This window comes from Pseudonocardia sp. Ae150A_Ps1 (genome assembly GCF_001932315.1).
Lineage (GTDB): Bacteria > Actinomycetota > Actinomycetes > Mycobacteriales > Pseudonocardiaceae > Pseudonocardia.
Genome location: NZ_MCIJ01000001.1, coordinates 1,849,542 through 1,904,006, shown reverse-complemented (window position 1 = coordinate 1,904,006; position 54,465 = coordinate 1,849,542). Strand labels below are relative to the sequence as shown.

The window sequence follows — 54,465 nt, the reverse complement described above, 5'->3', positions numbered from 1 at the left end:
GCGCGGGTTCGCCGAGCTGGAGACGACCCTCGGCGTCGTCCGCTACGCGCCGCTGGTGGCGATCGGCCTCCAGGTCGGCGCCCAGGTCGGGCGCGGCGGCGTCCTCACCCAGTGCGCGCTGGAGGAGGCGACCGAGCTCGATCTCGGCATGCGGGGGATCACCGCCTACGCCGAGACGATCTCCATCTACGGCACCGAGTCGGTGTTCGTCGACGGCGACGACCCCCCGTGGTCGAAGGCGTTCCTGGCCTCGGCCTACGCCTCGCGCGGGATCAAGATGCGTTTCACCTCGGGCACCGGTTCGGAGGTGCAGATGGGCAACGCCGAGGGGCGGTCCATGCTGTACCTGGAGATCCGCTGCATCCTCATGGCGCGCGGCGCGGGTGTGCAGGGCCTGCAGAACGGCTCGATCTCCTGCATCGGCGTCCCCGGGGCGGTGCCCGGCGGGATCCGGGCGGTCGCCGCGGAGAACCTCGTCGCCAGCTGGATGGACCTGGAGTGCGCGTCGGGCAACGACCAGTCGTTCTCGCACTCGCCGATGCGCCGCACCAGCCGGCTGCTGCCGCAGATGCTGCCGGGCACCGACTTCGTGTGCTCCGGTTACTCCGCGGTGCCGAACCGGGACAACATGTTCGCCGGGTCCAACCTCGACACCGAGGACTACGACGACTGGAACGTCATCCAGCGCGACATGCAGGTCGACGGCGGCCTGCGGCACGTCCGCGACGACGTCATCCTGCAGGTCCGCAACAAGGCCGCCCGCGCGCTGCAGGCGGTGTTCGCCGAGCTCGACCTCCCCGCGATCACCGACGAGGAGGTGGAGGCGGCGACCTACGCCGACTCCAGCGACGACTACCCCGACCGCGACGTGCTCGCCGACCTCGAGGGCGCCCGCAGCGTGATGGAGCGCGGCGTCACCGGGCTGGACCTGGTGCGGATCCTGGAGCGCTCCGGCTTCGGGGACGTGGCGGAGAACTACCTGCAGGTGCTGCGCCAGCGCGTGTCCGGGGACCTGCTGCAGACCGCGGCCGTGCTGACCGGCGACTTCGTGCCGCTGGCCGCGATCAACGACGCCAACGACTACGCCGGCCCCGGCACCGGCTACCGCCTGTCCGGCGAGCGGTGGGAGGAGCTCAAGAAGCTCCGCCACGTCACCTCCGCCGAGAACCCCGAGGAGGAGGTCTCATGACCGCCGCAGTCGAACCGCTCCGGACACTGACCCTGCGCGAGACCGGGACCGCGGAGCGGGGCACCCGGCCCGAGGAGGTCGTCGTCGCGCTCTCGCCGGCCTTCGGCGACCCGTTCACCAAGACGATCGTCGAGGTGCCGCACGCCGAGGTCGTCCGGCAGCTGCTCGCCGGCATCGAGGAGCAGGGCGGCACCGCACGGCTGATCAAGGTGTTCCGGACCGCCGACCTGGCAGCGATCGCGCACTTCGGGGCCTCGCTGTCCGGCTCCGGGATCGCGGTGGGCGTGCTGTCCCGTGGCACCACCGTCGTCCACCAGCGCGACCTGCCGCGGCTGTCGAACCTGGAGCTGTTCCCGCAGGCCCCGTTGCTCGACGCCGAGGTGTTCCGCATGATCGGTGCGAACGCGGCCCAGTACGCCCAGGGCCGGTCACCCCGCCCGGTGCCGACCCGCAACGACCAGATGGCGCGGCCGCGCTGGCAGGCGAAGGCGGCGCTGCTGCACATCAAGGAGTTCGAGTGCATCGACCACTCCCGCGCCGCGGTGGAGGTCGAGCCGGTCATCACCCGCGTCGACTGACCGAACCCCGCGGCGTGCGCCGTACCGAGCAGGAAGGCCATGAGTGTCCCTCGTCATCGGCGTCGACATCGGCAACTCCACCACCGAGGCGTGCGTCGCCGAGGTGTCCGGCGGTGTGGTCGGGCGCCTCGCGTCCTCGCTGACCGCGACGACGGGGGTGAAGGGCACCCCGGCCAACACGGCGGGGGCGGTCACGGCCGTCCGGCGGGCCCTGGGGGCCGCCGGGCGGCCGGCCGGTGACCTCGCGACCGTGCTGCTCAACGAGGCCACGCCGGTGATCAGCGGGCTCGCGATGGAGACGATCACCGAGACCGTCATCACCGAGTCCACGATGATCGGGCACAACCCGGAGACCCCGGGGGGCGAGGGGATCGGGGTCGGCACGACCGTGCCCCTCGACGGGCTCGGCGGCACCGCGGCGGGGAGCCCGGTCGTCGTCGTGGTCGCCGCCGGCGCCGACTTCGACGACGTCGCGGAGCGGCTGAACCGGGCGTCCGACCGCGGCGTCGAGGTCGTCGCCGCGGTCCTGCACGGCGACGACGCGGTCCTCGTGGTGAACCGGCTGCGGCACCGGATCTCGGTCGTCGACGAGGTGTCCGCCGTGGAGCGGGTCCCCCTCGGGATGCTCGCGGCGGTGGAGGTCGCGCCGCCGGGGAGGACGATCCGCACGCTGTCGGACTCCTACGGGCTGGCGTCGACGTTCGACCTCGACGCCGAGCAGACCCGGCAGGTCTCCCCGGTGGCCCGCGCGCTCTCGGGCAACCGGTCCGCCGTCGTCGTGCGGACACCGGCCGGTGACGTCACCGACCGGCGCATCCCGGTCGGGACGCTGACGCTGTCGGGCTCCGGGCGCACGCTCGACGTCGGCGTCGACGACGGCGCGGACGCCATCATGGACGCCGTCGCGCGGATCGCCCCGCTGACCGACGTGCACGGCGAGCCCGGCACCCACGTCGGCGGCATGCTCGCGAACGTCCGCGACACGATGACCGACGTGACGGGGCAGCCCGCGTCGGAGATCCGGATCCGGGACGTCCTCGCCGTGGACACCGTGGTGCCCGCCGCCGTGCGCGGCGGGCTCGCGGGCGAGGTCTCCCGGGAGAACGCCGTCGCGCTCGCGGCGATGGTCCGCACCAGCCGCAGCCGGATGCAGGCGGTGGCCGACGCGCTCGCCGCCGAGCTCGGCTGCGACACCGTCATCGGCGGGGTGGAGGCCGAGGTCGCGGTGCGCGGCGCGCTCACCACCCCGGGCTCGTCGGTCCCGATCGCGATCGTCGACATGGGTGGCGGCTCGACCGACGCGGCCCTGCTCGACGCCGACGGCACCGTCTCGACCGTCCACGTCGCCGGTGCGGGCGAGCTGGTCACCCGGCTCATCGGCTCCGAGCTGGGGATCGACGACCGCGAGGCCGCCGAGTCGGTGAAGCGGCATCCGCTGGCGAAGGTGGAGAGCTTCTTCCACGTCCGCCACGAGGACGGCTCGGTGCAGTTCTTCGGTGAGCCGCTGCCGCCGCACGTGTTCGCGAAGGTCGTCACCGTGACCCCGGACGGGCTCGCGGCGGTGCCCGTGCGCGGCTCGCTGGAGGAGGTCCGCCGGGTCCGCCGGGCGGCCAAGCAGCGGGTGTTCGTCGTCAACGCGCTCCGCGCCCTCGCGCAGGTCGCCCCGCAGGGATCGCTGCGGCTGCTCGGGTCGGTGGTGCTGCTGGGCGGGTCGGCGCTGGACTTCGAGATCCCGGCGATGGTCGCCGACGCACTCGCCCCGTACGGCGCGGTCTGCGGCATCGGCAACGTGCACGGCACCGAGGGCCCGCGCAACGCCGTCGCGGCCGGGCTGGTGGACGCCCACGCCGGCGTCGCGGCGGGGACGACGCGGCGGGCCGGGCACCGGGTGGCGACGTGAGCCGGGACGGTCCAGCCCCGTCACCGCCCGCGGTGCTCGTCGCCGTCCACGCCGCCGCCCCCGCGGTCGTCGTGCGCGAGGTGTACGCGGGCGTCGAGGAGCAGGGCATCCCGACGGCGCCGGCCGGGGCCGTGGACGGAGGAGCGGAGGACGCCGGCGCGGAGCAGCTCGGCAGGTACGCCGCGGCGGAGTCGCGGCTCGAGGTCGGCGTGGGCGTCGCCCGCGACGGGACGGTCGCGGTGCACCACGCCCTCGTGCCGCACGTCCTCCTGACGCTCGGTCCCGGTCCCGGTCCCGGTCCCGGTCCCGGTCCCGGTCCCGGTCCCGGTCCCGGTGCCGGCCCGGCGCAGGTGCGGGTGCTCGGCGGCGACGCGGCGCGGATCGTCGCCGGGCTGCCGCTGCGGACGTCACTCCGTCCGGTGGAACCCCCCGGACGCTGCTGACCTCCGCTCCCACCCGTGCGGATTCCGGGCGAAGACGACCCCGCGGACGATGCCGCGCGTTCCGGCCGGCCCGTGTTCGTCCGGTCCGCGTCGCCGTTGGCCAGTTCACGACGCCGGTCGTGAAGAGCCTTGTAGGTGATCATCGAGGGGAGTAGCCCTGCTAGTTCCGGTACCGGCGGCGGAGCGCGATCGATCCTGGTCACGAGCGTCGCACGGGTGGCGACCGGCGAGCGAGCGAGAGGATGGTCGTGATGGTCTCGGCCGGTTCGCGACGGGATCGGGCCGGTGCGCCCGCCCGGGTGCGTGCCTGCCCCGGTGCCCCCGTCGAGGGGTGGGGACACCCGACGGTCCCGCCTCGGGACGGGGCCGCCTGCGAGCGTGGTGTGCATGGCTGAGCTGCGCCGGACGAGGGCCCCGGACGTCCTCGACGAGATGATCTCCACGTTGCGTGTCCGGCTCGGGGACGGCAACGGGAGCGCCGGGCGCGACGTCCGCGTCGACGACTTCCACCGGGGCGCGGTCGCGGCCCTGGTGTGGGTACGCGACGGCGGGGCGGCCCCGTTGACCGGGTGCGTCGATCCGGTCCCGGTCTCACCGGCCGCCGTCGTCCGGGAGTTGTCGGCCGCGAACGAGGCCATCTTCGGCCGGTCCGAGATCGGCCGCCTCTACGGCGGCGGGGTCGAGCACGCGATCATGTGGGCGCACCTCGCCTCGGCGAACGCGCCCGTCTGGGACCGGGCGAATCTCGCGTACCTGGCCGAATGTCCCGACGAATGACGTCGGCCGGACGCGACAACCAACCAGGGTAGGGCCGCCGCCGAGTGCTCCCCTCCGGCGGCTGCGGAGTGTGCGAGCGGAAGGGGAGTGCCGTGGTGCGACGGGTCCGGGGCGGTGCCGCGACGGGGGCCACCGGGTGGTGGTCACCCGGGAGGACACGGGGCGGCGGGCGCGACGAGCGCCCACGGACCGGACCGGAGAGGAGTCCCGGATCCGCACGCTGACCGCGCTCCGATGGCGTCGACGGTCGGTACCGGCGTGGGGGACCTCTGGATCCCGCTGTGCGTCCCACTGCTGGTCATGGTGCTCACGATGGGGATGGCGTGGATCGAGGCACGCCTTCCCGAACGACGTCCGCGGCGCGGCGCCGACGCCGGCGCGGCCGCGCCCGCCGAGGGGGCCGACGCGCCCGTGGCCGATCCGGGACTCCTCCCGGTGGAGGTGATGACGGTCGGGACCACGGTGGCCCTCGCCGAGGACCAGGGGTGACCGCGGCGGCCCGGACCCGGCCGGCACCGGCCGGACCTCAGCCGGTGGACGCCTGCCGGGCCGGACGTCCGCCGTTCAGCTCGGCGTCGATCTCCTCCAGCGTGCGGCCACGGGTCTCGGGCAGGCGCCTGTAGAGGAACACCAGGCCGAGGCCGCCGAGGACGGCGTAGAGCCAGAACAGCCCGCTCGGGGTGATCGCGTCGATCGTGGTCAGCACGGTGACCGAGATCAGCAGGTTCAGGATCCAGTGCGTGGCGAGGCCGGCGCTGCCCGCCTTGCCGCGGACCTCCGTCGGGAAGACCTCGCTGTTGACCAGCCACATCGCCAGGCCGAGGCTGGCCGCGAAGGACGCCTGGTAGATCATCAGGAAGGCCAGCAGGACGGCGGCCCAGATCCCGCTCAGGTCGGTGAACGCGTAGACCGCGCCGATCACCACGAGCGCGACGACGAGGCCGGTGCCGCCGAGCACCAGCGGGCGGCGCTCGATCCGGTCCACGAGGACCAGGCCGACGAGGGTGAAGGCGACGTTCGCGACACCGAGCCCGACCGACGACAGGATCGCGGCCGACTCCCCGAAACCGGAGCCGGTGAGCAGGGTCGGGGTGTAGTAGGTGACGGCGTTGACGCCGACCAGCTGGTTCGTCGCGGCCACGCCGACGCCGAGGACGATGCCCGGCCGGAACCGGGAGCCGAGCAGGTCGCGGACGGTGGACCGGGTCTCGGCGTGCATCGCCTCGGTGATGCCGCGGACCTCGTCGTCGACCTCGGCCGGGCTGCGGCCGTCGGCGAGCAGGGCCCGCGCCTCGTCTCACGGCCCTTCGCGAGCAGCCACCGTGGGCTCTCCGGGAGCCGGGGGAGCGCCACCAGCATGACCGCGGCGGGGACCGCGGCGATCGCGAGCATCCAGCGCCACGCCTGCGCGTCCGACAGCACGTAGCCGGTGACGTAGGAGAGCAGGATCCCGGAGGAGATCATCAGCTGGTTGACCGACACGAGCCGGCCGCGCAGGTGTGCCGGTGCGATCTCGGCGATGTAGGCGGGAACCGCGACCGACGCGGCCCCGATCGCCAGGCCGAGCACGATGCGGGCGAGGAGCAGGACGGTCAGCGAGCCCGCCAGGCCGGAGGCGACCGCCCCGGCGAGGAACAGCACCGCGACGCCGAGCAGGGTGCGCCGGCGGCCGATCCGGTCCATCACCGTGCCGCCGCCCGCGACACCGACGATCGCGCCGACCAGCAGCGACGCGACCACGATCTCCTTGGCCTGGTCGCTGAGCCCGAACGCGGGCCCGAGGTAGAGCAGCGCGGCGGAGATGATGCCGGTGTCGTACCCGAAGAGCAGCCCGCCGAGGGCCGCGATCACCGTGGCCCCGGTCCCCCGTCGTGGTGTGCCGACGACCGCGTTGTCGTTCATCTGATGTCTCCGGTTGTTCTCGAGGTGTTTCTCCGGCGTCAGTAGAAGACGGCATGACACCGATGTCAAGCGCGACCGCGACATCGGTGACATGATCGGTCCGTGGTCCCTCCGGGGCGGTGGCCGATAGACTGCGCCGACCCGACCGGGACCGGCCCCGCTGCCGGCGCCGCCGGTCGCCGCACCCCCTGTGGAAAGGTCCGGCCACGTCGTCATGACCACGATGCGAGACGTCGCCGCCCGAGCCGGTGTGAGCGCGAAGACGGTCTCGCGTGTCTTCAACGACGACGAGCACGTGCTGCCCGAGACCCGCACCCGCGTCGAGTCCGCACTGCGCGAGCTCAACTACGTGCCGAACTCGGTGGCCACCACGTTCCGGAAGGGCCGCGCGCCGGTGGTCGGCGTCGTCGTCCCGGACCTGCTCGACCCGTTCTTCGCCGCCGTCGCCGAGTCGGTGAACCGGCTCGCGCTCGACCGCGGCATGTCCACCGTGGTCACCAGCGTCGGGCACACCACGCGCACGGAGCACGAGACGGTCGGGCGGTTGCTGAGCCAGTCGCTGAGCGGACTGGTCGTCGCTCCCGTCGAGGCCGACCACTCGTACCTGGCCCGGTGGCGGGAGCGGCTGCCGATCGTGTTCGTCGACCGCGCCCCGGTGGGCGTGGCGGCCGACTCCTTCATCGAGGACGACGCCGGTGGTGCCCGTGCGGCCACCGAGCACCTGATCGGGCACGGTCACGAGAGGATCGCGTTCGTCGGCGACCTGCCCGAGCTGCCGACCGCCCGCAACCGGCTGCTCGGCTACCGCGGCGCGCTCGCCGACGCCGGCCTGACCGTGCCGGAGGGCTACGAGGAGTTCGGGGCGATCGACCGGGCGAGCGCCGCGGCCGTCGTCGGGCGGCTGGACGCGCTGCCCGGCCCGCCGACGGCGATCCTGTCGTCCAACGCGCGCAGCAGCATGGCGCTCGTCCCGGTGCTGCGGCACCGGAGGCTCGCGGTCGTCGGGTTCGGCGACTTCCCGATGGCGGACATGCTCTCCCCGGCCCTCACCGTGGTCGACCAGGACCCGGTCGCGCTCGGCGAGCACGCCGCGCAGCGCGTGTTCGACCGGCTCGACCACCCGCGCAGGCGGTTCCGCCGCCGCACGGTGCTGCCCGTCCGCCTGGTGGAGCGCGAGTCCTGCCGGTAGGTGCCGGTGCTAGGCCGGGGTGACCGACAGCCCGTCCGCGCCCGCGGACACCCGGAGCCGGTCCAGTCCGTCGACGACGAGATCGGCCTCCGCGAGCTCCCCGGCACCGACGGTGCCCAGCACGCCCACGACCGCGCAGCCCGCGGCACGGGCCGCCGCGACGCCGGCCGGGGCGTCCTCCAGTACCAGGCACCGGGCGGGGTCGGCCCCGAGCCGGCGGGCGGCCAGCAGGTAGGGCTCCGGGTCCGGCTTGCCGTGCCGCACGTCGTCGGCGGTGACGAGCACGTCCGGCGGCGTGATCCCGGCCGCGTGCAGGCGGGCCCCGGCGATGGCGGGGGTGCCGGAGGTGACGACCGCGACCCGGTCGCCGGGCAGTGACGCCATCAGCTCGCGTGCACCCGGGACCGGCTCGACGCCGGTCGCGTCGGCGACCTCGATCGCCTCGATCCGGCGCAGGCCCTCCTCCACGCCGTCCGGGCCGACGAGTGCCTCCACCAGCATCCGGGCCGGCCGCCCGTGGTTGCCGTGCACGGCGGCGGGCGGGGCGCCCAGCTCCCGGGCGAACCGGTCCCAGGAGCGGACGACCGACGCCGTGGAGTCGGCCAGCACGCCGTCCAGGTCGGACAGGACGGCGTCGAACGTCCGGGCGAACACCGGTGCGTCCGGATCGAGGGCGGTCCGCACCCCGAGCGCGCGCAGCACGCGCAGCTCCTGCTGGGCGGGGGACAGCTCGGCGTCGACGGCCAGGTGTGGCGCGGCGGGCGGTGCCGGGCCGGTGCCGGTCGGCGCGGCATCGGCCGGTCGGTGCGCGTCGCGCGGCTCGGCCCGAGCGGACCGGCGCCGGGCGAACAGCTCCGCGTCCCCGCGCAGGTGGACCATCCGCAGCTCGGCGGGGGCGACGGCAGCGGCGAGCGCCTCCCACTCCGGCCCGCCGGTGAGCTCGGCCGTGAAGGGCGCGACCAGCACGACGGTCCCGGCCGTGCCCGCGACCTCGGCGGCCGTCGCGCGGAGGGCGGCGTAGCGCGCGTCGCGGATCGTGGACCGGTGCTCCCCGGTGAGCCAGTGCTCGGTCAGCACCGGGCCGTGCAGACCGTCGAGCAGCGGGTTCGTGAGCGTGTCGAGGTCGAGCAGCGGGGCCCGCAGGGTCGTGGCGAGGGTGCGGCCGAGGGTCGACTTGCCGCTCCCGGCGGCTCCCGAGACCGCGATCACCGTGGACCGGCCGGGTTGACAACGCGACGTCATGCTGCCGACGATATCGGTACAAGTCACCGGTGTCATAGCAAGACATGACACCGGAGTCATCGGCGAGGTGCGGGAGGGGGTCCGGTCCCATGGACGACCGGCTCGTGGCGGGGATCGACCTGGGGATCACCGGGATCAAGCTGCTCGTTCTCGACGAGGACGGCACGGAGGTCCTGGTCGAGGAGATCCCGACGCCGTGGCGGCCCGGTCCGGGCGGGACCGCGGACCTCCCGGTTCCGACCCTCGTCTCCGCGGTGCACCGGCTGGTCGGCGCCGCGGCCGGGCGGCTCGCCACCGTCACCGACCGGACGGTCGGGGCGATCGCCGTCGCGGGGATGGGGGAGAGCGGTGTCCTGCTCGACGGGGACGGCGACGCCGTCGCCCCGGCCTTCGCCTGGTTCGACCCGCGCGGTGCGGAGCAGGTGGCGAACCTCCCGGAGCGGATCCGGTCCGAGTTCGCGGGCCGGACCGGGCTGCCGCTCGGCGCGCAGACCTCGGTGGCCAAGCTCGCGTACCTGCGCGACAGCGGGATCCGGCTCGACGGCCGGTGCTGGCTCAACCTCCCCGAGTTCGTCGCCACCGTGCTCGGCGGCCGCCCGACGGCGGAGTACTCGCTGGCCTCCCGCACCGGGCTGCTCGACCAGGACACCGGCCTGCCGTGGAACGCGATGCTCGACGAGCTCGGCGTGACGCCCGCGTTCCTACCGCCGCTCGAACCCGCCGGGACCGATCTCGGCGCGGTCTCCGAGCGGTTCCCGGCGCCCTTCGCCGGCGCCCGGATCGCCGTCGGCGGGCACGACCACCTGGTGGCGGCCGAGGCCGCGGGGACGATCGGCGACGGTCACTACCACGTGTCCATCGGCACCGCCGAGGTCCTGCTGCGGGTGGTGGACGCCCCGCTCGGCTACGCGGCACGGGCCCGGCTGGCCGAGTACCTGATCAACGAGGTCCGGCACGTCGTCCCCGGGAAGCACGTGCTCGTCGCCGGGGTGAAGACCGGCCTGCTGCTGCGCCGCGCGCTGCAGACCTTCGGCGTCGGCGACCGCGCCGGACGGGACCGGCTGGACGCCGCCGTGCTGGACCTGCCCTACGAGGGCGCCCTGCCCGACGGCGGCATCGAGGTCTCCGGCGCCCGCAACGACGACGGGGAGCTCGCGATCACGGTGCGCACCGACGGCGTGAGCCCCGCCGAGGTCGTCGCCGCCGTGCTGCGGCACAGCAACGACGAGATCGCCCGCCTCGTCACCGCGATCGACCGGGAGCTCCCGCCCGCGACGTCGGCCACGCTCACCGGCGGATGGGCTGGGATGGACAGCGTCCGGCGGGCCCGCGCGCAGGTGCTGCCCGGCGTGACCGTCTCCGGCCGGGCGCAGGAGACCGCGTACGGCGCGGCACTCGTCGCCGCCCGGCTGACGCCTGCCGGCGACCCCGCGCCGGCCCGCTGACCAGGCACCACACCAGGAGGAACCGATGAACGCACTCACCACCCCCGAGCGCCGCGGCCTGACCGCGATCTCCACCCCCGGCGGGCGGATGCTGATCGTCGCCGCCGACCAGCGCAACGGCATGCGCAAGGCCATGACGGACGCGCCGGACGGCGCCGACGCGATCAGCGCCGAGGAGCTCGCCGCGGCGAAGTCCGACCTGGTCCGCCACCTGGCCAACTCCGCGCCGGCGATCCTGCTGGACCCGGAGGTGGCGCTGCCGGGCGTCGTCGACGACGGCACGCTGGCGCGCGACACCGCACTCGTCGTCGGGATGGACGCCTCCGGCTACGAGACCGTCGACGGCCTGCGCCACACCCGGTTCGTGCCGGGCGTGACCGCGCGCCGGGTCCGTGACCTGGGTGGCGACGTCGCCAAGATGCTCTTCTACACCCGCCCGGACCGCCAGGGCCCGGACTCGACGGTCGCCGCACAGATCCGCGACTGCGTGCGCGACTGCGCCGACGAGGGCGTGCTCCTGATCGTCGAGCTGCTCACCTACCAGCTCGACGGCGAGTCCGACGCGGACTACGCCGCCGCGTTCCCGGCGCTGGTCGCCGACGGGGCGAAGCTGGCCGTCGGCTGCGGGGCGAAGGTGCTGAAGCTGCAGTACCCGGGTTCGGCCGAGGCGGCCGCCGCGGTGACGGAGGCAGCCGCGGGCGTGCCGTGGGCGGTGCTGTCGGCCGGCGTCGACCACGAGACCTTCATCGGCCAGGTGAAGGTCGCCGTCGACAACGGCGCGGCCGGGGCGATGGCGGGCCGGTCGCTGTGGAAGGACAGCCTGTCGATCTCCGCGGAGGTGCGGGAGCAGCACCTGACCGGGCGCGCCCTGCCGCGGCTGCGGGAGCTGGAGTCGGTCGTCGACGCCTGACGGCCGCGGGTCAGCGCGGGTCCCGCCCGATGAAGGCGAGCAGCCGGGTCTGCACGTCGGCGTCGTCCGGGACCGCCACCCGCGGGCCGAACTGGCCGCTCGCGCGCAGCAGGTCGTCGAGCGGTAGCATCCCCTCCAGCATCGTCGCGCACCGTCCGGGATCGAGCGTCGCGTCCTGGCCGGTGGCGCGGGCGAGGTCCCAGGTGTGCAGGAAGACGTCGGCGGTGAAGAAGCGGGAGACGGCGGTGGGGACGTCGAGCTCGCCGATGTGCGGATTGCTCAGCGTCCGGCCGGCCGACGCCGGGTCGTCGAGCAGGGCCTGGACGCCGTCGCTCAGGGTGCGCCAGGCGGCGACCGGGTCCTCGTCGACGCCGGGCCCCGCGGGCAGCGTCACGCCGGCTCCGCCCGCGAGGAACGCAGGGAACCACTCCACGAGGTGACCGACGACGTCGCGGGCGGTCCACTCGGGCACCGGCGAGCGCCGGTCCCAGGCGTCGTCGCCGGGCACGCCCTCGACGACCTCGGTGAACCGGCCCGCGATCTCGCGGTACTCGTCGGCGGGGGCCCGGTCGGCAGTCACGTCGCCCATGTTCGTCGCCCTCCCTGGTGCGGCCGCGCGGCGCGGCCGCCGCGCCGTCGTAGGTTCCGACCGTGGCGACGGGCCCGGCTCATCGGTCGACGACGATCCGCACGTGTCGGGACCGGCGTGCCGGGTACGCGACGGACATGCAGTACGACACGTTCATCAGCACCGTCCGCGACAGCGGCGAGCTGCCCGACCAGTCCGCCGCCGACCGCGCGGTCCGGTCGACCCTGCGGGTGCTCGGCAGCCGCCTCGCGGGCGGGATGCCCGGCAACCTCGCCTCCCAGCTCCCCGGTGACCTGGGGGAGGCCCTGCCCGCGACGGGCGGGGGCGAGCGGTTCGACGTCGACGGGTTCTACGACCGGGTGGCCGACGACGAGGGCGTCCCGCGGGCCGACGCCCGGCGCCACGCCCGCGCGACGCTGGCGACGATCGCCGTCGCGGTGACCGACGAGGAGTACGCCCACCTCGCCGCCCAGCTGCCCGGCGAGTACGCCGACCTGCTGCAGACCGACCTGGTGCGGCACCGCTGACGACCACTCGGCTGGTGTGCGGGCGGCTCCCGCCTGCACAGCAGCCGCGGCTCAGCCCTGACGCCCGCCCTCCTGGCGCTCCTCCTCCCGGTCCAGCCGCGCCCGCCGCTCCTGCTCACGACGGCTGTACGCGGCCTGCCGGACCGCAGACTCGTCGGCGAAGCCGGATCCGAGCGCGCCGGCGACGGTACCCATCGAGGTCGAGAGCAGGGCGATCATGAGGTAGTCGTCGAACCCGGACTCGCGCATGAGCGTCGAACCGAGGTAGTCGGGCGGGACGACCAGCGCCGCGGCCACCAACGACATCGCGAACAGCAGCGCGAACATGATCAGGACCCCGACCCCGACGGTGATCACCGTCGAGGCATTGGACAGCAGCATCTCCTCGCGCAGCGACCGGCTGCGCCGCGACTCCCAGAGCCCGTTGTTCAGGATCAGCCAGGCGGTCATCCCGACGAGCGCGAGCAGCATGACGGTGATCTGCCGGGTCACGCCGAGCGCGGTCGCCAGCTGCCAGATGTTCGAGTAGAAGATGCCGAATGCCGCCCCGCCCGCGGCCGCCGCGATCGCGGGGGACAGGCTCGGCACGAGCCGCCACGGGCGGTTCGCGCGGACCAGCCCGGCGAGCAGCCGCAGCCGGCCCCGCACACCGACCAGACCCAGGCGGACGTCGACGCCGTCCTCGACGCCCGCGCTGCCGGCGTCGTCCTCGTTCCCGTCGCCGGGGTCGAGTCGGGTGAGCGAGCCCGCGCTCCCGGCCTGCGCGCTCTCGCCGACCGCGGCCCGGTCCTCGGCGGGGAACAGGTGCCGGGTGACGAGCCGGACGACCGTGTCCCGGCAGCGCCGGTACTGGTCGAGCGCCCCGAGCGCGGGCAGCGAGACCAGGCCCACCCGGTCGCCGGTGCCGGCGTCGGCGGCGACGGGGTCCTGCCCGGCCCGGCGCGGCAGGTCGGTGATCAGCACCACCGCGTCCGCCGCGTCGTTCTCGCGGGCGCGCCCCCCGATCTCCAGCATCGGCAGGGACCCCTGCGCATCGAGCGCGATCTGCTCGCCGGACAGCCGGACCTCCCACCGGCCGTCCCCGTGCCGGTCGAGCTCGGCGGGCAGCCCGGGATCGGCGACGAGTGTGAGGACGGTGGCACGGGACGTATCGGTCACGGCGGGGCACGGTAGATCGCGTACGCGCCGTACGCACGCGCAGGGAAGAGGTTTGGAATGAGGCAGACGGGGGAGGACGGTCGCGTGCGTGATGTACGACTCGATCCCTGCCCGAAGCGGATGGAGTTCGGACCGTGCGGGGGCGTCCGCGCGGACCTGACCTGCGAGCTCGGGACGGTGCCGTGCCCCTTCACCGGCGGTGCCGCCGTCCCGTGGACCGGGCCGCCCGGCCGGTCGGCGGCACCGGCGGCGTTCGGGCACGAGGGGCCCGTCGTGCTCACCGATCTGACGTCGCCGCCGTACGATCCCGCCGCACTCGGCCGGATCGTGCGGACGATCGCCGGCTCGTGCGACGCCCTGCTGATCGGCCAGCACCACGACGAGCCGGACTTCCCGCCGACGATGCTGGCCGTGCTCGCCCGGGAGGCGGGCGGACACCCGTGGGTGACGCTGACCTGCCGGGACCGCAACCGCGTCGTGCTCGAACAGGACGTCGCCGGGCTGGCCGCCGCCGGAGCGGAGGCCGTGTTCTGCGTGACCGGCGACGCCCGCGGCCCGAGCGTGCGGCCGGACGTCTCCCAGGTGTTCGACCTCGACGGCACCCGGCTGGCGTCGCTCGCCGCCGCGGCCGGGCTGCCCGCCGTCGTCCCCGAGGCGCCGGACGCCCCGCCGACCGGGCTGCGTCCGGCGCGGCTGGCCGAGAAGCAGCGGGCCGGCGCGGGGGCGGTCGTCCTGAACCACGCGGCGTCACCGGGGCGGGTCGCGGAGTTCGTCACCGCCGCCCGCGGCCACGGCGCGACGCTGCCGGTGGTCGCCGGGGTCGCGGTGTTCACCGACGAGCCGGGCGCGCGGCGGCTGGAGGCGTTCCCCGGTCTGGAGATCGACCCGGCCGCGGTCGAGCGGGTGCTGACCGCGTCCGACCCGGTCGAGGCGGGCATCGAGGCGGCCGTCGACGAGGCCGTGGCGCTGCTGGCCGTCGACGGCGTCGCCGGGGTCAACCTGTCCGGCCGCGGTTCCTCTGGCGACGACGACACCGCCGCCGCGATCAAGGCCGAGATCGGGCACCGGATCCGGAGTAGGGCCGGGACCCGCGGGTAGGCGGACGCCATGGCCGACCTCGTCCCCGAGCGGATGGAACTTGAGTTCGACACCGTGGCGGAGTGGACCCGCGTGGCGGTCGCCGAGCTCGGCGACGACCACGCGATCCCGGCGGCGTGCCGGGGCAGCGCCAGCCCCGACGGTCTGGACCGGCTGGTCGCGGCGTGCGGGGTGGGCCGCGGCACCCGGCTCGCCGCCGTCGGCGGCGGCACCGGCGGGCCCGCCGCCTACGCCCGCGAGTACTTCGGTGCCGACCCGGTCGTCGTCGACCCGATGCCGGGGGCCTGCCGGGCCGCGGCGTCGATGTTCGGGCTGCCCGCCGTCGTCGGGGACGGGCACCGGATACCGCTGGCGACCGGATCGGTCCCGGCCTGCTGGTGCCTCGGGGTGCTGTGCACGGTGCGGGAGAAGGACGTCCTGCTCGGCGAGCTGCACCGGATCCTGCGCCCCGGCGGTGGGCTGGGCCTGCTGGTGTACACCGCCGACGAGCCGCGGCCCGCGGGGGCGCCGGAGGGCAACCTCTTCCCGACCGTCGCCGGGACCCGGGACCTGCTCGACGAGGCCGGGTTCACGGTCGTCGAGGAGGCCCCGCTCACCGGGTTCGCCGACGCCCCGAGGAGCTGGCACGACCGGATCGGCCGGGTCGACGAGGTGCTGACCCGCGACCACGGCGACGATCCGCGGTTCCGCGCGGCGGAGGAGCAGGCGGACCGGATCGGCCGGTTGATCTCCGAGGGCACCGTGACCGGGGTGCTGGTGCACGCCACGGCCCGCTGAGCACCTCGCGGCCCCGGTGACGAGCGGGAGTCAGCGATGCGTGGACAGCCTCCGGTACTCCGCGACCGCAGCGTCGTCGATCCCCGACGCCGCCATGGCGGCATTCCGTCTGCCGGTCACCGAACCGGGGTCGTACTCACCGGACTCGATCCCGATCTCGGCGAGATCCGTGACGCGCGCGAAGGCCAACTCGTCTCCGCGCTGCGGTCGTCCGACGATCAGGACGGAGAACCTCGCAGGGCCGGCGGGGAGGAGCGTCACCGCCCCGGCGAACCGCCAGGATGTGCAGTCGACGACGTCTAGGCGTGCCCAGCGCTCCGCGGTCGCCCCGGAGCCGGGCAGCGGGAGGTCGAGGTCGCCCGCGGCGACGGCGCCGGCCAGGGCCGCGGCGGCGGGGAAGGGAGTGGGTGCCCCGGCGGGGTCGGGGACCCGGCCGAGGATCCCGGAGGGCCCCGGGACGGTCCCGGTTCCGGCACCCGTCCGGGAGTGGAGGTGTTCGGGATCGGTCACCGGCGACGTATCACCGTTGCCGGGCGGTCCAAACCCGACACGGCGCCGGACGCCGGATCAGCCGTCGAGGTCGTGCCGCAGGGTGGCCACGGTGCGGGTCAGCAACCGCGAGACGTGCATCTGCGACACACCGATGTCCTCGGCGATCTCGGACTGGGTGCGGTTGCCGTAGAACCGCAGCAGCAGGATCCGGCGCTCCCGTTCCGGGAGCTCGCCGATCCGTTCCCGGAGCTCGGTCCGGACCGGTGCGCCCTCCAGGGCGCCGTCGTCCTCGCCGAGGCGTTCCCCGAGCGTCGTCTCGCCGTCGGGTCCCGGCTCGTCGAGCGAGACCGCGTTGTAGGACTCCATCGCGCCGAGCGCCTCGACGACCTCGGAGGTGTCGACGTCCAGTTCGGACGCGAGCTCGCTGGGGCGCGGGGCACGGCCCAGCCTCTGGGTCAGTGTCACGGCGGCCCGGTTGAGGCCGACGCTGCGCTCCTTGAGGTCGCGGGGGACGCGCAGGGCCCAGCTGTGGTCGCGGAGGTAGCGCATGAGCTCGCCGCGGACGCAGGGCACCAGGTACCCGAGCGGCCCGCCGGTGGCGACGTCCGGGTCGTAGCGGTCGACCGCCTTGATCAGGCCGAGCGTCGCGGCCTGCTCGACGTCGTCGGCCGAGTGCACGCCGGTGACGTAGCGACGCGACAGGTTGCGTGCCAGCGGGAGGAAGGCGCAGATGACCCGGTCCCGCAGCGGGCCGCGGGCGGGATCGGCGGGATCCATGCCGGCGAGGCGCCGGAGGTCGGGCTCGACGTCGTCGTAGGCGTTCGGGCCGTCGCGGCGGGCACCGGTGGTGCCGGGGCGCGACTCGGACGAGTGGGATGCGGTGGTACGCACGGGGACTCCCGGTTCTTCGGGGCGTCGACTCCGCTGCGTGATTGAACGGCTGTCGTCTCGACATCGGACGTGCCGACGGTACGAACATCACCTGGTCCCCACAAGACCACCCGCCGCACTGCTCTGTTCGCGCCCGCCCGGATCGGGCCCGCAGCTCGTCCGGTGCCGGGTGTGTGGCTCCCCGTCATGGTGGGTACGGTCCCGGCGGCTGCTGCGCACCGGGTCCGGTGCGCCGGCCGGTTCCGCGTTCCCGCGACCGGCCCCGGTGGCCCCCTCTGCGGTCGAGACCACGGCCCGTCCCTGAGACACGCACGACCGCGACGGAGCCTTGTCGAGATCGCGTTCCCTCCTGTCCACGGCCGGGTCGTTCCCCGACGACCTGCGCCACCGCATGCGCCTGGCCTGGCGCGCCGGCGCCGCGACCGCCGCCGCCTGGTACCTCGCGACGCTGGTCCCCGGCGTCGTCGGCGACTACCCCTACTACGCCCCGATGGGTGCCCTGCTCGTCTGCTACCCGACCGTCGTCGACTCGCTGCGGCAGAGCCTGCGCGCGCTCACCGCCACCGCCGTCGGGGTCGGCCTCGGCGCGGCGGCGGTGCACGCCGCCGGTGCCACGTGGTGGGGTGTCGCGCTCGCCGTCGTCCTCGGCATGGCGCTCGGCGCGCTGCCGTACCTCGCACCGCAGCGTGACACCGTCCCGCTCGCCGCCCTGTTCACGATCCTCGTCGGGGCCGTGGACCCCACCGGCTTCATGGCCGGGTACCTCGGGCAGACGCTGCTCGGCGTCGCCGTCGGGATCCTGGTCACCGTGGTGTTGCCGCCGCCCCCGCAGAACGGGCGTGCCTCCCGCCGGGTGACCCGGCTCCGCGACGGGATCGCCGACCACCTGCACGAGATGGCGGCCGTGCTGGCCGAACACTGGCCGCCCGAGCGGGAGGAGTGGATCCGGCACCGGCACGACTTCGAGCCGCTGATCGACGCGACCCGGGAGGCCGTCGCGGCCGCCGACTCCGGGCGGCGCGCGAACCTGCGTGCACGCTCGTACCGGATCCGCGGCCAGCAGCTCTACGAGGCCGCACAGACCCTGGAGCAGCTCGCCGTCCTGGTACGGGACATCAGCACCGTCCTCGCCCAGACGGCGTGGGCCGAACGCACCGTCCTGGTACTGGACCCGGATCTGCGCCGCCCGGTCGCCGACGCCATGTCCGGTCTCGCGGCGGCGGTCGGGTCGGCCGACCTCCTCCACCTCGCCCGCGGCCCGGAGTCGCCGGACGGCGACACCCACACCAGGAACCTGGCCGCCGCGCGCGACTCGCTGGACCGGGTGACGGAGCGGCTCGACGGGGCGGCGGCCGGCTGGGAGGACAGCCTCGCCGCGTCCGGGATCGTGCTGCACCTGCGCCGCTGCCTGGACCACGTGCAGGCCGGGCCGTCCGACCGGTCCCCGGATCTGCACCCGGCGGCGGGCTGATCCCCGGACGATTGCGCCGGATGCGTGTGGGACCCGCGTGTGCGGGTACCTCCCTCTCATGCCGCCGTCGGGCCCGGGCGCGTCGCCGGCTCAGGTCCTGTCGGTTCAGCTCTGCAGCCGGCGGGGCCGCCCCCTACCCTGGACGACGACATCGACGAGCGGAACGGCAGCGCGTGACCGACGAGCGTTCCTGGATCCAGACCCTCGAGCAGGGGGCCTTCGGTGAGACGCGCGCCGACGCCGATGCCGCCGCCGCGCCGGAGACCCTCGCATCGGTGATGGCCGAGGTGTCCCGGTACCTCTACCTCGCGGAGGACGCCTCCGACGCGTGTGACCGCGTGCTCGAGGCGTGCACCAAGATCGTGGAAGGGTGCAGCCACGCCGCGGTGTCGCTGACCTCCAAGGGACGGGTCACGACCCCCGCCGCCAGCGACCGCACGGCTGAGCAGCTCGACGAGCTGCAGCACGAGATGGATGAGGGCCCGTGCCTGCAGGCGATCCGTGACGACCGCAACTTCTCCGTCCCGGACCTGGCCGGGGACCCGCGCTGGCCGCGGTACGGCCCGGAGGCGGCCCGCCGCGGCGTCCGGTCGATGGTGTCCTGCCGCTTGTTCATCGACTCGCGCACGATCGGGGCACTCAACGTGTTCGGGCCGGTCGTCGACGCCTTCGACGAGAGCGACCAGGACCGCATCGTCGTGCTCGCCGCGCACGCCGCCGTCGCGATCGACGCCGCCCGCACCCGGTCCGGCCTGCAGGAGGCGGTCCGCAGCCGGCAGGTGATCGGTGAGGCCATCGGCATCCTCAAGGAGCGGTACTCGATCTCCTCGGACACCGCCTTCGAACGGCTCACCCGTGCGTCGCAGCACCTCAACGTCAAGCTGCGCTCGATCGCCGAGCACCTCTCCCGCGAGCCGGAGGAGCGCGACGCCGGGTGAGCCGCCCGATCAGACGGCGTGCCCGCGGAAACTGCGCAGCCGCAGGCTGTTCGACACCACGCACACCGAGCTGAACGCCATCGCGGCGCCGGCGATCATCGGGTTCAGCAGCCCGAACGCGGCCAGCGGGATGGCCGCGGTGTTGTAGGCGAACGCCCAGAACAGGTTCCCCCGGATCGTCCGCAGGGTCCGGCGGGACAGCCGCACGGCGTCCGCCGCCGCCCGCAGGTCGCCCCGCACCAGGGTGATGTCGGACGCCTCGATCGCCACGTCGGTACCGGTGCCCATGGCCAGGCCGAGATCGGCCTTCGCGAGCGCCGCGGCGTCGTTGACGCCGTCGCCGACCATGGCCACGACCCGGCCCTCGCGCTGCAGCCGCTCGATCACGGCCAGCTTGTCGGCCGGCATCACGTCGGCGATCACACTGTCCGGTCCGGTCCCGATGCCGACCTCGGCGGCGACCGACTCGGCGACTGCCCGGTTGTCACCGGTCAGCAGGACCGGGCGCAACCCGAGCCGGACGAACTCGGCGATCGCCTCGGCCGAGGTCTCCTTCACCGAGTCCGCGACGACGAGCACCGCCCGGGCCTCGCCGTCCCACGCCACCACGACCGCGGTGCGGCCGCGGGCGGCCTCGTCGGCCCCCGCGGCGGCGAGCGTGCCGGTCAGCGGGACCGACCACTCCTCGAGCAGCCGCGGCCTGCCGACCAACACGGCACGGGATTCGACGACGCCCTGCACCCCGAGGCCCTCGTGGTCGGTGAAGTCCTCGACGGCGGGCAGCTCGCCGACCCGCTCGGCCGTCCCAGCGGTCACGGCGGCGATCGGGTGCTGGGAGGCCCGCTCCAGCGCACCGGCCAGGCGCAGCACCTCGTCCTCGTCGACACCGTCGGCGGTGTGCACGGCGACCAGCGTCATCCGGCCCGTGGTGACGGTGCCGGTCTTGTCCAGGACGACGGTGTCGACCGTGCGGGTCGACTCCAGCACCTCCGGGCCCTTGATCAGGATGCCCATCTGCGCGCCGCGACCGGTGCCGACCAGCAGCGCCGTCGGCGTCGCGAGGCCGAGCGCGCACGGGCAGGCGATGATCAGGACGGCGACGGCGGCGGTGAAGGCCGCCGACACCCCGGCGCCGCTGCCCAGCCAGAAGCCCAGCGTCACGAGCGCCACGACGATCACGATCGGCACGAACACACCGGAGATCCGGTCGGCGAGTCGCTGCACCGCGGCCTTGCCGGACTGCGCCTCCTCGACCAGCCGCGCCATCTGCGCGAGCTGCGTGTCGGAGCCGATCCGGGTCGCCCGCACGACCAGCCGGCCACCGGAGTTGACGGTCGCCCCGACGACGGTGTCGCCCGTGCGGACCTCCACCGGGACGGACTCGCCGGTCAGCATCGACGCGTCCACCGCGGACCGGCCCTCGACGACCTCGCCGTCGGTGGCGACCTTCTCCCCGGGGTGGACGACGAACCGGTCGCCGACCGCGAGGTCGCCCACCGGGATCCGGTGCTCGACACCCCCGCGCAGGACGGTGACCTCCTTGGCCCCCAGCTCCAGCAGCGCCCGCAGCGCGGCACCGGCCCGGCGCTTGGAGCGCAGCTCGAACCAGCGCCCGGCCAGCACGAACGTGATGACGCCCGCGACGACCTCGAGGTAGATGTCGCTCGCACCGTGCGATGCCGAGATCGACAGCTCGAAGGGGTGCACCAGGCCGGGGATGCCCGCGGTGCCCCAGAACAGCGCGTACACCGACCAGGCCAGCGCCGCGGTCGTCCCCATCGAGATGAGGGTGTCCATCGTGGCCGCGCCGTGCCGCAGGTTGGTCCAGGCGGCCTTGTGGAACGGCGCCCCGGACCACGACCAGATCGGGACGGTCAGCACGAACGCCGCCCACTGCCAGTTCACGAACTGCCAGGCCGGGACCATCGACAGCACGACCACGGGCACCGCGAGGACGGCGGCGATGACCAGCCGGTCGCGCAGCAGCAGGGCCGCGGCGTCGCCGTCGTCGTCTTCCTCGGACGCCGGGGCGGGCGGGGTCGTGGTGTAGCCGGCGGACTCGACGGTCTCGATCAGCGTCGCGGCGGCGACGCCGTCGGGTGCGGTGACCCTGGCCTTCTCGGTGGCGTAGTTGACGCTGGCGGTGACGCCGTCGAGCTTGTTGAGCTTGCGCTCGACCCGGTTGGCGCAGGACGCACAGGTCATCCCGCCGATGGCGAGTTCGATCTCCTGGACGTCGTCGCTCCGGTCACGACCGGACCGCGGGGCGGTGGTGGTCACCGGAGGTCTCCCTCGGGGACGAGGGTTGTCATGGCTGGACCCTTCGATCGGACCCTGCCGGGGTGGGCCGCGTGCGCGGCGACCCCTGCCGGGTGCGTGGGTGGGGGACGGACGGGCCGCGGGACGGCCCGCCTGCGGGATCAGGAGCCGGTGACCTCGTACCCGGCCTCCGACACGGCGGCGCGGACGGCGTCGTCGGAGACGGGGCCGTCGCTGGTGACGCTGACGGCGCCGGTGGACAGGTCCACGTCGACGCCGGTCACCCCGGAGATCTCGCCGACCTCCTCGGTGACCGAGGCGACGCAGTGCTCGCAGGTCATGCCGGTGACGGTGTAGGTGGCGGTGCTCATGGCGTGCGTACCTCCTCGTGGTGTCCGCGGGGTGCGGGCAGGGTGGGTGGGGGAGCTAGGACCGGACGAGACGGGCGATGGCGGCGCTGGCCTCCTCGAGCTTCTGCTCGGCGACGGGGCCGCCCTCGGCGGCGGCGTCGGCGACACAGTGCTTGAGGTGCTCGTCGAGCAGACCGAGCGCGACCGCCTCGAGTGCCTTGTTGACCGCGGCGACCTGGGTCAGGACGTCGATGCAGTACTTGTCCGACTCGATCATCCTGCTGATGCCGCGGACCTGGCCCTCGATCCGGCGCATCCGGTTGACGTGGGCGTCCTTGTTGTCGGCGTAGCCGTGCATCGCGCACCTCCTCGGTCCGGATCCGACGATACCCCTAGGGGGTAGGGGCATCAAACGATGTGGGGTGGGTAACCTGCGCGGTATGACGAGCGGAGGTCCCGGACGACGGCTGGTGTTCGTCGTGCTGCCGGTCCTGCTCGGGCTGGTGGGCATGCACGCCCTCGTGCTGCCCGCGGCCGCCGCGCCCGCGGGGCCGCCCGCGATGGCCGCACCGGCCGCGCCCGTCCCGGGGCCTGTCGCCGCCGATGGGGCCGACGGTGCGCCGGGCGTCCTGCCGCCCGCGGTGACCGGGGCACCCGCGCACGGGGACCACGGCGGTCACGGGGACCACGGCGCCGCCGCGCACCTCCTCCATCTGTGCCTCGCCGTGCTCGCCGCCGTCGGCGTCGCGCTGCTCGCGGCCCTGCTGTTCCTCGGCCGTGTCCCGCTCCCGGCGACGGTCACGACGTCGCGACGCGACGTTCCCGGCCCCGCGGCCGGACGGCCGCCCCCGGTCGGGCGGCGGCTGGCCCTGCTCTGCGTGTCGCGGACCTGATCGGCCCCCGGCGCGGGAGAGCGCCGGAGTCCGGCCGATCACACCGTTCCGACACGGGAGTCCACATGACGACCACCCACGCGGCGGCGCTCGCCGCCGCGACGATCACCGCTGCCCTCGTCCTCGCCGGCTGTTCCGGCGGGACCGCGGCGGAACCCGCTGCCCCGGCGGCCGCGCCTCCGGCGGCGACCGCCGCCCCCGGCGCCGACGCCCGGCACGGCGACGCCGACATCGCCTTCGCGCAGGGGATGATCCCGCACCACCGGCAGGCCGTGGAGATGGCGCGCCTGGCCGAGGGACGGGCGTCCGGCGACGGGGTGCGCCGCCTGGCCGTCGCGATCGAGGCGGCGCAGGGCCCGGAGATCGAGCAGCTGCGCGGGTTCCTCGCGGCCTGGGGGGCACCGGAGTCCGCAGGCGCGGCCATGGAGCACGGCGCCCATGGCGGGCACGGTGACATGTCCGGGATGATGACCGCCGACGACATGGCGGAGCTGGAACGGGCCACCGGGCCCGCGTTCGACCGCCGCTTCCTCGAGCTGATGATCGTCCACCACGAGGGAGCGGTCGCCATGGCAGGTGCGGAGCTCGCCGACGGGGAGAACCCGCAGGCACGTGAGCTGGCGCAGCGGATCGTCGACGCCCAGCGGTCCGAGATCGACGCGATGCGCGGCATGCTCGACCGGGCCTGATCCCGCCCGGCCGGGCGGTCAGCGTGCGGCGAGCAGTGCTCGTGCGTGCGCGGCCGCCCGGTCGAGCGCGTCGGGGGTGCCGTCGAGCCCGCGCTGGAAGGCCGCGCCCTCCAGCAGCAGGGCCAGCAGGTCGGCGAGCTCCGTGGTGTCGCCCGGGACGTCCTCGGCGAGCAGCCGCGCGATCTCGGCGCGCACCGCCGTCTTGTGCTCGGTGATGACGGCCCGGCCCGGGTGGCCCTCGTCGAGCTCCGCGGCCCCGCGCTGGAACGCGCAGCCCACGTCGCTGTCCAGGGCCGGGTGCTCGCGGTAGGCCTCGAACACGGCGAGCACCCGCGGGGCCGGTGCCGCCTCGATCCGGCGCTGCAGGTGCTCCCACCACGTGCGGTGCCGGTGCGCCAGGTAGGCCGCGACCAGCGTGGACTTCGAGCCGTAGCAGTCGTAGAGCGTCTTCTTGGTGACGCCTGCCGCCTCGGCGATCCCGGCGACGCCGACCGCGGTGATGCCCCGGCGGTAGAAGAGCTCGGACGCGGCGCCGAGCAGCCGGCGTCCGGCGTCGGTGGTGGGGATGAGGGTGTCCGGCACGACGCCGACTATACCGACCGGTGGGTTTACATGACACGGGTCGCGCTGTTCTCCTTCGTGGGTATACCGATCGGTTTACCTGAGGAGGAGACATGAGGGCGGTCCTGCTGACCCGCCACGGCGGCCCGGACGCGCTGGAGTACCGCGACGACGTGCCGGACCCGGTGCCCGCACCGGGCGAGGTGCGGATCCGGGTGCGCGCGGCGGCGCTGAACAACACCGACGTCTGGACGCGCGAGGGCGCCTACGGCACCGGCGACGACCCCGGCGCGCGGACCGGGTGGCGGCGCTCGGCGTTCGCGTTCCCGCGCATCCAGGGTGCCGACGTCACCGGTGAGATCGACGCCGTCGGCGACGGGGTGCCCACGAGCCGGATCGGGGAGCGGGTGCTGGTCGACCCCATGATCTACGACGGCGGCGAGCGCGCCCTGGTCACGACCGACTACCTGGGCAGCGAGCGCGACGGCGGGTTCGTCGAGCTGGTCACCGTGCCGGCGGGGAACGCGCACCCGGTCGGCGGTGCGCTGTCGCCCGCCGAGCTCGCGGCGCTGCCGACGGCGGCGACGACCGCGATGCGGATGCTCGGCCGGGCCGGCCTGCGGGCCGGGGAGTCGGTGCTGGTCACCGGGGCGTCCGGCGGTGTCGGCGCGGCGCTGGTGCAGATCGCGAAGGACCGCGGCGCCCGGGTGGTCGCCGTCGCCGGTGCGGCCAAGCACGAGGCGGTCCGCGCGATGGGCGCCGACGTCGTGCTCGACCGCGACGCCGTCGCCGAGGCCGGTGAGGTGGACGTGGTCGCCGACGTCGTCGCCGGGCCGTCGTTCCCGGCGCTGCTCGGCGCGCTCGCCCCGCTCGGCCGCTACGTGGTCGCGGGCGCGATCGCCGGTCCGCTCGTCGAGGCGGACCTGCGGACCGTCTACCTGCGCCAGCTCACGCTGGTCGGGTCGTCGTTCGGCACCCACGACGACTTCGCCGAGGTCGTCGAGCTCGCCGGGCGCGGGGCCCTGCGGCTGCCGGTCGCCGCCCGGTTCCCGCTCGCCGACCTGGCCGCCGCCCAGGAGCGGTTCGCCGGCAAGGGCTTCGTGGGGAAGCTGGTGGTGGAGCCGTGACGCGGGTGCGGGCGCTGAGCTTCGACGTCGTCGGCACGCTGATCGACTTCGAGACCGGCATCCTCGACTGCGTACGGCGGCAGGGCGTGACCGCACCGGACGAGCAGGTCCTGGCGGAGTTCGCCGCCGCCGAGGACGTGCAGCAGCACCGCACACCGGAGATGCCGTTCACGCAGATGCTGGACCCGATCTCGGAGCGACTGGGGCTGCCCGACCCGGCGGCGCTGCGGGCGTCGTTGCCGGGGTGGCCGGCCTTCCCGGACGCCGCCGGGATGCTCGCCCGGCTCGGTCACCGGTTCCGGCTGGTCGCGCTGACCAACGCCGCCCGGGCCGGGACCCTGGCGATGGCGCGGACGCTCGGCGACCCGTTCGACGACGTCGTGACCGTCTCCGACGTGGGCGTCAACAAGCCGGACCCGCAGATGTTCGCCTGGATGCTGGGCCGTCTCGATCTCGCCGGGATCTCCCGCGGCGAGCTGCTGCACGTCGCGCAGAGCCGTTACCACGACGTCGGCACCGCGCAGCGGCTCGGCATCAGGACGTGCTGGGTGGAACGGCGGCGCGGGCGGGCCGGTACCGGCGCCACGCCCGCGCCGCCCTCGGCGGTCGCGCCGGACCTGCACGTCGGCGACCTGACCGAGCTGGGGGAGCTCAGGGAGCTCAGCTGAAGGAGATGTGCACGTGGTCCATGTGGTTGGCGGTGTCGCCGCCCCGGTCCTCCTGCATCTCCCAGCCGCTGCCGGTGTCGATGCGCTGACGCCAGATCACGTAGGTGATGCCGAGCTCGTCGCGGTTGGCCAGCGCGTACTCGGCCAGCCGGTCGCCGGTGGCGCGGTCGACCATGAAGTCGAGCGCCTTGCCGCTCGGGTGGTCGGACGTGCCACCGCGGCTGCCGATGCCGAGCACGGTGTCGACGCCGAACATGCAGCGCAGCGTCTCGCCGGCGTCGGCGACGTTGCCGGCGACGCCCTCCATGCCCTCGGTGCCGGCCGCGCAGGTGCTCGGCCCGGTACCGCCACCGCCGGACGACGGCTCCGGCTCGTCGGGCTCGGCCGCCGCGGCGGCCTCCGCGGCCCGGCGCTGCTCCTCGCGGGCCGCGACGGCGTCGTCGACCGCGCCGGTCGCGGCGCCGACGATCTCGTCGACGTCCACCGGGGGCGGCGGCTCGGCGAGGGCCCGGGCCGCGCCGGCCGACGCGGCTGGTGCGGCGGGATCGGCCTGTGCCGCCTCGGCGGAGGGGAGGCTGAACGACTGCAGCGCCAGGTCCTCGGTCTGCGGGGCGAGCCCGCCGGTCGCGACGTGCCCGGCGACGAGGCCGCCACCGGCGAGCGCGGAGGTGAGCATCCCGACCGCGCCCACCGGTCGGCGGCGGACGGGTCGGTGGACGTCGCGGGTCACGACGGTGCGGGACGGCACGGGCCGGCTCGGGGAGCGCCGGACGCGTGCCGTGCCGCCGGGGGTATGCCTCGGCACAGCTGGTTCGTCCTTCCTCGTCGGAAGCGGTCGCGCCCGGATGGGGGAGCGGGGCGCGTGACGCCGCTGGGGATCGACGTCGTTACCGTTCCGAGACCGACGGTATGCTCGGTTCCGGGGCGGGTGGCCTCCCTGAGAGCGACCGGCGGTGACCGGGCGCCGCCGCGCTGTGAACGGGGAGCGGCTCGGCCGGACGGCTCAGTGTCCTGCGGCCGACCGGGCGTCGGCGCAGCTCAGACCCGGCCGGCGGGCCGGTCCGCGGCCCGTGCCGCGGCGACGAACGCCGCGATCCGGGCGTGGTCCTTCACCCCGCGGGTCGCCTCGACGCCGCTGGAGACGTCGACGCCCCAGGGCCGGACCCGCCGGACGGCGTCGCCGACGTTGTCCGGGTCGAGACCGCCCGCGAGCAGCCACGGCCCGTCCGGACGGTGCTCCATCGCCTCGGCCGCCCAGGTCTCGCCGGAACCGGCGACCGGCGAGTCCAGCAGCAGGACCTCCTCGCCGAAGGCGCCGACCTGCAGGTCGGGACGCTGATCGAGGGAGGTCGCCCGCCAGAGCCGGACCGGCTCCGCGGCGGCGACGGCGAAGTCCCCGGCGGTGTAGCGGCCGTGCAGCTGGAGCACGTCGGCGCCGATCTCCCGGGTGACCCGGGCGGCGTCGGCGGCGGTGTGGTCGGCCACGACGACCACCGACAGCACCCCCGGCGGCACCTGGCCGACGAGGTCGCGCGCGGTCCCGGGATCGACGTAGCGCGGGCTCGGCGGGTGCAGCACGAACCCGATCGCGTCGGCCCCGGCCCCGACCGCGACCCGGACGTCCTCGACGGTACGCAGGCCGCACACCTTCACGAACACGGCACGACCCTACGTGGTCCCCGGTCGTGCTCCTCAGCGCGCGAGGAAGCTGCTCAGCAGCGCCTGCACCTCGTAGACGTCGACGCCCTTGCCGAACTGCTTCTGGATCGGCGCCGGGCTCCCGGACAGCCAGATCTTCAGCTCCGCGTCCAGGTCGAACGTCCCCGCCGTCTCCACGGAGAAGTGCGTGATCGCCCGGTAGGGGATCGAGTGGTACTCGACCTTGCGACCGGTCATGCCCTGCTTGTCGACCATGATCAGCCGCCGGTCGGTGAAGAGGAACGAGTCCCGCAGCAGCTGGTACGCGGCGTGGATCTGCTCACCCTGGGCGAGCAGCCGCCCGAACTCGTGCGCCGCCGCCTGCGGATCGACCCGGGACGCGTTGCCCATGACACCGTCGAGGAATCCCATGGCGCCATTCTCGCGGGCTCAGACGTCGTAGTCGATCGTGGCCCGTCCGGACACCGGCCGGCTCTGGCACGTCAGGACGAACCCGGCCGCGACCTCGTCGTCCTCCAGGGCGAAGTTGCGTCGCATGTCGACCTCGCCGTCGGTGACCTTCGCCCGGCACGTGCCGCAGACCCCGCCCTTGCAGGCGAAGGGCAGGTCGCCCCGCACCTTCTGGGCCGCGCCCAGCACGGTCTCGCCGCGCGGCAGCGCCAGTGTGGTCGACCGTCCGTTGAGGACGACGGTGACCTCGCTGCCGGTCCCGTCCCCGGCTGCCGCGTCGTCCTCGGCGCGGTGCACCTCGGGCGGCGGCTCGTCGACGTAGAACAGCTCGCGGTGCACCCGCCGGCGCTCGGTGCCGAGCTCACCCAGGACCGCGACGGCGTCCTCGGTCATGCCGAGCGGTCCGCACAGCCACCACTCGTCGACGTCGGCGGTGTCGACGAGCGCGGTGAGCAGCGTCCGGATCCGTCCCGCGTCGAGGCGGCCGTTGACGATCTCGGCCTCGGTGGGTTCGCGGGACAGCACGTGCAGCAGGTGCAGCCGCGGGCCGTGGGCGTTCTTGAGGTCGGCGATCTCCTCGGTGAACATGACCGTGTCGGTCCGGCGGTTGCCGTAGAGCAGCGTGACCCGGGTGTCGGGGTGCGCGGCCAGCAGCGACGCGGCGATCGACAGCACCGGCGTGATGCCCGAACCGGCGGCGATCAGCCCGTGGTGGGTGCCGGCGTCCAGGTCGGGGGTGAAGGAGCCGCCGGGCGGGCCGACCTCGACGACGTCGCCGGGCTCGACCCGGTCGACCAGCCACTCGGAGAACAGCCCGCCGTCGACCCGGCGCACGCCGACCCGCGGCGCGGAGCCCGCGGGGGAGCAGATCGAGTACGAGCGGCGCTCCTCGCCGTCGTCGGTGCGGCGGCGCAGGGTGAGGTACTGGCCGGGCCGGAAGGCGTAGTGCGCGCGCAGGTCGCCGGGCACGTCGAAGGTGACGGAGACGGCGTCGTCGCACAGGCGGTCCACATCGGACACGACGAGCCGGTGGAACCCGGCAGGGAGCGCGTCCGCACCGGGCTCGCCGGTACCGGCCAGCAGCGCCTCGATCTCGTCGTCGAGGGCGAGCGTGGTGCGGCCGGACGCCCGGTTCGCCCGTGCCTGCCAGGCGGCGGTGCGGCGCTGCTCGCTCATCGTCTAGAGCTCCTTCATGTGCGCGAACGGCTCCCGGCAGGCGGTGCACCGGCGCAGTGCGGTGCACGCGGTCGGGCCGAAACGGGAGAACTCCTCGGTGGCCGGCGATCCGCACTGCGGGCAGCGCACGACGGCCGACGGCGGGTCCAGCGTCAGGGGGACCGGCCCCGGTGCGTGCGGCGTGGCCCGGCCGGGCGGTGCGACGCCGGCCTCGGCGAGCTTGCGCCTGCCGGTCTCGCTGATCCAGTCGGTGCTCCACGGCGGGGACAGCACGGTCCGGACGCCGGCGACCCGGTACCCGGCGCCGTCGAGCGCGCGGGCGATGTCGGCGCGCATCTCCTCGATCGCCGGGCAGCCCGAGTAGGTCGGGGTGATCGTCACCGTGACGCCGTCGCGGTTCTCGTCCACCGACCGGATCACGCCGAGGTCGTCGAGGGTGAGCATCGGCATCTCGGGGTCGACGACGTCGGCGACGACGTCGCGGGCGCCCAGCGCGGGTGCGGTCACCACGTCGCCCCCGGGTGCCTGCGGGCCAGGCTCTGCATGACGACGAGTGCCTGTTCCAGCTTCTCGGTGTGCACGCCCTGGCGGCCGCCGCGGCCGGCGATGGTGCCGATCCCGGGCACGTCGGGGCGGGTCAGCGTCGCCCGGGCGATCACCTCGTCGAGGACCGCGTGGACCTCGTCGTGGGTGTCCGCCGGGTCGACGGCGACGCCCGCGGCGACCAGCCGCCGTTCGACGTCGGACGTGCGGAACAGCTCGCCCAGGAACGGCCAGACCCACACCAGCGCGTCCTGCATCCGCCGGTGCGACTCGGCGGTGCCGTCACCCAGGCGCAGCGTCCAGCGGGCGGCGTGGTCGCGGTGGTAGGTGACCTCTTTGACGCCCTTCGCGGCGACGGCGGCGACGACCGGGTCGGCCGAGCCCTGCAGGCGGTGCAGCAGGGCCAGGCGCCAGGTGGAGAAGACCAGCAGCCGGGCGATCGCGCGGGCGAAGTCGAGGTCGTCGGAGGGCTCGGCCAGCGCGACGTTGCGGAACTCGTGCACCTCGCGCCCGTGGGCGAGCGCGTCCTCGTCGCGGCCGGTGCCGCCCTCGGCGAGGCCCTCGACGTGCCCGGCGCGGGACAGCAGCACCCGGGCCTGGCCGAGCAGGTCGAGCGCGGTGTTGGCGAGCGCGACCTCCTCCTCGAGCTCGGGGGCGTTCGAGACCCACTCGGTGAGCCGGTGGCTGTAGATCAGTGCGTCGTCGCCGAGCATCAGGCAGTACGCGGCCAGGTCGGCGGGATCGGTGCCCCCGGGCACCGGGGCGACGATGTCGGCCTCGGCGTCCTCGAACCCGGAGCCGAACGCCCAGCGCGGGTCGTCGGACTCCGTCAGCGCGTCGTAGACGTTCTCCTCGTGCGCGGTCCCGCTCACAGGTGCGGCACCTCCTCCGGGATCGCGTAGAACGTCGGGTGCCGGTAGACCTTGTCGGCACTCGGCGCGAAGAACGGGTCCTTCTCGTCCGGGCTGGACGCGGCGATCGCGTCGGCGCGCACCACCCAGATGCTGACGCCCTCGTTGCGACGCGTGTAGACGTCGCGCGCGTTGTGCAGCGCCATCTCGTCGTCGGCGGCGTGCAGGGAACCGACGTGGACGTGGTTGAGGCCGCGCTTGCCGCGCACGAACACCTCGTAGAGCGGCCAGGCCCGCCGCGACGGCGCCACCCCGGCACCCGTCTCGACCCCGGTGGTGGGGACGGCGCCGTGCCCGCCCTCCGCGGTCACCTCGGTGCTGTCGGTGCTGCCGGTGCTGTCGTCGCTCGGGATCACGCCCGGTCCCCCTCGGTGGTCGTACCTGCGCCCGCTCCCGTGCCCGGCCCGGTGCTCGCCCGGGCAGCCTGCTTGTCGGCGTAGGCGCGGGCCGCCTCGCGGACCCACTCGCCGCCCTCGTGGGCGCGGCGCCGGTGCTCCAGCCGCTGCCGGTTCGCCGGCCCCGCCCCGGAGATCACCGCCGTGAACTCCGACCAGTCCGGCTCACCGAAGTCGTGCGCCTGGCGCTGCTCGTTCCACCGCAGCTCGGGATCGGGCAGCGTCACGCCCAGCGCCTCCGCCTGCGGGACGCTCATGTCCACGAACCGCTGCCGCAGCTCGTCGTTGGTGTGGCGCTTGATCCCCCACGCCATCGACTGCTGCGTGTTGGGGGAGTCGCCGTCGGCCGGGCCGAACATCATCAGCGACGGCCACCACCACCGGTCCGTGGCCTCCTGCACCATCGCCCGCTGGGCCTCGGTGCCGTTCGCCAGCGCGAGCAGGGACTCGTAGCCCTGCCGCTGGTGGAACGACTCCTCCTTGCAGATCCGGATCATCGCCCGCGCGTAGGGCCCGTAGGAGCACCGGCACAGCGGCACCTGGTTGCAGATCGCCGCACCGTCGACGAGCCAGCCGATCACCCCGATGTCCGCCCAGGACAGCGTCGGGTAGTTGAAGATCGAGCTGTACTTCTGCTTCGCGTCGATCAGCTTCTCGGTCAGCTCCTCGCGGTCCCCCCCGAGGGTCTCCGCGGCGGCGTACAGGTACATGCCGTGACCGGCCTCGTCCTGCACCTTGGCCAGCAGGATCGCCTTGCGCCGCAACGACGGTGCCCGCAGCAGCCAGTTGCCCTCGGGCTGCATCCCGATGATCTCCGAGTGCGCGTGCTGGGCGATCTGGCGGATCAACGTCCTCCGATACGCCTCGGGCATCCAGTCCCGCGGCTCGATCCGCTGGTCCGCCGCGATCGTGGCGTCGAAGCGTTCCTGCAGATCCGCCTCGGATGGCGCGGTGCTCGTCACTGGACACCTCCGTACCGAATGTTCGTTCGGCTGTCAGTCTGACCCACCACTCCCCAAGAGCGCAACCCCCACCCCCTTCCACGAGGCGGTGCCGGTCGATCAGCACGCCGATGCCCCGAGCGGGGCCGGAACGTGATGATCGATCCTCGTCCGCGCGGTCGTGGGTGCCCTGCGGCGGGATGGGGGGAACCGGGGTGGGGGCGGTGTCGTCGGAGTCGCATGGATGTGACACGACCCTTCTCCGGGGCGGCGGCCGTCGCTGCGGGCCTCGTGACCCGCAAGCAACTCCGCGGGCCGCGTTTCCAGGCACTGTTCCGGGACGTCTTCCTGTCCGCGGACGTCGCACTCACGTACCTGGTGCGCTGTGAGGCTGCGGCGCTCGCCGTGGGTGCCCTGGAGGACCCCCGGGCACGGGTGCACGCCGGCGGTGCGACCGCCCTCGCGGCCTGGTCGGCCGCCGAGATGCTGGGGGCCGACTGCGCGCCCCGCCCCGTACCGGTCGAGGTGATGGTGCCGAAGGGGCACCGCCGCAGCCGGGAGGGCCTGCGCCCGATGCATGCCGCGGTGCTGCCGGACGAGACCGTGTACGGGGTTCCGATCCCGCTGCCGGGGCGGCGCCGCCGGTTCGTTCCCGGCCGGACGGTGGTCACGACGTCGGCGCTGCGCACCGCGTTCGACCTCGCGCGGCGCGAGCCACGGCTCGACGCGGTGATCGCGCTCGACGCGCTCTCCCGGGTCGGTGGCTTCGCGCCGCAGGAGGTGCTCGGCGTGCACGCTCGGCATCCCGGGAGCCGGGGTGTCGCGCGCCTCGCCGGGCTCGTCGCCCTGGCGAGCCCGCTCGCGGAGTCCCCGATGGAGACACGGGTCCGGCTCGCCCTGCACGACCACGGCGTCCGACCTCCGGTGCTGCAACATCCGGTCGGGACGTACCGGATCGACCTCGCGTACCCGGATCTCCTCCTCGGCATCGAGTACGACGGCGGTCACCACCTCGACCCGTGGCAGGCGCGCGAGGACCTGGCACGGCAGGCGTTCCTGACCGCGCAGGGCTGGACCGTCCTCCGGCCCGACGCGAGCGAGGTGATCCGCTACCCCGATCGCGTCGCCGGCACGGTCCGGCACCACCTGCTCCGGCTCGCCGGCTGAGCTCTGGGCGCCGGCGTCGCGATCGGGGTGCACGGTTCGGCCCTCGCCGGGGCCGCACCGTGCGACTCGACGGCCTGAGCCGGTCAGGGGGTGGGGACTATGCCTTCGAAGGTTGCTCTCACCACGTCTTCCGGGAGGGTTGCCGTGCCGGGGCGGTCCGGGCGGTACCACTCGACGATCGAGTTCACGACGCCCGAGAGCAGCCGGGCGGCCAGCGCGGGGTCCACGTCGGAGCGGACCTCACCGGCGTCGACGGCGTCGCGGACGAGGGTCGTGATCGCCGTGTCGAACGCGCGCCGCCGCTCCAGCGCCCAGCGCTCGGTCTCGGTGTTGCCGCGCACCCGCAGCAGCAGCGTCACGTAGGGGAGCTCGGTCATGAGCACCCGGACCTGCTCGGCGACGATCACCCGGAGCCGTCCGGCGGGGGTGCCCTCCTGGGCGGCGGGCAGGTCGAGGACGCCGAACAGGCCGTCCACGGCCCGTTCGAGGGCGGCGCGCAGCAGCGCCTCCTTGCCGGCGAAGTGGTGGTAGAAGGACGACTTGGTGATCCCCGCGGCGCGGGACAGGTCCTCCATCGACGTCGCGTCGTAGCCGCGGGCGATGAACTCGCCGACCGCGGTCTCGAGCAGCTGGTCCCGCCCGCCGGAGGGTCGGCGGGCCCGCTTCGCCGGCGCGGCGCTCATCGGCCCTCGAACGTGGGGGCCTTCTTCGCCAGGAACGCGCTGACGGCTCCCTGGTGATCCGTCGTCGTCGCCAGCCGGACCTGGGCGTCGGCCTCGTACTCCAGCACGGCCGGCATCTCGTTGACGGCGCCGAACCGGATGGCGCCCTTCACCTCGGCGTAGGCGCGGGTCGGGCCGGCAGCCAGCTTCCGGGCCAGCTCCAGCGCCGAGTCCAGCACCTCCTCGGCCGGGACGACGTCGCGCAGCAGGCCCCAGTTCCGGGCGTCCTCGGCGGTGAACTGCTCGTTCAACAGCAGCAGCTCGGTCGCGCGCGAGACGCCGACGGCGTGCGCCAGGCTCGCCGACAGACCGCTGTCGGCGCCCAGGCCGATCCCGGTGAAGGCGGTGCCGAACTTCAGCCCCGCGGCGCCCACCCGCAGGTCGGCGGCCAGCGCGAGGCCGAGCCCGGCGCCCACGCACGGCCCGTTGATCGCCGCGACGACCGGCTTCGGCGTCCCGGTGATCGCGAGGACGAGCGGGTTGTAGTGGTCGCGGACGGTGTCGAGCGCGGTCGTCGGGTCCTTCTCGAGCGCGGCGGCGTGCTCGCCGAGGTCCTGCCCGACACAGAACGCCTTCCCGGCCCCGGTGATGACGACGGCGCGGACCGAGTCGTCCGCGGACACGCCGGTGATCGCGGGGAGCAGGGCCTCCTTGAGCTCGACGGTGAGCGCGTTGTACTTCGCCGGCCGGTTCAGCGTGATCACCGCGACGGCGGGGTCGGTGTCGTCGCGGGTGACGAGGACGGCGGGTTCGGAGTCGGCCATCCGGCCACCCTAGCGGCCGACCGAACGATCGGCCCCTCATCCGCGCCGGGCAGCTGCCGGGCAGCTCTGGCCGCCGGGTGTCCGGCAGTGCTAGGTTCGCAGCCGAACGAACGGTCGGTTCAACGACGAGCTACGACGGAGGCGTCGCCGATGACCCTGCTCCGCAGCCATCTCGCGGGTACCTGGCAGACCGGGACCGGTGAGGGGCGCCCGCTGCACGACGCGGTGACCGGCGAGGAGGTCGCGCGGATCTCCGCCGACGGCCTCGATCTCGGCGCCGCACTCGACTTCGGCCGCCGGACCGGCGGCCCGGCGCTGCGGGAACTCACGTTCCACCAGCGCGCCGCGCTGCTCAAGGCGCTCGGGCAGCACCTGCGCGAGCACCGCGAGGAGCTCTATGCGGTCTCGGCGCAGACCGGTGCGACGCTCGGCGACTCGAAGCTCGACGTCGACGGCGGCATCGGCGTGCTGCTCGCCTACGCCTCGAAGGCCAAGCGCGAGCTGCCCAACGACACCGTGGTCGTCGAGGGCGACGTCGAGCCCCTGGGGCGCGGCGGCACGTTCCTCGGCCAGCACGTGCTCACCCCGCTCCGTGGCGTGACGGTGCAGGTCAACGCGTTCAACTTCCCCGTGTGGGGCCCGCTGGAGAAGCTCGCCCCCGCCTTCCTGGCCGGGGTCCCCACGCTGATCAAGCCGGCGTCGCCCACCGCGTTCCTCACCGCGAAGCTCGTCGAGCTGGTCGTGGACTCGGGCCTGCTGCCCACCGGCGCCGTCCAGTTCGTCGCGAGCGGGCTGGGGGACTGCTTCGAGCACCTGACCGGGCAGGACGTCGTGTCCTTCACCGGCTCGGCCTCGACCGCGCAGACCCTGCGGTCGCACCCGGCGATCGTCCGCAACGCCGTCCGGTTCTCCGCCGAGGCCGACTCCCTGAACCTCGCCGCGCTCGGCCCCGACGCGGGCCCGGGCACCGACGAGTTCGACCTCTTCGTGAAGGCCCTGACCACCGAGATGACGGTCAAGGCCGGGCAGAAGTGCACCGCGATCCGGCGCGCGTTCGTCCCCAGCGCCCACCTCGACGCGGTCGTCGAGGCCGCATCGGCGAGGCTCGCGACGGTCGTCGTCGGCGCGCCCGGCGCCGAGGGTGTACGGATGGGCGCGCTCGCGAGCCTCGACCAGCGCGAGGAGGTCCGGCGCAGCGTGAAGGCCCTGCGCGACGTCGGCCGGATCGTGTCCGGCGACCCCGACCACGTCGAGGTGACCGGCGCCGACGCCGACCGCGGCGCGTTCGTGTCCCCGCTGCTGCTCGTCGGCGACCCCGACCGCGCCGGGCCGCACGAGGTGGAGGCGTTCGGCCCGGTCGCGACCGTCCTGCCCTACGACACCACCGACCGGCTCGTCGAGTACGCCGCGCGCGGGCAGGGCTCGCTGGCCGGCTCGGTCGTCTCCGCCGACCCGGCGTTCGTCCGCGAGGTCGTGCTCGGCATCGCGCCGTTCCACGGCCGCGTGCACGTGCTCAACGCCCGCGACGCCGGCGAGTCCACCGGCCACGGGTCCCCGCTGCCGCAGCTGGTCCACGGCGGCCCCGGCCGGGCCGGCGGCGGCGAGGAGATGGGCGGGATCCGCGGGGTCCTGCACCACATGCAGCGCACCGCGGTCCAGGCCGACCCGGACTCGCTCGCCGCGATCACCGGCCGCTGGGTCACCGGCGCGCAGCGCCACGAGTCCGACGTGCACCCCTTCCGCAGGCACCTCGAGGAGCTCCGTCCCGGCGACTGCCTGGTCGCGGGCCCGCGCCGGGTCACCCGCGAGGACGTCGAGCACTTCGCCGAGTTCACCGGCGACACGTTCTACGCCCACATGGACGAGGCGGCCGCCGCGGCGAACCCGCTGTTCGGGCAGCGCGTCGCGCACGGCTACCTCGTCGTCTCGCTCGCCGCCGGCCTGTTCGTCGATCCCGATCCCGGCCCGGTGCTGGCCAACTTCGGCGTCGACGGGCTGCGCTTCCTCACGCCCGTCCGCTTCGACGACGAGCTCACCGTGACTCTGACCTGCAAACAGCTCACCCCGCGCGAGTCCGCCGGCTACGGCGAGGTCCGGTGGGACGCCGACGTCACCCGCCAGGACGGCGAGTCCGTCGCCCGCTACGACGTCCTCACCCTCGTCGCGAAGAAGGACTCATGACCACCGCCACGAAGCGGTTCGGGGACGCGCCCCCGGCCGGGCTGCTCGACCCGGCCGAGCGCATGTCGGTCGACGAGCTCCGCGCGCTGCAGCTCGAGCGTCTGCAGTGGACGCTGCGGCACGCCTACGAGAACGTGCCGCACTACCGCGAGAAGTTCGACGCGCACGGCGTCCGGCCCGAGGACTGCCGCGAGCTCGCCGACATCGCGAGGTTCCCGACGACGACCAAGGCCGACCTGCGGGAGACCTACCCGTTCGGCATGTTCGCCGTGCCGCGGGAGCGGATCGCGCGGATCCACGCGTCGTCCGGGACGACCGGCCGTCCGACCGTCGTCGGCTACACCGCCGGGGACATCGACCGGTGGGCGACGCTCGTGGCCCGCTCGATCCGGGCGGCCGGCGGCCGGCCCGGGCACCGGGTGCACGTCGCCTACGGGTACGGCCTGTTCACCGGCGGGCTCGGCGCGCACTACGGCGTCGAGAAGCTCGGCGCCACCGCGATCCCGGTCTCCGGCGGCATGACCCCGCGCCAGGTGCAGCTGATCACCGACTTCGAGCCCGAGGTCATCATGCTGACCCCGAGCTACATGCTCACCCTGCTCGACGAGTTCGAGCGCCAGGGCATCGACCCGCGCAGCTCCAGCCTGCGGGTCGGGATCTTCGGCGCCGAGCCGTGGACCGAGCAGATGCGTGCGGAGGTCGAGGCGCGCGCCGGCATCCACGCCGTCGACATCTACGGGCTCTCCGAGGTGATGGGCCCCGGCGTCTCGCAGGAGTGCGTGGAGACCAAGGACGGCCTGCACATCTGGGAGGACCACTTCCTGCCCGAGGTCGTCGACCCGCTCGAGGGCACCCCGCTCCCCGACGGCGAGGAGGGGGAGCTGCTGTTCACCAGCCTCACCAAGGAGGGGCTGCCGATCATCCGCTACCGCACCCGTGACCTCACGACGCTGCTGCCCGGCACCGCGCGGCCGCAGATGCGCCGGATGGCCAAGATCACCGGCCGGTCCGACGACATGATCATCCTGCGCGGGGTGAACGTCTTCCCGACCCAGATCGAGGAGATCGTCCTGCGCACACCGGGGTTCGCACCGCACTTCCAGCTGGTGCTGACGACCGAGGGCCGGATGGACGCGCTGGGGGTCCGCGTCGAGGCCCGCCACGACACCCCCGCCGACCGGCGCGAACCGGCGGCGGCCGAGCTCGTGCGCGCGGTGAAGGAGACCGTCGGCGTGACGGTGACCTGCGAGGTCGTCGACCCGGACACGCTGGAGCGGTCGGTCGGGAAGCTGCAGCGGCTCCAGGACCGCCGTTCGTGACGGCTCAGCCGGTGGGCGGCACGGTCGTCCAGTCCGGGTACTTCGCGGGGCGGCCGTCGCCGGAGGAGCGGCCGCGCAACCGCCTGCCGACCCACGGCAGGACGTGCTCGCGGTAGTACGCGAGGTGTGTCCCGGCGCGCGGCGGGGCGTCCGGAGCGGTGCCCGCCGCCGGGAGCGACCCGCGGACCCCGAGCGCGTCCAGCACCAGCCCGGCGACGCGCACGTGCCCGGCCGGGCCGAGGTGCAGCCGGTCCGGCGACCAGTAGCCCGGCCTGCGGATCTCGGTGTCGGAGAAGGCGTCGACGAGGGTCAGGCCGTGCTCGCCCGCGAGGTCCGCGACGGCGCCGGTCAGCGCCGCCGACCGCCGGTGCACGACCCGGCCCATCGGCAGCCCGGCCGACGGGTCGGCGCCGCTGAGCAGCACCAACCGGACCCCGGCGTCGGCGCACCGCCGGACCGCGGACGCGGTGAGCGCGCGCAGCCGCGCCAGGTCGCTGCGCGGGCGCAGCATGTCGTTCCCGCCGCCGTTGAGCGTGACCATCGTGGGGAGCGGGTCGAGCGCGAGCGCGGCGTCCAGCTGGCGGCCGACGACGTCGTCGAGCAGCCGCCCGCGCACGGCCAGGTTCGCGTACGACACCGGCCCGCCCGACGCCCCGGCCAGCCCGGCCGCGACCCGGTCCGCCCAGCCGCGCGGGGTGCCCGCGGCGTCCTCGTCACCCACGCCCTCGGTGAAGCTGTCCCCGATCGCCACGTACCGCACGCGGTCCATGATCCGCCCCGCAACGGTCGTCGCGGCCGGGCGGGGTGGTGACGGCTGTTACCCTGGTCCGGTGCGCGGTCTGGTGATTACCCGGCGCGCCGGCTGAACTCAGGTCGCCGGCGCGCGCGACGTCGTGCCGCCACCCGGACCTGGCCGGATCCCCTCGCGACCGCGACCCACGGAGATCCGATGGACACGCTCACCTCCGCCGAGCCGGCGACCACCACGACGCCGGCCGGCCACCGCTTCACGTTGCTCGTCACCGGCGGGACCGAGGGCCTGATGAAGGTCCTCACGACACTGCGTTCGCGCCGGTACGCCGTGCGCGACCTGTGGGTCGATCTCTCCGGTGAGGTCGGCCGGGTCGAGGGCACCCTCGAACCCGACGGGCGCGACGCCGACCTGCTGCTGGAGCAGCTGCGCCGGGTCGTCGCGGTGGTGCGGGCCGAGCACGGCTGACCCCGGGCGTCACTCCCAGACGACGACGCTGCGCCGCACCGGCACCGAGGCCGGGTCGGCCGAGAACAGCTCGGGTGAGCGCTCGCGGATCCGCTCGATGTCGTCGAACACGGCCCGCAGGTGGCCGCGCATCGCGGCGTGGGCGGATCCGGTGTCACCGGACAGCACGGCGTCGAGGATCCGCACGTGCTGCGCGGCGTACTCGGTCGGCGGGCTCTCCGACAGCCCGAGCCGGCGGGCCCGGTCCAGGTGCCCCTTCGCGGAGACCACCGTCGTCCAGGCGCTGCCGTGCCCGCTGAGCCGGAGCAGGCCCTGGTGGAACGCCTCGTCCAGCTCGAAGAACGCGTCCTGGTCCAGCCCCGGCCGCTGCAGGGCGGCCAGGTTCTCCCGCAGCTCGGCGACGACCGCGGGATCCGGCTCGCCGGGCAGGTCCTGCAGCGCGGCCAGCTCGATCGCCTCACGGACGAACTGCGCGTCGGCGACGCGCGCCGGGTCCACCCGCGACACGAACGACCCGATCTTCGGGAAGACCTGCACCAGGCCCTCCTCGACCAGCAGGACGAGGCTCTCGCGGATCGGGGTGCGGCTCACGCCGAGCCGGGCGGCCAGCTCGTTCTCGGACAGCGCGGCGCCGGGCGCGAGCCCGAGGGTCAGCACCTCACGGCGCAGGGTCTCGTAGACCTCCCGGCGGCTCGTCCGCCGCGTCCCGTTCGGTGGCACGGCCCCACGATATCCGCAGCGACACCGTCACCGGCACTTGCGCCATCATCCCGACGGATACTTGTATGCAAGTACTTCGCGACGGTGACAGCAGCGGAGGACGGCGACGGCACGGATCTCGGAACGGGAGTTCAGCGATGAGCACGATTGAGCGGGCCGAGGTGTTCGTCGCCTCGCCCGGGCGCACCTTCGTCACCCTGCGCATCACCACCTCCGACGGGGTCGTCGGGCTCGGCGACGCCACGCTCAACGGCCGCGAGCTCGCCGTCGCGAGCTACCTGCGCGACCACCTGGTGCCGCTGCTGGTCGGCCGCGACCCGGCGCGCATCGAGGACACCTGGCAGTACCTGTACAAGGGCGCCTACTGGCGGCGCGGCCCGGTCACGATGACCGCGATCTCGGCCGTCGACACCGCGCTGTGGGACATCAAGGGCCGGGTCGCCGGCCTGCCCGTCTACGAGCTGCTCGGCGGCCGCTCCCGGGACGGCGTGCTGGTCTACTCGCACGCCAGCGGCCGGGACGTCCCCGAGCTGCTCGACGACGTCGAACGGTTCCTGGAGCAGGGGTTCAGGGCCGTCCGCGCCCAGGCGGCCGTGCCCGGCGTCGGGGGCACCTACGGCGTACGCAAGGGCGCGCTCTACGAGCCCGCCGACACCGAGCTGCCCGACGAGCAGCCCTGGGACACCGAGGCCTACCTGGCCTTCGCCCCCGGGTACCTGGAGGCGGTGCGGGAGCGCTTCGGGTTCGGCTTCCACCTGCTGCACGACGTCCACCACCGGCTGTCCCCGATCGAGGCGGCCCGGTTCGGGAAGGACGTCGAGCCCGCGCGCCTGTTCTGGATGGAGGACCCGACCCCGGCCGAGGACCAGGAGGCGTTCCGCCTGATCCGACAGCACACGACGACGCCGATCGCGACCGGCGAGATCCCCAACTCGATCTGGGACGTCCAGCAGCTCATCACCGGCCGGCTGATCGACTACGTGCGCACCACCGTCGTGCACGCCGGGGGCATCACCCACCTGCGGCGGATCTTCGACCTGGCCGCGCTGTACCAGGTGCGCACCGGCTCGCACGGCGCCACCGACCTCTCCCCGGTCAGCATGGCCGCAGCCGTCCACCTCGATCTCGCGGTGCCGAACTTCGGCATCCAGGAGTACATGGGCCATCCGCCGGAGGCCGCGGAGGTGTTCCACGGCGGGCCGACGCTCGCCGACGGCATGCTGCACCCGTCCGACGAGCCGGGGCTGGGCGTGACCTACGACGAGAAGGCGGCCGAGCGGTTCCCGTACCGGCAGCGGTACCTGCCGGTCGCGCGCCGGCTCGACGGCTCGGTGCACGACTGGTGAGCGCGCCCACGACCCGTCCCGCGCTGGGGCGCGCGACGCTCGCCCGCGTCCCCGCCGACGCCCGCCCGGCCGTCGATCCCGGTGACCTGCGGCCGCGCGTGCTGCACCTGGGGCTCGGCGCGTTCCACCGGGCCCACCAGGCGCCGTGCACCGAGCGCGCCGCCGTGGCCGCCGGCGAGCCGTGGGGTGTCGCCGGGGTCGCGCCGCGCTCGGCGGACGTCGTCGACGGGCTGCGGGCGCAGGACCACCTCTACTCGCTGACCGAGCACGGCGCGGCCGGTCCGCGCACCGCGGTCGTCGGGTCGGTGGTGGAGGCGCTGCGGCTGGGCCCGGACGCCGGACGGGTGTCCGGCCTGCTCGCCGACCCGGACGTCACCGTCGTGACCCTGACGCTGACCGAGAAGGGCTACCGCCGGGGCCCCGGCGGCGGGCCGGACACCACCGACCCGGACGTCGCCGCCGACCTCGCCGGCACCGGGCCCCTGCGGACCCCGATCGGGGCGCTCGCCGCCGGACTCGCCCGCCGGATGCGGGACGGCGGCGCGCCGATCAGCGTCGTGTCCTGCGACAACACGGCGGACAACGGCGCGGTGACCGCCGCCGTCGTCCGGGGCTTCGTCGCCGCGTCGGCGTGGCCGGACCGGGACCGGGTGCTGGCGGCGATGGACACCGCGGTCACGTTCCCCGCGACCGTCGTCGACCGGATCGTGCCCGCCACCACCGACGCCGACCGCGCCGCCGCGGCGGCGGCCCTCGGCACCGTGGACGCCGTCCCGGTGACCGGCGAGAGCTACCTGCAGTGGGTGGTCGAGGACCGCTTCGCCGGGCCGCGGCCGCGCTGGGAGCTCGCCGGTGCCGAGCTGGTCGGCGACGTCGCGCCGTTCCAGCTGACCAAGCTGCGGCTGCTCAACGGCGCGCACTCGGCGCTCGCCTACCTCGCCTCGCCGCCGGGGTGGAGACGGTCGCCGACACGATGGCCACGCACTGGGGCGCGCCGCTGGTCCGCGCCCTCGCCACCGAGGTCGCGCCGACCCTGCCCGCCGGCGGGCCGGACCCGGCCGCCTACGCCGACGCCCTCGTGGCACGTTTCGGGAACCCGGGGATCCGGCACCGCCTGCGCCAGATCGGCTCCGACGGCTCGCAGAAGATCGCCGAGCGCTGGTTCCCGGTGCTGCGGGCCGGGGGCGGCGGTCCCATGCTGCGGCTCGCACTCGCCGGCTGGGTGCACGCCACCCGGTCCGGCACCACCGACCCGGCCGCGACCGTCCGCATGCTCCTGGACACCGCAGGGGCCCCCGATCTCGCCGCGGACGACGACCTGGTCACCGGCGTCGCCGCGCACCTGCCCGCACTCGGCGCCGGACGCGTCGAGCTCTGATCCACCACCCGGTCACGGAGCAACGGAGTTCTTGATGACGGACCAGACCACGACGACCGGCTCCCCGGGACCGGCCACCCGCTCCACGCGGGATCTCGGCAAGGCCGCCGCGTCCGGCCGGCTCGGTACGGCGATGGAGTTCATGGACTTCCAGCTGTACTCGCTGGCGGCCGCGATCGTCTTCAACCAGGTCTTCTTCCCCGACGTGCACCCCGCCGTCGGCCTGATCGCCGCCATGGCGACCTATGGCGTCGGCTACGTCGCCCGGCTCGCCGGCGCCGTCTACTTCGGACGGATGGGCGACCGGCTGGGTCGCAAGAAGGTCCTCTACCTCACGATCCTGCTGATGGGCGTCTCGACCACGCTCATCGGTGCGCTCCCGACCTACGCCCAGATCGGCATCCTGGCGCCCGTCCTGCTCGTCGTGCTCCGCCTGGCGCAGGGCTTCGGCGCCGGTGCGGAGATCGCCGGCGCCACCGTGATGCTGGTGGAGTACGCGCCGAACCGGCGCCGGGGCCTGATCGGGTCGCTCGTCTCGCTGGGCACCAACTCGGGCACGCTCGCCGCGTCGGGCATCTGGGCGATCCTGCTCGTCGTCCTCACCGAGGAGCAGCTCGTCTCCTGGGGCTGGCGGCTGCCGTTCCTGCTGAGCTTCGTGCTGCTGATCCTGGCGGTGTGGCTGCGGCGCAACGTGAAGGAGAGCCCGGTCTTCGAGGAGCGGGCCGACGTCGTCGACGGCGTCGCGCTCAGCCGCGACGAGCTGACCGACGCCGCCGCGCAGCAGCCCGGGACGAGCGTCCTGGAGGCAGGGCTGAAGCAGCGCAAGGGACGGGCGTTCCTGCTCGCGCTCGGGCTGCGCTTCGGCCAGGCCGGCAACTCCGGCCTCGTCCAGACCTTCCTGGTCGGCTTCATCGCGACCAACCTGATGATGGACCGCTCGGTCCCCACCGACGCGATCGTGATCGGCTCCCTCGTCGGGTTCGTCACCGTGCCGCTGATCGGGCTGCTCAGCGACCGGATCGGCCGCCGCCCCGTCTACATCGGACTGACCGTGGCGACCGCGGTGCTCGCGTTCCCGCTGATGCTGATGATCGTCAGCGGGAACACCGTGCTGCTGACGCTGGCGATGGTGATCGCGCTCAACCTCGGCGTGCTGGGCATCTTCTCCGCGGAGAGCGTGACCATGGCCGAGCTCTTCGGGTCGCGCACCCGCTTCACCCAGCTCGCGCTGGCCAAGGAGGTCGGCGGCGTCCTCGCCACCGCGATCGGCCCCGTCCTCGCCGCCACCTTCACCGCGGTCACCGGCAGCTGGTGGCCGATCGCGGTGATGCTCGTCGTCTACTCGTCGATCACCCTGGTCGCCGCGCTCCTCGCGCCGGAGACCCGGGGCCGCGACCTGGTCCGCCTGGAGGACGCCGCATGAGGTCCGTCGTCGTACACGCACCCGGCGACCTGCGGGTCGACGAGCGCCCCGATCCGGCACCCGGGCCGGGGGAGGTCCTGGTCGCCATGGAGTGGGGCGGCATCTGCGGCTCCGACATCTCCTACTGGCGCCACGGCGGCTCGGGCACCGCGACACTCCGCCACCCGCTGGTGCTCGGGCACGAGGTGGCCGGCCGGGTCGCCGCACTCGGCCCGGACGTGACCGGGCCCGAACCGGGCACGCCGGTCACCGTCCACCCGGCGACCCTCGTCGGGGACCGGGAGCTGCCCTGCCGGATCGCCGGGCGGACGAACCTCCACCCGCGGGTGCGCTACCTCGGTTCGGCCGCCTTCGACCCGCACACCGACGGCGGGTTCAGCGGCCTGCGCACGGTCCCCGCCGACCAGGTCCGGGTCCTGCCCGGCGGTGTCGGCACCGAGCACGGCGCGCTCGCCGAGCCGCTGGCCGTCGCGCTGCACGCGGCCGGGCGGGCCGGGGACCTCACCGGGCGGACCGTCCTCGTCAACGGGGCGGGCCCGATCGGCTGCCTCGCGGTGGCCGCGGCCCGGTACCGCGGCGCGGCCACCGTGGTCGCGTCCGACGTCGACCCCGCCTCGCTGGCGGTCGCCCGCGCGATGGGGGCCGACGCCGTCGTCGACGTCTCCGCACAGCCACTGCCCGACGACGTCGACGTCGTGATCGAGGCGTCCGGCGCGCCGTCCGCACTCGGCCCGGTCCTGCGCGCCTGCGCCCGTGGCGGGACCGTCGTGCAGGTCGGGAACCTGCCGGGCGCCCCCGCCCCGTCCGCGCTGGGCGACCTGGTGACCCGCGAGATCACCTGGGTCGGCTCGTTCCGGTTCGTCGAGATCGCCGGTGCGCTGACCGCACTGGCCGACGGCGTCGACGTGTCCCCGGTCGTCAGCCACCGGTTCGACCTCGCCGACGCCGGGGAGGCGATCGCCGTCGCCGCCGCCCCGGGCAGCAGCAAGGTCATGCTGAGGCTCGACCGGTGAGCGGGGTCGTGACCCTCGGCGAGACGATGGCGCTGCTGACGCCGGGGGACCGGCTGGTGGCGGGCTCGGCGCTCGGCGTCGGCATCGGCGGGGCGGAGTCGAACGTCGCGATCGGGCTGGCCCGCCTCGGCCACGACGTCACCTGGATCAGCCGGGTCGGCGACGACGACCTCGGCACGGCCGTCGTCCGCGAGATCCGCGCCGAGGGTGTGCGGGTGCTCGCCGAGCGCGACCCGGACGCCCCGACCGGGATCATGCTCAAGGAGATGCGCGACGGCAGGCCCCGCCGGGTCCGCTACTACCGGTCGGCGAGCGCCGCCGCCCGCTGGACCCCGGAGGACCTGGACCCGGTCGCCGGGGAGATCGAGGCGGCGCGGGTGCTGCACCTGACCGGCATCACACCGGCGCTCGGCTCCGGCCCGCTGGCCGTCGTGCGGCGCGCGGTCGCCGTCGCCCGCGCGGCCGGCACCGAGGTGGTGCTCGACGTCAACCACCGCCGCGCCCTGTGGACCGACGAGCGGGCCCGGACGGTGCTGACCGGCCTGCTCTCCGGGGTCGACGTCGTCCTCGCCGGGACCGACGAGGCGGCCCTGCTGCTCGACCGCCCGGCCGGGGACGACGACCCGGACCGCGGCGCGGAGCTCGCCGTCGCGCTGACCGGGCTCGGCCCGGCGACCGCGGTGGTCAAGCTCGGCGAGCTGGGCGCCGTCGTGGCGGGGCCGGACGGGCCGGTGCACGTCCCGACCGGACCGGTGGACGTCGTCGACGCCGTCGGTGCCGGGGACGCGTTCGTCGCCGGGTTCCTCGCCGAGCGGCTCGGCGGGGCCCCGCTGTGGGACCAGCTCGCCCTCGGCAACGCCTGCGGGGGCGCGGTGTGCCGGGTACGCGGCGACTGGGAGGGGCTGCCCACCCGCGCCGACCTGGCCCGTCCGGAACGGAGCGGGGCGGTCGTCCGCTGACCGGACGCGCCGGGGGCTACTCCCGCGGGCTGAGCCGCGCGTTCGGCAGCTCCGGTGCGGGGAGCGTCGACTCCCAGGCCGCCGGACACCCGCCGAACCGGCCGCCGGGTGTCCCGCCTGCGGCGCGCTCGGCCTGCCACTGTTCGCGGTAGCCGGCGATCTCGTCGTGCGACGAGCCGACGAAGTTCCACCACATGACGATCCGCTCGCCCAGCGGCTCCCCGCCGAGCAGCAGCACCCGGGCGCCGTCGGCACCGGCGCGCAGGTCCAGCGCCGACCGGCCGGGCGGGAGGTACACCAGCTCGCCGGGTGCCGCCGCCGTCCCGCAGACCTCGACGTCGCCGGTGTCGACGAGCACGCCGTGCTCGAAGACCGGGTCGACGGCCGGAGCGAGCACCGCGCCCGCGGGCAGCACGACCTCGGCGCCGAGCAGCGGCGAGAACGTCGCGACCGGGGACGTCGACCCGCCCAGCGAACCGAGGAACACCCGCACCGTGGCACCGTCGAGCACGGTCGCCGGTGGCACGTGGTGCTCGAACGCCGGCTCCGTCTGCCGGTGCGCCTCCGGCAGCGCCACCCACAGCTGGGCCCCGTGCAGGACACCCGTGCGGGGCATGGAGAACTCCGAGTGCGCGATGCCGAGCCCGGCCGTCATCAGGTTCAGCTCCCCGGGCCGGACGAGCGCGTGCGCGCCGGTCGTGTCCCGGTGCTCGATCTCGCCGGAGAACAGCCACGACACCGTCTGCAGCCCGGTGTGCGGGTGCCCGGGGACGGCCATCCCGCCTGCGTCGGACACGCGGTCCGGGCCGTAGTGGTCGAGGAAGCACCAGGCGCCGATCAACGACCGCGCGCGGCGCGGCAGGGTGCGGCGCACCGTCATCGCCCGCGGACCGCCCAGCGGCACCGTGCGCGGCTCCACCAGCTCGACGGCCGCGGCGTCACCACCGCAGACGAGCGCCTCGGGCGCGGTCTCGACGTTGCTCACGGGCGGGCCTCCCCGGTGTCGCGGACGAGTGCCTGCTCGACCGTGGCGATCGCGTCCGGGGTCACCGGGTCGAGGACGTCGGCGAACCCGTCGTGCGTCCCGACCCAGCGCCGGACGTACGGGCACAGGGGCACGATCCTCCTCCCCGCCGCGCGGGTGTCCGTGAGCGCGTCGCGCACGAGCGTCCCGGCGAGGCCGCGGCCGCCGTACGCGTCGTCGATCTCGGTGTGGTGGAAGATCCGCCGCTCGTCGCCGTCGTCGACGTACGCGGCCAGACCCACCCGGGTCCCGCCCAGCGCGATCTCGTAGCGGCTGCGCCCCGGCTCGTGGGTGACGACCGGGTCCTCGGTGTCCGACATGACCGGATCAACCGCTCAGGCGTCCGCGGTGTTCCGCGCGGGTGCGGTCTCCACCGCGACGACGACGGCCACCATGAGTGCCGCCGCGACGACCGGCGTCCACGGCGCGAACGCCGACAGCCCGAGGAGCACGGCCAGCCCGGCGACGACGGCATTGCGGCCCGTGCGCAGGGTCGGCCGGATCGACAGCGCCCAGATCCCCAGCACGAACACCGCCACCGGCACGGTCAGCGTCGCCCCCGCGGCGGCCGCGGCGAGCCCGGTCTGCCGGGTGTCGACGTCGACGGCCACCTCGATGCCCGCCGAGAACGCCCCGGCCGCGGCGAAGATCAGGTAGTGGCCGTAGCCGAAGACCAGCGCGCGCGGCATGAACCGGACGTGCTCGTGCTGCTCCCGGCAGAAGTAGATCCACCACATCCCGGCCGCCAGGACGAGCCCGCAGGCCGACAGCTCGAGCCGCGGGGCGAGGTGCTCGGCGGAGGAGAGCGCGTCGACGACGGCGCCGGTCGAGGCCAGGATCGACTCCCCGAGCAGGATCAGGGTGAACAGGCTGTACCGCTCGGCGATGTGGTGCGGGTGCCACGGCGTGCTCCGCGCCCGCTCGGCGAGGACCGGCACCGACAGCTCGGCCAGTGCCAGCACGACGAACGTGAGGACGCCGGTCGCGCCGGTCGGGGACCAGACCACCCACAGCACCCACAGCACCTGGACGCCGGTGATCCCACCGGCGTAGCGCAGCGCGGTCGTCCGCAGGCCCGGGTGCGATCCGGCGGCCCGCAGCCACTGGGTCACCATCGCCAGCCGCATGATCAGGTAGCCGGCGACGGTGACGGTGAAGCCCGACCCGGCCATCGCGGCCGGGGTCCCGGCGGCCAGCACGAGCGCGCCCGCCATCTGCACGAACGTCAGGACCCGGTAGAGCCAGTCGTCGACGTCGAAGGCGCTGGCGAACCAGGTGAAGTTCATCCAGGCCCACCAGACCGCGAAGAACACGATCAGGTACCCGCCGAGCCCGGCGCCGACGTGGCCGCCCGACTCGGCGTGGTGCAGCTCCGCCGAGGACAGCGACACCGCGACGACGAACACCAGGTCGAAGAACAGCTCCAGGGGGCTCGCCACCCGGTGCGGTTCGTCCGGGTCCCGCGGGTGCATCCTGCTCAGTCCGAGTGACGGTGTGCTCACGCCGTCATCGTTGCGCGCCGCACTAGTGTGTGCGACGCCGACACGGGGAGGGGACCGGAGATGACCGTCCAGGAGAGCCGGCCGCGTCTGCTGCGCCGGACCGGCGACTCCGAGGTCGCGCCGATCGAGCTGTTCTTCGACCTGGTCTACGTGTTCGCGATCGTCCAGGTCTCGCACACCCTGCTGTACCACCTCACCCCGCTCGGGGCGCTGGAGACGGCGCTGCTGTTCACCGCGGTGTGGTGGCTCTGGAACTACTCGGCGTGGGCGATGAACTACCTCGATCCTGCGCGGACGCCGGTCCGGGTGCTGAACGCCCTGCTCATGCTCGCGGCGCTCGGGATGGCGCTGGCGCTGCCGTCGGCGTTCGCGGGCGGCGGGCTGCTGTTCGCCCTGTGCTTCGCGGCCGCCCAGATCGGGCGGCCGCTGTTCATGTGGATTGCGATGCGCGGGCACGTGCTGTCCCGCAACTACCGCAACCTGCTCGTCTGGAGCGCCGCCGCGAGCGTGCTGTTCCTCGTCGGCGCGTTCCTCCCGCCGGTGGCCCGGCTGGTCGTCTGGGCGGTCGCGGTGGCGGTCGACCTCGCCGGGCCACGCTTCGAGTTCCGCGTGCCCGGGCTCGGCTCCACCCCGATGACGGACTGGCCGGTCGACGTCGAGCACCTCGCCGAGCGTAACCGGCTGGTGTTCATCATCGCGCTCGGCGAGTCCATCCTGATCATGGGATTCACCCTGTCCGAGATGGCGGAGATCACGCCCTACACCGTGCTGATCACCCTGCTCGGGTTCACCGGCCTGGTGGCGCTGTGGTGGTCGTACTTCGCGCTGGCCGGGCACGGGACGGCCGCCAGCCGGGGCGACGACAGCACCCGTGCCGCCCGCTCGGCGTTCGCCTACGCGCACGGCCTGATGGTCGCCGGGGCGGTGCTGTTCGCGGTCGCGATCGACCTGCACCTGACGCACCCGGAGAACACGCCGTCGCTGGTGCTGACGTCGATCGGCGGCCCACTGCTCTACCTCGTCGGGAACAAGATCTACCTGCGCGGCCGCACCGGGACGGTCGGTGCGTCCCGCTACGTCGCCGGCGCGGTGCTGATCGTCGCCGGTGCCGTCGCCCTGCTGCTCGGGCACGCGCTCCCGGCCATCGCGATCGGGCTCGTGGTGCTGGCGGTGGTCGTCGGGCTGGCGGTGGTCACGCAGCTGTCCGGCGGTCGTGCCGAGCCGGTGTGACGGCTCAGGACGTCCACGCGGGCGACCGGCCGGTCACGGCCACGATCCGGTCCAGCACCGGTGCCCCGGCGGGAACGTCGACGGGACCGGCGAAGACGCCCATCCCGCGGCCCTGCTCGGCCGTGCCGGAGACGGCGTCCAGGGCCGCGCCGAGCACGTCGGCGGGCCAGACCGGGCCGGTGCCGACCGAGCGCCCCAGGTCCCAGCCGTGCACCACGAGCTCGCCCAGCACCATCCCCCCGATCATCGCTGCCGGCACCTCCTCACCCAGGACGACGGTGCCCTGCCAGGCAGCCGGGTCGGACCACACGGCGGCCAGCTCCGAGCGGGCGTCGTCGAGGCGGGCCGGCCAGTCGTCCGTGACCAGCTCGGCGGCGCGCGCCTCGTCGCCCGCGGCGGGGTCCTCCCGGCGCCCGACGGCGGCCAGCAGCGGCGTCCAGTACAGGAGGTGACCGAGCAGTCCCCGCAGGTCCCAGGCGGCGCACGGGGTCGGCGCGGTGAGCGGCAGATCGGTGGCGGCCTTCACGAGCGGGACGTGCGCTGCCGCGGCGGGGGCGATGTGCTGGTGCATGGCTGCAACGCTAGGGCGACGACGGGGAGCCGGGCTTGGACGAACGCGCCATACTCACCGTCGATGGACGCCGATCCGCGCGGGCTGTCCGGGGAGTGGGCCCGGTACCAGCGGCACCACAGCGAGCCGCCCCCGCCGGACCTCGCCGGCTTCGTCGACCGGTTCTGGACGGTCGACTGGGACTATGCGCGGCCGTTCCTGCAGAAGATCGTCCCGTATCCGCAGGTGCACCTGACGGGGGAGCCGGGCGTGGGGCCGCTCCGGATCAGCGGGCCGGCGTCGCGGTTCGTGACGCGCGAGCTGCACGGTCGCGGGCGGGTCGTCGGGGTGGCGTTCCGGCCGGGCACCGCGCGAGCGCTGGCAGGAGTCCCCGTCGCGACACTCGCCGACCGCCGGGTCCCGGCCGGGGCGCCCTTCGACGGGCCCGGGCCGCCGGACGTCGACGGTCTGGCGGAGCGGCTGCGAGCCGTCCTCCCACCGGACGGCCCGGACCGGGCGGCCCGTGACGCTCACGACCTCGTCGCGGCGGTCGTCGCGGACCGGGAGCTCACCCGGGTCGACCGGCACGGCGGCTACAGCGTCCGGTCGTTGCAGCGGATCTTCCACGAGCACGTCGGCCTCGGACCGAAGTGGGTGATCCGCCGCTACCGGCTGCACGAGGTCACCGAGCTGATGGCGGGGGGGTGCGCCCGTCCACTGGGCCGAGGTCGCCGCCACGCTCGGGTACACCGACCAGGCCCACCTCTCCCGGGACTTCGCCGGTCTGTTCGGGGAGCCGCCGACCGTCTACGCGCGCCGCTACGGACCTCGCGTGCCTGCCGGCCCGGTCCCGCCGTCCGGCGGCTCCGGCCCGGTGCTGCCATCCTGATCGTCGACGGGGCGCCGCCCCGGGGAGGCGGCACCCGATGACCGAGGGGACGGACGGCCGGACGGGTGCGCCCGGTCCCACCTCGGCGACGCTCGTGCTGGAACCGGTGCCGCACCCGTCCGGGCCGGTGCTGCTGCGCGCCACCGGCGAGATCGACGACGTCACGGCGGCCGACCTGGCCGAGCATCTGGTGGCCTGGTTCGGTGCGGCACTACGGGTGGTGCTGGACCTGTCGGGGGTGTCGTTCCTCGGGTCGCCGGGCCTGTCGGTGCTGCTCGCCGCGCACCGCGACGCCGCCGCCGGGGGAGTGACGTTCCAGCTCCGCTGCGGCGACGCCCGCCAGGTGCGCCGCGTCCTGCAGACCACGGGGACCCTGGAGTACCTCGACGTCCTGGACCGGATCCCGGCCGGCGGTGCGGGACGGGCCCCGCACGCGGCGCTGTTCGCCGTGCCTCCCGGCGACGACGGTCAGGACCCGACCGGTCCCGATTCGGACACAACGGAGGACGGACGCGGCGTCACACTGCTGTAGAACTCGGACCGGACACCCGAACCGGACGAGGGGAGCGACGATGACGTCGCCGGACAGTGGGACGCACGACGCACGGAGACGCCGGGCGCTCGCCTGGATCGTCGGGACCGCGACCGTCGGGCTGGTGTTCGACGGCTACGACCTCGTCGTCTACGGGACCCTGGTGCCGCTGTTCCTCCGCGACCCGTCGCTGATCAGACCGGTCGACGCGGGCACCGCCGGTGCGCTCGGCAGCTACGCGCTGGTCGGCGTCCTGGTCGGGGCGCTGATCGCCGGGTCGGTCGCCGACCTGGTCGGCCGCCGGAAGGTCATGCTGACCTCCTACGTCTGGTTCTCGGTCGGCATGGCCGCGACCGCGTTCACGACGACGACGGCCGCGTTCGGTGCGCTGCGCTTCCTGACCGGCATCGGGGTCGGCGCGCTGGTGGCGACGACCGGTGCCCTCGTCGCCGAGTTCGCGCCACCCGGCAGGAAGAACCTGTGCACCGCGATCGCCTACTGCGGCGTGCCGCTGGGCAGCCTGCTCGCGGCGCTGCTGGCGATCCTGCTGCTGCCGCTCGTCGGGTGGCCCGGCATGTTCCTGATCGGCGCGCTGCCGCTCGTGTTGGTCCTGCCGGTGGCGGTCGCCCGGATGCCGGAGTCCCCGTCGTGGCTGGTCAGCCGCGGCCGGATCGAGGAGGCGCGCGCGGTCGCCGACCGCACCGGTGTCGCGGTACCGGAGCTCACCCGTGCCGCTGCCCCGGTCGCCGCTCCCGCCGGACGGGCCGGTTTCGCCGGGCTGTTCCGCACCCCGCACCTGACGCCGACGCTGCTGTTCGGGTTCGTCAGCGCCGCCGGCCTGCTCCTGGTCTACGCGCTCAACACCTGGCTGCCGGAGCTGATGGGCCGTGCCGGGTTCTCGGCGAACGGCTCCCTGAGCTTCCTGCTGGTGCTCAACGGCGGTGCCGTGCTCGGTGCGCTGGCGGCCAGCCGGATCTCCGACCGGTTCGGCCCGCGCCGGGTCGTCGCCGCCAGCTTCGCGCTCGGTGCCCTGTCGATCGCCCTGCTCACCCTGGAGCTGCCGATCGGCCTGCTGCTGGCGTTCGTCGCGGTCGTCGGGCTCGGCACCAGCGGCACCCAGATCCTGATCTTCGGCTTCGCGTCGACGCACTACCCGACGCCGGTGCGCAGCGCGGGCGTCGCCTGGGTCGCGGGGTTCGGACGGCTCGGCGGGATCGGCGGGCCGCTCGTCGGCGGCGCTCTGGTGGCGTCCGGGGCGGCCCTGGACTCGATCTTCTACCTGCTGGCGGGGCTGGCGGTGCTGGGCGCGCTGCTCACCCTGGCGATCCCCGCCGCGCGCCGGAGCACCGACGACCCCAGGGAGCCGGGGAAGCCAGGGGACCCAGGGGATCGCGCCACCCCCGTCGCGCCGGCTACCCCGGCCGCGCCGGCTACCGCGGCCGCGCCGGCTACCGCGGCCGCTCCGCCTACCCCGGCCGCTCCGGCCGCCCCGGCGGCCCCGGCCGCGGGCCCCGGTGACGCGCTGCAGACCGAGCCTGGCCGCTGACCCTCGGCGCACTACCGATGATCACGGATCGGGAAGCGAAGCGGTCATATCCGGCCACGATGCTGCCCGATCCGTGATCAGGGCAGGGCAGGGCAGTGTCAAGTGCCGGGTTTGGTAGAGGCTGAGTTCTCATGCTCCGGCGGGCTGCCGGGCGGTCGTGGTGGTGGCGTTATGGATCTCGTACTCGACCGGCGGGACGAAGCCGAGTTCGCCGTGTAGTCGGCGGTGGTTGTACCAGTCGACGTACTCGGCGACCGCGAGTTCAAGGTCGCTGATCCCCGCCCACGGCCCCTTGTTGCGGATCAATTCGGCCTTGAACAACGAGTTGAATGCCTCCGCCATCGCGTTATCATAGGAATCGCCGACCGACCCGACGGAAGCGACGACACCAGCTTCGCCGAGCCGCTCAGTGTAGCGAATGGCAACGTATTGGACACCGCGGTCCGAATGATGCGTTAACCGCGACAGATCTGCACCGCTGCGTTCCCTGATCCAGATCCCCATGTTGAGTGCGTCTAGGGCGAGATCGGTGTAGAGATGACGTGACAGCTGCCAACCCACGATCCTCCGGGAGAACGCGTCCAAGACGAACGAGGCATACACCCAACCGGAATGCGTCTAGATGTAGGTGATGTCGGCGACCCACAACCGGTTCGGGGCCGTCGCGGTGAAGTCGCGCTCGACCAGGTCCGGGCGCAGGTCGGGGCTGTCGGCACGGATGGTGGTCCGCGGCACCCGCTGCCGCCGGACACCGCGCAGGCCTGCGGCTTTCATGAGCCGGCCGACGGTGCACCGCGCGACCGGCCGGTCGTCCACGCCGCCTTCGCGGCCCAGCTGTGCCCA

The 54,465-nt window shown here is 74.5% G+C and carries 57 protein-coding genes and 3 pseudogenes (1 of these 60 cut by a window edge); 32 read left to right on the top strand and 28 right to left on the bottom strand.

Annotated elements, in window-relative coordinates:
- From Ae150APs1_RS08615 to Ae150APs1_RS08590, 6 genes are all read left to right on the top strand, one after another.
- Positions 1-1,189, top strand: partial view of a propanediol/glycerol family dehydratase large subunit gene (locus tag Ae150APs1_RS08615; protein ID WP_075296830.1) — the 3' portion only. The gene continues 524 nt to the left of window position 1, outside the view; 1,189 of the gene's 1,713 nt are visible here — the last part of the coding sequence; its start codon lies off the left edge, out of view; the stop codon is at positions 1,187-1,189.
- Complete coding sequence (locus Ae150APs1_RS08610) at positions 1,186-1,767, top strand: propanediol/glycerol family dehydratase medium subunit (RefSeq protein WP_010239684.1); 582 nt, start codon at positions 1,186-1,188, stop codon at positions 1,765-1,767. Before Ae150APs1_RS08615 ends, Ae150APs1_RS08610 begins: the two co-directional genes overlap by 4 nt.
- Before the next feature lie 43 nt (positions 1,768-1,810).
- A complete protein-coding gene (locus Ae150APs1_RS08605; protein ID WP_075296829.1) occupies positions 1,811-3,667 on the top strand; it encodes a diol dehydratase reactivase subunit alpha in 1,857 nt (618 codons plus the stop codon).
- Positions 3,664-4,110 (top strand): glycerol dehydratase reactivase beta/small subunit family protein, encoded by a 447-nt coding sequence (locus Ae150APs1_RS08600; protein WP_083703812.1) that lies wholly within the window; start codon positions 3,664-3,666, stop codon positions 4,108-4,110. The genes Ae150APs1_RS08605 and Ae150APs1_RS08600 overlap by 4 nt, the downstream gene beginning before the upstream one ends.
- A 387-nt stretch (positions 4,111-4,497) precedes the next feature.
- Entirely contained in the window at positions 4,498-4,887 is a 390-nt protein-coding gene (locus Ae150APs1_RS08595; RefSeq protein ID WP_060575163.1) for a hypothetical protein, read from the top strand.
- A gap of 234 nt (positions 4,888-5,121) precedes the next feature.
- Entirely contained in the window at positions 5,122-5,376 is a 255-nt protein-coding gene (locus Ae150APs1_RS08590) for a hypothetical protein (RefSeq protein WP_060575164.1), read from the top strand.
- 37 nt (positions 5,377-5,413) lie between these two features.
- On the opposite strand, the pseudogene Ae150APs1_RS08585 reads toward Ae150APs1_RS08590, so the two are convergent.
- Positions 5,414-6,789 (bottom strand): annotated as a pseudogene (locus Ae150APs1_RS08585) (sugar porter family MFS transporter).
- 214 nt (positions 6,790-7,003) lie between these two features.
- On the opposite strand from Ae150APs1_RS08585, the gene Ae150APs1_RS08580 reads away from it, so the two are divergent.
- A complete protein-coding gene (locus tag Ae150APs1_RS08580) occupies positions 7,004-7,978 on the top strand; it encodes a LacI family DNA-binding transcriptional regulator (protein ID WP_010239700.1) in 975 nt (324 codons plus the stop codon).
- A 9-nt stretch (positions 7,979-7,987) separates the two neighbouring features.
- On the opposite strand, the gene Ae150APs1_RS30355 is transcribed toward Ae150APs1_RS08580, so the two are convergent.
- Complete coding sequence (locus tag Ae150APs1_RS30355) at positions 7,988-9,220, bottom strand: HAD-IA family hydrolase (protein ID WP_249266270.1); 1,233 nt, start codon at positions 9,218-9,220, stop codon at positions 7,988-7,990.
- A gap of 89 nt (positions 9,221-9,309) precedes the next feature.
- On the opposite strand from Ae150APs1_RS30355, the gene Ae150APs1_RS08565 reads away from it, so the two are divergent.
- Positions 9,310-10,665, top strand: coding sequence for an FGGY family carbohydrate kinase (locus tag Ae150APs1_RS08565; RefSeq protein ID WP_075296827.1), 1,356 nt, complete (start codon positions 9,310-9,312; stop codon positions 10,663-10,665).
- Between the two features lie 25 nt (positions 10,666-10,690).
- Complete coding sequence (locus Ae150APs1_RS08560; RefSeq protein ID WP_010224973.1) at positions 10,691-11,575, top strand: tagatose-bisphosphate aldolase; 885 nt, start codon at positions 10,691-10,693, stop codon at positions 11,573-11,575.
- Positions 11,576-11,585: 10 nt separating this feature from the next.
- Here Ae150APs1_RS08560 and Ae150APs1_RS08555 read toward each other — a convergent pair whose 3' ends face one another.
- Complete coding sequence (locus Ae150APs1_RS08555) at positions 11,586-12,164, bottom strand: TIGR03086 family metal-binding protein (protein ID WP_075296826.1); 579 nt, start codon at positions 12,162-12,164, stop codon at positions 11,586-11,588.
- 137 nt (positions 12,165-12,301) lie between these two features.
- Here Ae150APs1_RS08555 and Ae150APs1_RS08550 point away from each other — a divergent pair, with 137 nt between their 5' ends.
- Entirely contained in the window at positions 12,302-12,691 is a 390-nt protein-coding gene (locus Ae150APs1_RS08550; RefSeq protein WP_010224975.1) for a DUF2267 domain-containing protein, read from the top strand.
- Positions 12,692-12,742: 51 nt separating this feature from the next.
- Here Ae150APs1_RS08550 and Ae150APs1_RS08545 read toward each other — a convergent pair whose 3' ends face one another.
- Complete coding sequence (locus Ae150APs1_RS08545; RefSeq protein ID WP_075296825.1) at positions 12,743-13,849, bottom strand: hypothetical protein; 1,107 nt, start codon at positions 13,847-13,849, stop codon at positions 12,743-12,745.
- Between the two features lie 84 nt (positions 13,850-13,933).
- Here Ae150APs1_RS08545 and Ae150APs1_RS08540 point away from each other — a divergent pair, with 84 nt between their 5' ends.
- The gene (locus Ae150APs1_RS08540; protein ID WP_249266269.1) at positions 13,934-14,947 is read left to right on the top strand and encodes a methylenetetrahydrofolate reductase; all 1,014 of its coding nucleotides are present in this window, start codon (positions 13,934-13,936) and stop codon (positions 14,945-14,947) included.
- Between the two features lie 9 nt (positions 14,948-14,956).
- The gene (locus Ae150APs1_RS08535; RefSeq protein ID WP_083680001.1) at positions 14,957-15,724 is read left to right on the top strand and encodes a methyltransferase domain-containing protein; all 768 of its coding nucleotides are present in this window, start codon (positions 14,957-14,959) and stop codon (positions 15,722-15,724) included.
- Positions 15,725-15,754: 30 nt separating this feature from the next.
- On the opposite strand, the gene Ae150APs1_RS08530 is transcribed toward Ae150APs1_RS08535, so the two are convergent.
- A complete protein-coding gene (locus Ae150APs1_RS08530) occupies positions 15,755-16,234 on the bottom strand; it encodes a hypothetical protein (RefSeq protein ID WP_075296823.1) in 480 nt (159 codons plus the stop codon).
- A 57-nt stretch (positions 16,235-16,291) separates the two neighbouring features.
- Complete coding sequence (locus tag Ae150APs1_RS08525; RefSeq protein ID WP_010230482.1) at positions 16,292-17,107, bottom strand: sigma-70 family RNA polymerase sigma factor; 816 nt, start codon at positions 17,105-17,107, stop codon at positions 16,292-16,294.
- A gap of 328 nt (positions 17,108-17,435) precedes the next feature.
- On the opposite strand from Ae150APs1_RS08525, the gene Ae150APs1_RS08520 reads away from it, so the two are divergent.
- Both Ae150APs1_RS08520 and Ae150APs1_RS08515 read left to right on the top strand, forming a co-directional pair.
- A complete protein-coding gene (locus Ae150APs1_RS08520) occupies positions 17,436-18,578 on the top strand; it encodes an FUSC family protein (RefSeq protein ID WP_139316841.1) in 1,143 nt (380 codons plus the stop codon).
- Positions 18,579-18,751: 173 nt separating this feature from the next.
- Positions 18,752-19,516, top strand: a complete 765-nt coding sequence (locus Ae150APs1_RS08515; RefSeq protein WP_170918062.1) for a GAF and ANTAR domain-containing protein — start codon at positions 18,752-18,754, stop codon at positions 19,514-19,516.
- A 9-nt stretch (positions 19,517-19,525) separates the two neighbouring features.
- Here Ae150APs1_RS08515 and Ae150APs1_RS08510 read toward each other — a convergent pair whose 3' ends face one another.
- From Ae150APs1_RS08510 to Ae150APs1_RS08500, 3 genes are all read right to left on the bottom strand, one after another.
- Positions 19,526-21,721: a heavy metal translocating P-type ATPase gene (locus tag Ae150APs1_RS08510; RefSeq protein ID WP_139317097.1), complete on the bottom strand. Its 2,196-nt coding sequence runs from the start codon at positions 21,719-21,721 to the stop codon at positions 19,526-19,528.
- Positions 21,722-21,936: 215 nt separating this feature from the next.
- The gene (locus Ae150APs1_RS08505) at positions 21,937-22,146 is read right to left on the bottom strand and encodes a heavy-metal-associated domain-containing protein (protein ID WP_010230494.1); all 210 of its coding nucleotides are present in this window, start codon (positions 22,144-22,146) and stop codon (positions 21,937-21,939) included.
- 55 nt (positions 22,147-22,201) lie between these two features.
- A complete protein-coding gene (locus Ae150APs1_RS08500; protein WP_010230496.1) occupies positions 22,202-22,483 on the bottom strand; it encodes a metal-sensitive transcriptional regulator in 282 nt (93 codons plus the stop codon).
- 82 nt (positions 22,484-22,565) lie between these two features.
- Here Ae150APs1_RS08500 and Ae150APs1_RS08495 point away from each other — a divergent pair, with 82 nt between their 5' ends.
- Both Ae150APs1_RS08495 and Ae150APs1_RS08490 read left to right on the top strand, forming a co-directional pair.
- Positions 22,566-23,018 carry a DUF6153 family protein gene (locus Ae150APs1_RS08495; protein ID WP_139316840.1) on the top strand — a complete coding sequence of 151 codons (453 nt, stop codon included), beginning with the start codon at positions 22,566-22,568 and terminating at the stop codon, positions 23,016-23,018.
- Between the two features lie 65 nt (positions 23,019-23,083).
- Positions 23,084-23,707 (top strand): DUF305 domain-containing protein, encoded by a 624-nt coding sequence (locus tag Ae150APs1_RS08490; RefSeq protein WP_075296817.1) that lies wholly within the window; start codon positions 23,084-23,086, stop codon positions 23,705-23,707.
- 18 nt (positions 23,708-23,725) lie between these two features.
- On the opposite strand, the gene Ae150APs1_RS08485 is transcribed toward Ae150APs1_RS08490, so the two are convergent.
- Positions 23,726-24,289, bottom strand: a complete 564-nt coding sequence (locus Ae150APs1_RS08485; protein WP_075296815.1) for a TetR/AcrR family transcriptional regulator — start codon at positions 24,287-24,289, stop codon at positions 23,726-23,728.
- A gap of 92 nt (positions 24,290-24,381) precedes the next feature.
- Between Ae150APs1_RS08485 and Ae150APs1_RS08480 the strand changes: the two genes are divergently transcribed.
- Complete coding sequence (locus tag Ae150APs1_RS08480; protein WP_075296813.1) at positions 24,382-25,395, top strand: zinc-binding dehydrogenase; 1,014 nt, start codon at positions 24,382-24,384, stop codon at positions 25,393-25,395.
- Positions 25,392-26,063 (top strand): HAD-IA family hydrolase, encoded by a 672-nt coding sequence (locus tag Ae150APs1_RS08475; protein WP_075296811.1) that lies wholly within the window; start codon positions 25,392-25,394, stop codon positions 26,061-26,063. Before Ae150APs1_RS08480 ends, Ae150APs1_RS08475 begins: the two co-directional genes overlap by 4 nt.
- Here Ae150APs1_RS08475 and Ae150APs1_RS33405 read toward each other — a convergent pair.
- From Ae150APs1_RS33405 to paaA, 8 genes are all read right to left on the bottom strand, one after another.
- On the bottom strand, positions 26,056-26,811 hold the full coding sequence (locus Ae150APs1_RS33405; RefSeq protein WP_249266268.1) for a hypothetical protein: 756 nt from the start codon (positions 26,809-26,811) through the stop codon (positions 26,056-26,058). The genes Ae150APs1_RS08475 and Ae150APs1_RS33405 overlap by 8 nt on opposite strands.
- Positions 26,812-27,101: 290 nt before the next feature.
- Complete coding sequence (locus tag Ae150APs1_RS08465) at positions 27,102-27,722, bottom strand: phosphoribosylanthranilate isomerase (RefSeq protein WP_075296809.1); 621 nt, start codon at positions 27,720-27,722, stop codon at positions 27,102-27,104.
- 33 nt (positions 27,723-27,755) lie between these two features.
- Positions 27,756-28,133, bottom strand: a complete 378-nt coding sequence (locus Ae150APs1_RS08460) for a PH domain-containing protein (protein ID WP_075296807.1) — start codon at positions 28,131-28,133, stop codon at positions 27,756-27,758.
- Between the two features lie 18 nt (positions 28,134-28,151).
- Positions 28,152-29,348, bottom strand: a complete 1,197-nt coding sequence (gene paaE / locus Ae150APs1_RS08455; protein WP_139316839.1) for a 1,2-phenylacetyl-CoA epoxidase subunit PaaE — start codon at positions 29,346-29,348, stop codon at positions 28,152-28,154.
- A 3-nt stretch (positions 29,349-29,351) separates the two neighbouring features.
- On the bottom strand, positions 29,352-29,858 hold the full coding sequence (gene paaD, locus Ae150APs1_RS08450) for a 1,2-phenylacetyl-CoA epoxidase subunit PaaD (protein ID WP_075296805.1): 507 nt from the start codon (positions 29,856-29,858) through the stop codon (positions 29,352-29,354).
- Entirely contained in the window at positions 29,852-30,763 is a 912-nt protein-coding gene (paaC, locus tag Ae150APs1_RS08445; RefSeq protein ID WP_075296803.1) for a 1,2-phenylacetyl-CoA epoxidase subunit PaaC, read from the bottom strand. The genes paaD and paaC overlap by 7 nt, the downstream gene beginning before the upstream one ends.
- Positions 30,760-31,113 carry a 1,2-phenylacetyl-CoA epoxidase subunit PaaB gene (gene paaB / locus Ae150APs1_RS08440; RefSeq protein WP_029239144.1) on the bottom strand — a complete coding sequence of 118 codons (354 nt, stop codon included), beginning with the start codon at positions 31,111-31,113 and terminating at the stop codon, positions 30,760-30,762. Before paaB ends, paaC begins: the two co-directional genes overlap by 4 nt.
- A 41-nt stretch (positions 31,114-31,154) precedes the next feature.
- Entirely contained in the window at positions 31,155-32,159 is a 1,005-nt protein-coding gene (gene paaA, locus Ae150APs1_RS08435) for a 1,2-phenylacetyl-CoA epoxidase subunit PaaA (RefSeq protein WP_075296801.1), read from the bottom strand.
- Positions 32,160-32,378: 219 nt separating this feature from the next.
- Here paaA and Ae150APs1_RS08430 point away from each other — a divergent pair, with 219 nt between their 5' ends.
- On the top strand, positions 32,379-33,305 hold the full coding sequence (locus tag Ae150APs1_RS08430) for a DUF559 domain-containing protein (RefSeq protein WP_170918061.1): 927 nt from the start codon (positions 32,379-32,381) through the stop codon (positions 33,303-33,305).
- 83 nt (positions 33,306-33,388) lie between these two features.
- Here Ae150APs1_RS08430 and Ae150APs1_RS08425 read toward each other — a convergent pair whose 3' ends face one another.
- Positions 33,389-33,988 (bottom strand): TetR/AcrR family transcriptional regulator, encoded by a 600-nt coding sequence (locus Ae150APs1_RS08425; RefSeq protein WP_075296797.1) that lies wholly within the window; start codon positions 33,986-33,988, stop codon positions 33,389-33,391.
- A complete protein-coding gene (locus Ae150APs1_RS08420; protein ID WP_060575186.1) occupies positions 33,985-34,791 on the bottom strand; it encodes an enoyl-CoA hydratase-related protein in 807 nt (268 codons plus the stop codon). The genes Ae150APs1_RS08425 and Ae150APs1_RS08420 overlap by 4 nt, the downstream gene beginning before the upstream one ends.
- A 150-nt stretch (positions 34,792-34,941) precedes the next feature.
- On the opposite strand from Ae150APs1_RS08420, the gene paaZ reads away from it, so the two are divergent.
- Together paaZ and paaK are read left to right on the top strand one after the other, a co-directional pair.
- A complete protein-coding gene (paaZ, locus tag Ae150APs1_RS08415) occupies positions 34,942-36,972 on the top strand; it encodes a phenylacetic acid degradation bifunctional protein PaaZ (protein WP_075296795.1) in 2,031 nt (676 codons plus the stop codon).
- Positions 36,969-38,291, top strand: coding sequence for a phenylacetate--CoA ligase PaaK (paaK, locus tag Ae150APs1_RS08410; protein ID WP_075296793.1), 1,323 nt, complete (start codon positions 36,969-36,971; stop codon positions 38,289-38,291). The genes paaZ and paaK overlap by 4 nt, the downstream gene beginning before the upstream one ends.
- A 4-nt stretch (positions 38,292-38,295) precedes the next feature.
- Here the strand turns inward: paaK and Ae150APs1_RS08405 are convergent, their stop codons facing one another.
- Positions 38,296-39,060: an SGNH/GDSL hydrolase family protein gene (locus Ae150APs1_RS08405; RefSeq protein ID WP_212567182.1), complete on the bottom strand. Its 765-nt coding sequence runs from the start codon at positions 39,058-39,060 to the stop codon at positions 38,296-38,298.
- 180 nt (positions 39,061-39,240) lie between these two features.
- On the opposite strand from Ae150APs1_RS08405, the gene Ae150APs1_RS08400 reads away from it, so the two are divergent.
- Positions 39,241-39,510 carry a hypothetical protein gene (locus tag Ae150APs1_RS08400; protein WP_010231891.1) on the top strand — a complete coding sequence of 90 codons (270 nt, stop codon included), beginning with the start codon at positions 39,241-39,243 and terminating at the stop codon, positions 39,508-39,510.
- A 9-nt stretch (positions 39,511-39,519) separates the two neighbouring features.
- On the opposite strand, the gene Ae150APs1_RS08395 is transcribed toward Ae150APs1_RS08400, so the two are convergent.
- Positions 39,520-40,230: a GntR family transcriptional regulator gene (locus Ae150APs1_RS08395; RefSeq protein ID WP_075296792.1), complete on the bottom strand. Its 711-nt coding sequence runs from the start codon at positions 40,228-40,230 to the stop codon at positions 39,520-39,522.
- A gap of 137 nt (positions 40,231-40,367) precedes the next feature.
- Here Ae150APs1_RS08395 and manD point away from each other — a divergent pair, with 137 nt between their 5' ends.
- The 6 genes and pseudogenes from manD (at position 40,368) to Ae150APs1_RS08370 (ending at position 46,349) form a co-directional block, all read left to right on the top strand.
- Positions 40,368-41,576: a D-mannonate dehydratase ManD gene (gene manD, locus Ae150APs1_RS08390; RefSeq protein ID WP_075296790.1), complete on the top strand. Its 1,209-nt coding sequence runs from the start codon at positions 40,368-40,370 to the stop codon at positions 41,574-41,576.
- Positions 41,573-42,460 (top strand): annotated as a pseudogene (locus Ae150APs1_RS34250) (mannitol dehydrogenase family protein); the annotation flags it as partial. The gene manD and the pseudogene Ae150APs1_RS34250, both read left to right, overlap by 4 nt.
- 89 nt (positions 42,461-42,549) lie before the next feature.
- A complete protein-coding gene (locus Ae150APs1_RS34245) occupies positions 42,550-42,954 on the top strand; it encodes a hypothetical protein (protein WP_254849444.1) in 405 nt (134 codons plus the stop codon).
- Positions 42,955-42,988: 34 nt separating this feature from the next.
- Positions 42,989-44,377: an MFS transporter gene (locus tag Ae150APs1_RS08380; RefSeq protein WP_075296788.1), complete on the top strand. Its 1,389-nt coding sequence runs from the start codon at positions 42,989-42,991 to the stop codon at positions 44,375-44,377.
- Positions 44,374-45,390: an L-idonate 5-dehydrogenase gene (locus Ae150APs1_RS08375; RefSeq protein ID WP_075296786.1), complete on the top strand. Its 1,017-nt coding sequence runs from the start codon at positions 44,374-44,376 to the stop codon at positions 45,388-45,390. The genes Ae150APs1_RS08380 and Ae150APs1_RS08375 overlap by 4 nt, the downstream gene beginning before the upstream one ends.
- A complete protein-coding gene (locus Ae150APs1_RS08370; protein ID WP_075296784.1) occupies positions 45,387-46,349 on the top strand; it encodes a sugar kinase in 963 nt (320 codons plus the stop codon). The genes Ae150APs1_RS08375 and Ae150APs1_RS08370 overlap by 4 nt, the downstream gene beginning before the upstream one ends.
- A 16-nt stretch (positions 46,350-46,365) precedes the next feature.
- Here the strand turns inward: Ae150APs1_RS08370 and Ae150APs1_RS08365 are convergent, their stop codons facing one another.
- From Ae150APs1_RS08365 to Ae150APs1_RS08355, 3 genes are read right to left on the bottom strand one after another with little or no spacing between them, the layout of a single operon-like run.
- The gene (locus tag Ae150APs1_RS08365; RefSeq protein WP_075296782.1) at positions 46,366-47,334 is read right to left on the bottom strand and encodes a pirin family protein; all 969 of its coding nucleotides are present in this window, start codon (positions 47,332-47,334) and stop codon (positions 46,366-46,368) included.
- On the bottom strand, positions 47,331-47,693 hold the full coding sequence (locus tag Ae150APs1_RS08360; protein ID WP_075296780.1) for a GNAT family N-acetyltransferase: 363 nt from the start codon (positions 47,691-47,693) through the stop codon (positions 47,331-47,333). Before Ae150APs1_RS08360 ends, Ae150APs1_RS08365 begins: the two co-directional genes overlap by 4 nt.
- 15 nt (positions 47,694-47,708) lie before the next feature.
- Positions 47,709-48,875: a low temperature requirement protein A gene (locus Ae150APs1_RS08355; protein WP_212567181.1), complete on the bottom strand. Its 1,167-nt coding sequence runs from the start codon at positions 48,873-48,875 to the stop codon at positions 47,709-47,711.
- A 60-nt stretch (positions 48,876-48,935) separates the two neighbouring features.
- On the opposite strand from Ae150APs1_RS08355, the gene Ae150APs1_RS08350 reads away from it, so the two are divergent.
- A complete protein-coding gene (locus tag Ae150APs1_RS08350) occupies positions 48,936-50,105 on the top strand; it encodes a low temperature requirement protein A (RefSeq protein ID WP_075296778.1) in 1,170 nt (389 codons plus the stop codon).
- Positions 50,106-50,109: 4 nt separating this feature from the next.
- Here Ae150APs1_RS08350 and Ae150APs1_RS08345 read toward each other — a convergent pair whose 3' ends face one another.
- Positions 50,110-50,676: a TIGR03086 family metal-binding protein gene (locus tag Ae150APs1_RS08345; RefSeq protein WP_075296776.1), complete on the bottom strand. Its 567-nt coding sequence runs from the start codon at positions 50,674-50,676 to the stop codon at positions 50,110-50,112.
- Positions 50,677-50,739: 63 nt separating this feature from the next.
- Between Ae150APs1_RS08345 and Ae150APs1_RS08340 the strand changes: the two genes are divergently transcribed.
- From Ae150APs1_RS08340 to Ae150APs1_RS08330, 3 genes are read left to right on the top strand one after another with little or no spacing between them, the layout of a single operon-like run.
- The gene (locus Ae150APs1_RS08340; RefSeq protein WP_075296774.1) at positions 50,740-51,585 is read left to right on the top strand and encodes a DUF6597 domain-containing transcriptional factor; all 846 of its coding nucleotides are present in this window, start codon (positions 50,740-50,742) and stop codon (positions 51,583-51,585) included.
- Positions 51,582-52,076: an STAS domain-containing protein gene (locus Ae150APs1_RS08335; RefSeq protein ID WP_075296772.1), complete on the top strand. Its 495-nt coding sequence runs from the start codon at positions 51,582-51,584 to the stop codon at positions 52,074-52,076. Before Ae150APs1_RS08340 ends, Ae150APs1_RS08335 begins: the two co-directional genes overlap by 4 nt.
- A gap of 40 nt (positions 52,077-52,116) precedes the next feature.
- Positions 52,117-53,622, top strand: coding sequence for an MFS transporter (locus Ae150APs1_RS08330; protein WP_075296770.1), 1,506 nt, complete (start codon positions 52,117-52,119; stop codon positions 53,620-53,622).
- A 129-nt stretch (positions 53,623-53,751) separates the two neighbouring features.
- Here the strand turns inward: Ae150APs1_RS08330 and Ae150APs1_RS08325 are convergent.
- Positions 53,752-54,228: pseudogene (locus tag Ae150APs1_RS08325) on the bottom strand (DDE-type integrase/transposase/recombinase); the annotation flags it as partial.
- Between the two features lie 12 nt (positions 54,229-54,240).
- On the bottom strand, positions 54,241-54,465 hold a 225-nt coding region (locus Ae150APs1_RS31065; protein ID WP_212567180.1), incomplete at its 5' end, for an IS3 family transposase.

Coding starts and splice junctions, on each gene's coding strand:
- Ae150APs1_RS08610 (WP_010239684.1), top strand. CDS start 1,186: ATGACCGCCGCAGTCGAACCGCTCCGGACACTGACCCTGCGCGAGACC.
- Ae150APs1_RS08595 (WP_060575163.1), top strand. CDS start 4,498: ATGGCTGAGCTGCGCCGGACGAGGGCCCCGGACGTCCTCGACGAGATG.
- Ae150APs1_RS08590 (WP_060575164.1), top strand. CDS start 5,122: ATGGCGTCGACGGTCGGTACCGGCGTGGGGGACCTCTGGATCCCGCTG.
- Ae150APs1_RS08580 (WP_010239700.1), top strand. CDS start 7,004: ATGACCACGATGCGAGACGTCGCCGCCCGAGCCGGTGTGAGCGCGAAG.
- Ae150APs1_RS30355 (WP_249266270.1), bottom strand. CDS start 9,220: ATGACGTCGCGTTGTCAACCCGGCCGGTCCACGGTGATCGCGGTCTCG.
- Ae150APs1_RS08565 (WP_075296827.1), top strand. CDS start 9,310: ATGGACGACCGGCTCGTGGCGGGGATCGACCTGGGGATCACCGGGATC.
- Ae150APs1_RS08560 (WP_010224973.1), top strand. CDS start 10,691: ATGAACGCACTCACCACCCCCGAGCGCCGCGGCCTGACCGCGATCTCC.
- Ae150APs1_RS08555 (WP_075296826.1), bottom strand. CDS start 12,164: ATGGGCGACGTGACTGCCGACCGGGCCCCCGCCGACGAGTACCGCGAG.
- Ae150APs1_RS08550 (WP_010224975.1), top strand. CDS start 12,302: ATGCAGTACGACACGTTCATCAGCACCGTCCGCGACAGCGGCGAGCTG.
- Ae150APs1_RS08535 (WP_083680001.1), top strand. CDS start 14,957: ATGGCCGACCTCGTCCCCGAGCGGATGGAACTTGAGTTCGACACCGTG.
- Ae150APs1_RS08510 (WP_139317097.1), bottom strand. CDS start 21,721: ATGACCTGTGCGTCCTGCGCCAACCGGGTCGAGCGCAAGCTCAACAAG.
- Ae150APs1_RS08505 (WP_010230494.1), bottom strand. CDS start 22,146: ATGAGCACCGCCACCTACACCGTCACCGGCATGACCTGCGAGCACTGC.
- Ae150APs1_RS08500 (WP_010230496.1), bottom strand. CDS start 22,483: ATGCACGGCTACGCCGACAACAAGGACGCCCACGTCAACCGGATGCGC.
- Ae150APs1_RS08495 (WP_139316840.1), top strand. CDS start 22,566: ATGACGAGCGGAGGTCCCGGACGACGGCTGGTGTTCGTCGTGCTGCCG.
- Ae150APs1_RS08490 (WP_075296817.1), top strand. CDS start 23,084: ATGACGACCACCCACGCGGCGGCGCTCGCCGCCGCGACGATCACCGCT.
- Ae150APs1_RS08480 (WP_075296813.1), top strand. CDS start 24,382: ATGAGGGCGGTCCTGCTGACCCGCCACGGCGGCCCGGACGCGCTGGAG.
- Ae150APs1_RS08460 (WP_075296807.1), bottom strand. CDS start 28,133: ATGGGATTCCTCGACGGTGTCATGGGCAACGCGTCCCGGGTCGATCCG.
- paaE (WP_139316839.1), bottom strand. CDS start 29,348: ATGAGCGAGCAGCGCCGCACCGCCGCCTGGCAGGCACGGGCGAACCGG.
- Ae150APs1_RS08430 (WP_170918061.1), top strand. CDS start 32,379: ATGGATGTGACACGACCCTTCTCCGGGGCGGCGGCCGTCGCTGCGGGC.
- Ae150APs1_RS08425 (WP_075296797.1), bottom strand. CDS start 33,988: ATGAGCGCCGCGCCGGCGAAGCGGGCCCGCCGACCCTCCGGCGGGCGG.
- Ae150APs1_RS08420 (WP_060575186.1), bottom strand. CDS start 34,791: ATGGCCGACTCCGAACCCGCCGTCCTCGTCACCCGCGACGACACCGAC.
- paaZ (WP_075296795.1), top strand. CDS start 34,942: ATGACCCTGCTCCGCAGCCATCTCGCGGGTACCTGGCAGACCGGGACC.
- paaK (WP_075296793.1), top strand. CDS start 36,969: ATGACCACCGCCACGAAGCGGTTCGGGGACGCGCCCCCGGCCGGGCTG.
- Ae150APs1_RS08405 (WP_212567182.1), bottom strand. CDS start 39,060: ATGGACCGCGTGCGGTACGTGGCGATCGGGGACAGCTTCACCGAGGGC.
- Ae150APs1_RS08400 (WP_010231891.1), top strand. CDS start 39,241: ATGGACACGCTCACCTCCGCCGAGCCGGCGACCACCACGACGCCGGCC.
- manD (WP_075296790.1), top strand. CDS start 40,368: ATGAGCACGATTGAGCGGGCCGAGGTGTTCGTCGCCTCGCCCGGGCGC.
- Ae150APs1_RS34245 (WP_254849444.1), top strand. CDS start 42,550: ATGGCCACGCACTGGGGCGCGCCGCTGGTCCGCGCCCTCGCCACCGAG.
- Ae150APs1_RS08380 (WP_075296788.1), top strand. CDS start 42,989: ATGACGGACCAGACCACGACGACCGGCTCCCCGGGACCGGCCACCCGC.
- Ae150APs1_RS08375 (WP_075296786.1), top strand. CDS start 44,374: ATGAGGTCCGTCGTCGTACACGCACCCGGCGACCTGCGGGTCGACGAG.
- Ae150APs1_RS08360 (WP_075296780.1), bottom strand. CDS start 47,693: ATGTCGGACACCGAGGACCCGGTCGTCACCCACGAGCCGGGGCGCAGC.
- Ae150APs1_RS08350 (WP_075296778.1), top strand. CDS start 48,936: ATGACCGTCCAGGAGAGCCGGCCGCGTCTGCTGCGCCGGACCGGCGAC.
- Ae150APs1_RS08345 (WP_075296776.1), bottom strand. CDS start 50,676: ATGCACCAGCACATCGCCCCCGCCGCGGCAGCGCACGTCCCGCTCGTG.
- Ae150APs1_RS08340 (WP_075296774.1), top strand. CDS start 50,740: ATGGACGCCGATCCGCGCGGGCTGTCCGGGGAGTGGGCCCGGTACCAG.
- Ae150APs1_RS08335 (WP_075296772.1), top strand. CDS start 51,582: ATGACCGAGGGGACGGACGGCCGGACGGGTGCGCCCGGTCCCACCTCG.
- Ae150APs1_RS08330 (WP_075296770.1), top strand. CDS start 52,117: ATGACGTCGCCGGACAGTGGGACGCACGACGCACGGAGACGCCGGGCG.